The sequence below is a fragment of the Bartonella tamiae Th239 genome (assembly GCF_000278275.1).
Classification (GTDB): Bacteria; Pseudomonadota; Alphaproteobacteria; order Rhizobiales; family Rhizobiaceae; genus Bartonella; species Bartonella tamiae.
The window spans coordinates 1,424,406-1,482,076 of the sequence record NZ_JH725147.1; the positions used below are offsets into that span (position 1 = coordinate 1,424,406).

The window sequence follows — 57,671 nt, forward strand, 5'->3', positions numbered from 1 at the left end:
CCAATATTTATGGTCTTAAAGATCGATCCCTAAAAGGGGCTATGGCTCGTGGGAATTGGGATGGTACAAAGGCTATTATAGAAAAAGGGCGTGATTGGATCATTGATGAGATGAAGGCGTCTGGGCTTCGTGGTCGCGGTGGGGCAGGTTTTCCAACGGGTATGAAATGGTCTTTTATGCCAAAAGAAAACGATGGACGTCCGCATTATTTAGTCGTTAATGCTGACGAATCTGAACCCGGTACGTGTAAAGATCGTGAAATTTTAAGACATGATCCGCATACTTTGATTGAAGGTTGTGTTATTGCGACATTTGCTATGGGTGCGCATGCGGCTTTTATCTATGTTCGTGGTGAATATATTCGTGAACGTGAAGCCTTACAAGCAGCCATTGATGAATGTTATGACGCTGGTTTGTTAGGAAAAAAAACAAAACATGGTCATCCTTGTGATATAATTGTTCACCACGGGGCAGGGGCTTATATTTGTGGTGAAGAAACTGCTTTGCTTGAAAGCCTTGAAGGCAAAAAAGGACAGCCACGTCTAAAGCCACCTTTCCCTGCCAATATGGGGATATATGGATGTCCAACAACTGTAAATAATGTTGAATCCATTGCCGTTGCGCCTTCAATTTTGCGCCGAGGGGCGGAATGGTTTGCAGCGATTGGTCGACTAAATAATGTTGGCACTAAATTATTCATGTTTTCTGGTCATGTTAATACACCGTGCACCGTTGAAGAAAGTCTTGGTCTTACTTTTCGTGAATTGATTGATAAACATGCTGGTGGCATTCGTGGAGGATGGGACAATCTTCTTGCTGTCGTTCCGGGTGGTGCGTCTTGTCCTGTTGTGCGTGGCGAAGATATGGTTGATGCAATTATGGACTTTGATGGTATGCGTGAGGTTGGTTCGTCTTTTGGTACAGGCGGCGCTATAGTCATGGACAAATCAACCGATATTATTAAAGCAATTTGGCGTATAACTGCCTTTTTTAAACATGAAAGCTGTGGCCAATGCACACCATGTCGTGAAGGAACAGGATGGATGATGCGTTTGCTTGGGCGCATGGTTGAAGGGCGCGCGCAAAAAAGAGAAATTGATTTGTTGTTTGATGTGTCTAGGCAGGTTGAAGGCCATACTATATGTGCTTTAGGCGATGCAGCTGCCTGGCCTGTTCAAGGGCTTATTCGTAATTTTAGACCAGAAATTGAAAAGCGCATTGATGCGTATACGCGTCACGCTGTTCAAAGTAAAAATATTGCTTTGGAAGCAGCGGAATAAGGTCTATTGAGATTGAAAATAAGCTGTGCATTGATGAATAAATCAAATGTACAGATTTTGTACAACAAAACAAAGTTAAAGCGGTTTGACGACGGACTGGAATGAAGATGGCAAAGATAAAAGTTGACGGAAAAGAAATTGAAGTTCCTGATTACTATACCTTGTTACAAGCAGCTGAAGCTGCTGGTGCTGAAGTACCGCGTTTTTGTTTTCATGAGCGCCTTTCCGTTGCGGGCAACTGTCGTATGTGTCTTGTTGAAGTGAAGGGTGGACCACCTAAACCACAAGCGTCATGCGCAATGGGTGTGCGTGATCTACGTCCTGGACCAAATGGTGAAACTCCCGAAATGTATACCAATACACCTATGGTAAAAAAAGCGCGTGAAGGTGTAATGGAATTTCTTTTGATCAATCATCCTTTGGATTGTCCTATTTGCGATCAAGGGGGTGAGTGTGATCTTCAAGATCAGGCTATGGCATATGGTCATGATTTTTCACGTTACACTGAAAATAAACGTGCTGTTGAAGACAAATATATTGGTCCCTTGGTTAAAACAGTTATGACGCGTTGTATCCATTGTACACGTTGTGTTCGTTTTACAACGGAAGTTGCGGGTATTTCTGAGCTTGGTCTTATAGGTCGCGGTGAAGACGCAGAAATTACAACATATTTAGAACATGCAATGACATCTGAATTACAGGGAAATGTTATCGATCTTTGCCCTGTCGGTGCCTTAACATCGCGTCCTTATGCCTTTAATGCGCGGCCTTGGGAATTGAATAAAACAGAATCTATCGATGTCATGGATGCTCTTGGAAGTGCTATAAGGGTTGATACTCGTGGGCGCGAAGTCATGAGAATTGTGCCGCGTATTAATGAAAATATAAATGAAGAATGGATATCGGATAAAACCCGTTTTATTTGGGATGGACTTAGGACACAAAGATTGGACCGTCCTTACATCCGAAAAAATGGAAAGTTGGTTTCAGCCAGTTGGTCTGAGGCGTTTGGAGTTATTAAAACTGAAGTGAGCAAAGCAACAAAGTCAAATATCGGTGCGATTGCAGGAGACTTTGCAAGTGTTGAAGAAATGTTCGCTCTTAAAATGCTATTGAAATTTTTGGGTTCAGATAAAGTTGATTGTCGACAAGATAATACATGCTTATCGTCAAGTGCGGGGCGATCAACATATATCTTTAACCCTACCATTGTTGGTATTGAAGATGCGGATGCTTTGTTAATTATCGGTTCAAATCCGCGTTTTGAGGCTTCTGTTTTAAATGCAAGGATTCGTAAACGTCAAAAGCTTGGAAACTTTCCAATTGGTTTGATTGGGGAGCAAGCTGATTTACGTTATCCTTATACTTATATTGGTTCAGGTTCTGAAAGTTTAAATCTTTTGGCGAATGGAAAAGATGACTTTTTTAAAATTTTATTAAAAGCTGACAAGCCTTTAATACTCATTGGTCAAGGGGCTTTAGTGGGATCAGAAGGGTATGAAACCCTTCAAACAATAGCTTATCTTGCTGATAAAGTTAGTGCGTTAGCAGATGATTGGAATGGTTTTGGAGTTCTCCATACTTCTGCTTCACGTGTTGGTGGTTTAGATATTAACTTTTCTTCACAAAATGGTGTTGAAGATATTGTAAAAAAATCAGAAGTTTTGTTTCTTTTAGGGGCAGATGAGGTTGATTTAACCGCTAAAAAAGGATTTACAGTTTATATCGGTAGCCATGGAGATACAGGTGCACATAGTGCAGATGTTATTTTACCAGGTTCAACATATACAGAAAAAACAGGTATTTACGTGAATACTGAAGGACGTGTACAAATGACCAACCGTGCTGGATTTGCTCCTGGTGATGCAAAGGATGATTGGGCAATTTTGCGTGCTTTGTCCGATGTTTTGGGGCATAAATTACCTTTCGATTCTTTGGTAGAATTGCGTAAAAAATTATTTTCTGAGTTTCCTCATCTTGGGTCAATTGACTCGATCAAAAAAGGCAACAATTCTGAAATCAAAAAGATTGGATCAAAAGTTCACTCTTCAAATAATAAGACTTTTGCAACTCTAATTAAAGATTTTTATTTGACGAATCCAATTGCGCGTGCATCAGCTGTTATGGCTGAGTGTTCAGCACTCGCACAAGCTCGCCTAACTGAAGCTGCAGAATAAAGGTGAAAAGGAAGAGTAAAGACAATGTATGATTTCTTTATGATCTGGCTTTTGCCTTTATTGATTATTATAGGAAAAACACTTCTTTTATTAGTTGTGTTGTTGGTTTTGATTGCCTATCTTCTTTATGCGGATCGAAAAATATGGGCCGCTGTACAATTGCGCAGAGGTCCAAATGTGGTTGGACCCTGGGGTTTGTTTCAATCTTTTGCGGATTTGATTAAGTTCGTTGTGAAAGAGCCAATTATCCCCGCTGGTGCAAATAAAGGTGTCTTTTTATTAGCTCCTTTCATATCCGCTACACTAGCATTTGCTGCATGGGCTGTGGTTCCTGTGAATGAAGGTTGGGCGGTTGCCAGTATCAATATAGGTCTTTTATATATATTGGCGATATCCTCATTAGAGGTTTACGGCGTTATTATGGGTGGTTGGGCTTCAAATTCCAAATATCCCTTTTTAGGAGCATTGCGTTCTGCTGCTCAAATGGTATCTTATGAAGTTTCTATAGGATTTGTCCTTGTTACTGTCATATTAGTCAGTGGATCCCTTGATCTTACAACAATCGTCAACGAACAAAGTTCAGGGCTTGGTACAAATCTCGGTTTGCCTATTGCAAGCTTTTTAGATTGGAATTGGCTTGCATTATTTCCCATGTTTATCATTTTCTTTATTTCAGCATTGGCAGAAACAAATCGTCCGCCATTTGATTTGGTCGAAGCAGAATCTGAACTTGTTGCAGGTCACATGATTGAGTATTCCTCAACACCATATATGCTCTTTTTCTTGGGCGAATATGTTGCAATTGTTTTGATGTGCGCTTTGACAACCATATTGTTCTTAGGTGGTTGGTTGCCACCACTGGATGTATGGTGGCTTAATTGGGTACCAGGTGTTATTTGGTTTGTGTTAAAGGTTTGCTTTGTATTTTTCTGGTTTGCAATGGTTAAGGCGTTTGTACCTCGGTATCGTTATGATCAATTAATGCGTTTGGGGTGGAAAGTATTTTTACCTATTTCCTTAGCTATGGTGGTTATCACTGCAGCATTTCTCAAACTGACAAATCTCGGTTAAAGGTGTAGAAAATGTCTGGACTTTTTCAAGCTGCTAAATCTCTTTTACTACTTGAGTTTGTGAGTGCTTTTTTCTTGGCTATGCGACAATTTTTTGCACCAAAACCAACGATTAATTATCCCTATGAAAAAGGCGTTGTTTCGCCTCGTTTTCGTGGAGAACATGCATTGAGGCGCTATCCTAATGGTGAAGAGCGGTGTATTGCTTGTAAACTTTGCGAAGCCATTTGTCCTGCACAAGCTATAACAATTGAGGCTGGTCCTCGTCGTAATGATGGAACACGTAGAACCGTGCGTTATGATATTGATATGGTAAAATGTATTTACTGTGGTATGTGTCAAGAAGCGTGCCCTGTTGAAGCGATTGTTGAAGGACCAAATTTTGAATTTGCGACTGAAACGCGTGAAGAACTTTATTATGATAAAGAAAAACTTCTTGCGAATGGTGATCGGTGGGAACGTGAAATCGCACGTAATATTGTGATGGACTCACCTTATCGGTGAAATAAAATTTAAGTGGTTGAGTTTTCTTACTCAACAAAGTGCAATCTGATGTATTTATGCATCAACCTTTTGGTTTAACTTAGGGGAAACCAATGTTAACAGGTTTAGCTGCGGCGTTTTTTTATTTGTTCGCTTTTGTGATGCTGGCGAGTGCTGTCATGGTAGTCAGTGCGCGAAATCCAGTTCATTCAGTCCTTTTTTTGATTTTAGCTTTTTTTAATGCGGCAGCGCTTTTTGTGTTAACTGGCGCTGAATTTCTTGGTCTCATATTATTAGTTGTCTATGTTGGTGCAGTCGCCGTTTTATTTCTTTTTGTGGTTATGATGCTTGACGTTGACTTTGCTGAATTAAAAACGGGTGCTTTAAAATATGCTCCCATAGGGGCTCTTATCGGTATCATTGTTGTTATTGAACTGGTGTTCGTTTTTGTGAGTATAAAATTTTCACCAGTTGTTGCTCAAAATATAACACAGCCTATTCCAAATTTGGTTCAGCGCCCGAATACACAGGCCTTAGGCGATGTACTTTACACAGATTATATCTTTTATTTTCAAATTGCTGGCCTTGTTCTTCTTGTTGCAATGATTGGTGCGATTATTTTGACATTGCGTCATAAACCGGGTGTAAAGAGACAGTCAATATCAGAACAGGTTGCTCGTAGCCCTGAAAATGCTATAGAAATCAAAAAAATTAAAACTGGCGAAGGGGTATAATAGGTACACAATTATGCATATTGATATTGCTCATTATTTAACCGTTTCTGCTTTGATGTTTACGATCGGTATTTTTGGTATTTTTCTTAATCGTAAAAATGTCATTATTATTTTGATGTCGATTGAGCTGATTTTATTATCAGTTAATCTTAATTTTGTTGCTTTTTCTTCCGTCCTCGGTGATTTGGTAGGGCAAATTTTTGCTCTCTTTGTTTTAACCGTTGCAGCCGCAGAAGCAGCAATTGGTTTGGCTATTTTGGTTGTGTTTTTCCGTAACCGAGGATCGATTGCGGTTGAAGATGTTAACGTGATGAAAGGCTGACGCGTTATGTTTTACGCTATTGTCTTCTTGCCGCTTCTTGGTTTTTTAATTGCTGGGTTGGGTGGAAAAACTCTTGGAGTGCGTGGCGCAGAATTGGTGACATGTACATTTATGGTGATCGTCGCTGTCTTGTCGTGGATTGCATTTTTCAATATTGCAATTGGCAATGGTTCGGTCGTGAATGTTCCAGTGCTTCATTGGTTAAGTGTTGGTAATTTATCATTTAATTGGTCATTACATATTGATACACTTACCGCTGTCATGCTTGTGGTTGTGAATACCGTTTCTGCTTTGGTGCATATTTATTCTATTGGATACATGCATCATGATCCATCTCGCCCACGGTTTTTTGCTTATTTATCTTTTTTTACATTTATGATGTTAATGTTGGTGACAGCCAACAATCTGATACAAATGTTTTTTGGTTGGGAAGGTGTTGGGCTTGCATCTTATCTTCTTATTGGCTTTTGGTTTCAGCGTCCTTCAGCAAACAAAGCGGCAATAAAAGCTTTTGTTGTTAATCGTGTTGGTGATTTTGGATTTTTATTAGGTATTTTTAGTATTTTTGTACTTTTTAAAGCAGTTGATTTTGAAACAATTTTCCAAAAAGCAACTGATGATAGTTTTGTTCAAGGAATGACCTTTTTAAGCTGGCATCTTGACGCTAATATTGCATTAACAGTGACATGTCTTCTTTTGTTCGTTGGTGCCATGGGCAAATCGGCACAATTTCTTTTACATACATGGCTACCTGATGCGATGGAAGGACCAACACCTGTATCGGCACTTATTCATGCAGCAACAATGGTGACAGCTGGTGTGTTTATGATTTCTCGTATGTCACCAATTTTTGAACTTTCGACCATCGCTTTAACTGTCATTGTTGTTATTGGTGCCACGACTGCATTTTTTGCGGCAACAGTTGGTTTGGTTCAAAATGATATAAAACGTGTTATTGCATATTCCACTTGTTCTCAATTGGGGTATATGTTTGTGGCACTTGGTGTGGGGGCTTATGGTGCTGCCGTTTTTCATCTTTTCACTCATGCCTTTTTTAAAGCATTACTATTTTTAGGTGCAGGTTCTGTCATTCATGCCGTATCTGATGAGCAGGATATGCGTAAAATGGGCGGACTGCGTAAATACATACCTACAACTTATTGGATGATGCTTATCGGAACTTTTGCTTTAACTGGTTTAGGTATCCCTGGAACAATTTTTGGAACGGCGGGATTCTTTTCTAAAGATTCCATTGTTGAATCTGCCTTTGCTTCGTATAATCCCGCAGCTGGTTATGCTTTTTGGTTGCTTGTAATTGCAGCGTTATTTACAAGCTTTTACTCTTGGCGTTTGATTTTTATGACATTTCATGGAAAGCCACGTGCAACGGCAGATGTCATGCATCATGTTCATGAATCTTCGGCAGTCATGTTAATTCCGTTATTCGTTTTGGCTATCGGTGCATTGTTTGCAGGAGTTATCTTTCAACCTTATTTCTTTGGTGATCTTTATATTGGTTTTTGGAAAGGTGCCTTATTTACAGGTCCCGAAAATCATATTATGCATGAAGCACATAATGTGCCTATGTGGGTAAAAACATCTCCTTTTATAGCAATGGTTATTGGATTTATATTTGCCTATTTATTTTATATTTTGGCACCATCAATTCCAAAAGCTTTGGCCAATGCTTTTCCTTTTGGCTATCGCTTTTTGTTAAAAAAATGGTATTTTGACGAGCTTTATAACGTTCTTTTTGTTCGCCCAACATTTGCACTTGGTCGTTTTTTCTGGAAAGTAGGAGACATCGCAATTATTGATGGCTTAGGTCCAAATGGGATTGCGGCACGTGTTGTTAACATAACCAATAGAGTGGTTCGTATGCAGACAGGTTACCTTTATCATTATGCCTTCGCGATGCTTATTGGTGTCGCGGCGCTGATTACTTGGATGATGATCGGGAGCATAAACTAATGACCGATTGGCCTATTCTTTCTACGGTAACATTTTTGCCGCTTGTTGGTGTTTTCTTAATTTTATTAATTAAGGATAATAGCGATGCGGCAAAACGTAATATTCGTAATGTTGCATTATTCACAACGATATTTGTTTTTATTCTTTCACTCGTGATTTGGGTGGGATTTGATAATACAAATGCTGAATTCCAAATGGTTGAAAAACTTGACTGGCTAGGTGGTGGCATAAGCTATCATATGGGGGTTGATGGAATCTCGGTTCTATTTGTGGTTTTGTCAGCCTTTTTGATGCCATTTTGTGTTCTTGCAAGTTGGGAAACTGTTAAAGATCGTCTGAAAGCCTATATGATAGCCTTTTTATTGCTTGAAGTTGCAATTATTGGTGTGTTCTGTGCTTTAGACGCTTTATTATTTTACGTATATTTTGAAGGTAGCCTTATTCCGATGTTTATTATCATTGGAGTATGGGGGGGACCACGCCGTGTTTATGCCAGTATAAAGTTTTTTCTTTATACATTGTTAGGGTCAGTTTTAATGTTGATCGCTTTAATGGCAATGTATTGGAACGCCGGCACACTTGATATACCAACCTTACTTCATCATGAGTTTCCAGCTAATATGCAAATATGGCTTTGGTTGGCGTTTTTTGCTTCTTTTGCAGTTAAAATGCCAATGTGGCCCGTACATACTTGGTTGCCAGATGCGCACGTAGAGGCACCAACAGCTGGCTCTGTAATTTTGGCTGGGATTTTGCTTAAACTTGGTGGTTACGGATTTATTCGATTTTCATTACCAATGTTTCCATTGGCTTCTGCCGATTTGGCTCCATTTATATTTACTCTTTCTGTTATTGCTATCATATACACCTCGCTCGTGGCTCTTGTGCAAGAAGATATGAAAAAGCTTATTGCATATTCATCTGTAGCTCATATGGGTTATGTCACAATGGGTATTTTTTCTGCAAATGAACTTGGTCTTCAAGGTGCAATTTATCAAATGTTATCGCATGGTATCGTTTCAGCAGCTTTATTTTTATGTGTTGGTGTCATTTACGATCGTCTCCATACTCGTGAAATTGCAGCTTTTGGTGGTCTTGCGCATAATATGCCGAAATACGCAGTTGCCTTTTTAGTATTTACAATGGCTAATGTTGGTCTTCCTGGTACATCAGGATTTATTGGAGAGTTCTTAACACTTATTGGGGTTTTCCAAGTTAATACATGGGTTGCTGTTTTTGCCACAACAGGTGTTATTCTATCTGCAGCATATGCTCTTTATCTTTATAGACGCGTTGTTTTCGGTCCACTTGATAAAGAAAGCCTAAAAACCTTGCTTGATCTATCACCGCGTGAGAAATTCATTCTTTATCCTATGATTATTCTTACTATTTTCTTTGGTATCTATCCAACGCCTATTTTGACTACTACGGCGTCAGCGGTAGAAGCCCTTGTCAACCAGTTGCACTAAAAGAGGCAAACGACCATGCATACTGAATTAATGGCTCAACTGTCTTTGATTTATCCAGAGCTTATGATCGCACTTGGAGCATTGGCTCTTTTAATGATGGGTGTTTTTATCGGTGCGCGATCTTACGCATTGATTAGCGTTTTGTCGATTGTTTTGCTGTGTGCGACAATAATTGTGACGCTTGTTTTTGCTCGAGATGGGATTTTTATCCGTGATACATTAATCATGGATTCATTTGGACGATATATGAAAGTCTTGACATTGATTGGAGCTATTTTTGCTTTAATTATGTCAATAGGATTTGCAAAAACTGAAAAATTTGACAAGTTTGAATTTCCAATTTTGACCCTTTTGGCAACATTGGGTATGATGTTTATGATATCTGCTGGCAATATGCTTTCGCTTTATATGGGTTTAGAATTACAATCTCTTGCTTTATATGTTTTAGCTGCCATAAATCGTGATAATGTGCGCTCTTCTGAAGCCGGTCTTAAATATTTTGTTCTTGGTGCTTTATCTTCAGGCATGCTTCTTTATGGTATTTCCCTTATTTATGGCTTTACTGGACAGATTGGTTTTAGCAATATCGCAACAATGCTTGATGGACAGATTCCACAACTGGGTATTATCTTCGGAATGGTTTTTGTTTTGGCAGGAATTGCCTTCAAAATATCAGTTGTGCCTTTTCATATGTGGACTCCTGATGTTTATGAAGGTGCGCCAACACCCATTACAGCTTTTTTTGCCGTTGCACCAAAAATTGCAGCTATGGCGCTTTTAATTCGAGTTATCGTTGATGCTTTCTTGCCATTAAATGGCGTTGAAGGTGTTATGCCTGCTTGGCAACAAATTCTTGTATTTATGGCTATCGCTTCAATGATTTTGGGGGCATTTGCTGGGATAGGCCAGCATAATATTAAGCGACTGATGGCCTATTCATCTATAACTCATATGGGCTATGCTTTAGTTGGACTTGCGGCAGGAAGCATGATTGGCGTGCAAAGTGTCATCATATATATGACAATTTATGTTGCGATGACATTAGGATGTTTTGCATTTATTTTAGGTATGAGAACCCAAGAAGGAACTGTTGAAAATATCTATGATTTAGGAGGATTGGCAAAGACCAATCCATTTATGGCTGTCATTATGACAATTCAGCTTTTTTCATTATCAAGTATACCACCAATGGCTGGTTTTTTCGGTAAATGGTATACTTTTTCTGCTGCTGTTCATGCAGGATTGGTGCCCTTAACGGTTATTGGTATGATTGCCTCTGTTGTAGGCGCTTATTACTATTTGCGGATGATTAAAATTATGTGGTTTGATGAAGTGAAAGTAAATTTTAAAGCGCTTTCTTTTGAAATCAAATTCATACTAGCTTTATCAGGTGTATTTGTTCTGTTCTATGTTTTGTTTGGATCTTATATTTTTAACTTAGCTGAGAGCGCTGCCGCTTCTTTGTTTTAACGTTGATGAATTTTATTTTATCGCCTATTGCTATTGAAAACGGTTATCAAGTTAAATGGTTTGAGTGTCTTGAATCGACAAATCATTTAGCCATTGATTTGGCAAAAACGTATAAGTGTGATCGTCATTGGATTGTTGCTGATGAACAAACTTCAGGCCGTGCAAGACGTGGCCGTGATTGGAGTAGTCCTAAAGGCAATCTCTATGCAAGTCTTTTGTTAATTAAAGATATTCATCCTAATACTGCTGCACAGCTTGGTTTTGTTGCAGGTGTGAGCCTTGCCGATGCTATCACAAAATGTTTGTACGAACATAATTTAGATACAAATATTGTACGGTTAAAATGGCCTAATGACGTTCTTCTATGTGATGATAAAAGTGCAGGTATATTGTTGGAATTGGTACAATTATCGCAATATGAATATGCACTTATCATAGGTATTGGATTAAATGTTGCGTTTAATTATAAATTGGCGCCATATCCTACGCAATCTTTAAAGTCGATTGGCGTGACCACGACATGTCAGACTATTTTTAGTTATTTATCAGAATTTTGGGTTCAAAATTATTATCTTTTTCTTCAACCTGATGGCGCAGTTGCCATTCGCAATAAATGGCTTTCTTATGCCGCGCGTCTTGGAAAAAGAATAAAAATTTTAAATGGGAATGAAATTATTGAAGGTGATTTTGAAGGATTAGATCACGATTTCAATTGTTTAGTGAATATTGGAGAACCACAGTCCAAAAAAATAACTGCTGGTGATGTGTTTTTTGGTGGAGCAGCATCGTTGAAACGTTAAATATTGTAATATGTTGATTGTTAAACGCAATCTAAAATAAGTATCGAGGTGAAAAAATGGCGTTTGCCGAAAATAATGAATTTGTCTTCCTTCCACTTGGTGGGGTTGGGGAGATTGGAATGAATCTTGGCTTATATGGTTATGGTCCAGAAAATGATAGACAATGGCTTATGGTTGATTTGGGTGTAAGTTTTGCAGGTCCTGAACTTCCTGGCGCGGATCTTATACTTCCTGATATTCGGTTTCTTGAAAATGAAAGAAATAATATTAAAGGTTTGATTATTACACATGCTCATGAAGATCATTACGGTGCTGTTTTAGATTTATGGCCGCAATTAAAAATACCCGTTTATTGTACACCTTTTACGGAAGGATTATTGGAGAGTAAGCGTGAATTTCATTCACACCTACATGAAATTCCTTTTCATATTTTTAAAGCAGGTGATCATTTTCAAATTGGTCCATTTGAGATTGAAGCTATAGCGGTTAGTCATTCTATACCTGAACCCGTTTCTTTAGCGATTAACACTCCACTTGGGATAGTGATACATACAGGAGATTGGAAAATTGACCCAGAGCCTTCTCTTGGTGCTGTTACTGATGAAAAACGTTTTCGTCAATTGGGAGAAGAGGGGGTGCTCGCGCTCGTTTGTGATTCAACAAATGCGCTTCGTGAAGGCGTCTCACCTTCAGAGGTGGAAGTCGGCAAAAGTTTGTCAGATATAATTGCTAATGCAAAAGGACGCGTGGCGATTACAACATTTTCTTCAAATGTTGGACGTATTCGTTCTATTGCGTTGGCTGCAAAAAAAAATGAACGCAAAGTAATGTTGGTTGGACGATCAATGAAACGTTGCGTTTCTGTCGCGGATGATCTTGGATATCTTGAAGGGCTTGATCCATTTATAAGTGAAGAAGAGTATGATCAAGTACCGCGTGATAAGTTAGTTATTATTCTGACGGGTAGCCAAGGTGAGCAAAGAGCAGCTTTAGCCAAACTTTCACGCGATGAAATGCGCAATCTTGCATTGGTACCGGGAGATACAGTTATTTATTCTTCACGTGCAATACCTGGGAATGAAAAAAACATTTTAGATATGCAGAATAGATTGATTGATCGTGGTATTAAAATTATCACAGATCAAAATGGTTTGGTCCATGTTTCTGGTCATCCTCGTAGAAATGAACTTTTGCGCATGTATGATTGGGTGAAACCAAAAATTTTAGTTCCAGTTCATGGTGAAGCAGCTCATTTGGCAGCGCATACAGCTCTTGGTCGTCAAAGTGGGATAAAAACTGTGGCTGAAATTCGAAATGGTGATATGCTAAAACTCGCCCCACATAATGTAGAAATAATTGATGAAGTTCCAGTAGGGCGAGTATACAAGGATGGCAAATTAATAGGCGATGAAGATGCACTTGGCATCAGTGAAAGACGCAAACTAAGTTATGTTGGTATCGTAACCGTTTCTCTTTTTTTGAATAACAATAGTGATTTAGCTTATGAACCAGATCTTGTGTCATTTGGTCTGCCAGAAGTGGATGGGAATGGTGATCTGATTGAAGATAATCTTTTCGATGTGATAGAAAGCACTATCAGAAATATACCAAAAGAACGCCGTAAAAATGATAGTGTTGTTTGTGAAGCCGTCCGTCGTTCAATTCGTTCTGCCATGAATGATATTTGGGGTAAAAAACCCATTTGTACAGTATTTTTGCACCGTTCTCAGTAAATGATGTATCAATTTTAAAAGTACAATAAAAATTGATATGGACACTAAAATTACATCAAAACATGTATGAAATAATTTATAAATATCGTTTAAATTTACAAATTTGACTAAGTGATAAAAAAAATTAATGACACAAAAAAAGCAAGGCTAAGAGCCTTGCTTTAATAAAAATACGCGTCGATTATTCCAATAACGGTAGCTGCAGATAACCGCGCTTTAATCGAATACCTCCCCAGTTTTCGCGTGTGAAATGGTTTAACCCATTTCTATTTATCACAGTAAGTTAGACGATCATAAAATATTTGTCATCAAAAAAATATATTACATAATTTTGCCATAAAGTGTTTTTGTGGTTTTCATAAAGATTGTTTATAAAGGCGATGAAAAACGCGCATGTTTATCTTCAATAATGTCAATCATAACATCTTAAAAATAAATGAGATTGTCTTGTATTCCTGTTTGCAAGGGTGTTTATTGCCTTTATGTTGTTGCTCATTATAAAATACTTTCTTGATTCGAAGAACTCTTACAGGATTGAATTGATCAATGCGTTTGTCACGTTATTTTTTGCCTATTTTAAAGGAAAATCCTAAGGAAGCAGAAATTGTTTCCCATCGACTTATGTTGCGTTCTGGAATGATACGTCAACAAGCTGCGGGTATATACTCATGGTTGCCTTTGGGAAAAAGAGTTCTTGATAAGGTTTGTAATATTATTCGAGAAGAACAAAACCGTTCTGGCGCTCTAGAAATTTGGATGCCAACTGTGCAACCTGCCGATCTATGGAGAGAAAGTGGGCGTTATGATGCTTACGGCCTTGAAATGTTGCGCATTAAAGATCGTCAAGAGCGGGAACTTTTATATGGTCCAACAAATGAAGAAATGATAACCGATATCTTTCGTTCTCATATACGTTCTTATAAAGATCTTCCTCTTAATCTTTATCATATTCAATGGAAGTTTCGTGATGAAATTCGCCCACGTTTTGGTGTCATGCGCTCACGGGAATTTTTAATGAAAGATGCATATTCTTTTGATCTCAATTACGAGAGTGCTAAGTCTGCTTATAATCGCATGTTTGTTGCTTATCTACGGACATTTGCGCGTGTCGGTCTTACAGCTATTCCCATGCGTGCTGATACAGGACCCATTGGTGGTGAATTGAGCCATGAATTTATTATTCTTGCTGACACGGGTGAAAGTGCAGTCTTTTGTGATCGTAAATTCTTGATGATGACACCTCCTTCTAAAACAATTGATTTTAATGATAGTCAAGCATTGGCTGATATCGTTGAGCAATGGACAAAACCTTATGCAGCGACGGAAGAAATGCACAGTGAAAATGAGTGGCAAAAAGTTAAACAGTCAGACCAAATCTCAGCACGTGGGATTGAAGTGGGTCATATTTTTCATTTTGGAACAAAATATTCAGAGCCAATGGGTGCACGTGTTATGGGAGAAGATGGTAAAGAACATCTTGTTTATATGGGGTCATATGGTATTGGACCTTCCAGATTGGTTGCTGCGGCGATTGAAGCTTCACACGATGAAAATGGTATTATTTGGCCTAAAGCAATAGCACCATTTGATTTTGGCATTATTAATATGAAACCTAGTGATGATAAATGTGATGCATTAAGTGAAGAACTGTATCAAAAATTATCACAGGCAGGTTTTGATCCTTTATTAGATGACACTAAAGAAAGAGCTGGTTCTAAATTTGCAACAATGGATCTCATTGGTTTGCCTATACAAATTATCGTTGGACCTAAAAGTGCTGCACAAAATGAAGTTGAAATTAAAGATCGTCAAACAGGTGAAAAAGAGGTTTTATCAATACAGGCAGCATTGCATCGTTTAACAGGAGCTTCATAGTGAGCACACCCAAAAGGGAAAAAGGATTTGGGTTTTTATCCTATGAATGGATGATTGCATTTCGCTATATGTTACCCAATAAAAAACAAATATTTACCTCAATTATTTCCATTATATCTTTAATTGGAATTATGTTGGGTGTCTTTGCTTTAATTGTGGTTATGGCTGTCATGAATGGATTTCGTACAGAATTGCTTGATCGCATTTTGGGAGTGAATGGACATTTAATTGTTCAAGGTATTGATAGTGATTTTTCTGACTATAACAAGGTTATTCCTCGTGTGGAAGGCGTTGATGGTGTTAAATATGCCTTGCCTGTTGTTGAGGGGCAAGCTTTGGCACAAGGTGAGATTAGTGGTGGCACAGGTGCATTGGTTCGCGGTATGCGCGAGGAAGATTTGCATAAATTAACGACTGTGACGGATAATATCCAATTTGGAACCTTAGAAAACTTTGATAATCAAGAAGGCGTTGCTATTGGGAGTGGGATGGCTGAGAAATTAGGCTTGTCAGTAGGAAGTGATATCCGTATTATTACGCCTGATGGTGATGTTACTCCCTTTGGTGTTAATCCTCGAGTTAAAGCTTATCGTGTAGCTGCGATTTTTTCTATTGGCATGTCAGAATATGATTCAATTTTTATTTTTATGCCTTTGAAAGAAGCACAAGCCTTTTTTAATCTTGGCAATCAAGTTCAATCGCTTGAAATATTTTTAAATAACCCAGATGATGTTGATCAAATAAAACCAGAAATTGAAAACGCTGTCGGTAGACAAGTTTATACTGTCGATTGGCGTACACGCAATCAGGCTTTTTTTTCAGCTTTGCAAGTTGAACGCAATGTCATGTTTTTTATTTTATCTTTGATTGTTCTTGTTGCGGCTCTGAATATAATTTCAGGACTTATTATGCTTGTAAAAGATAAAGGACATGATATTGCAATTTTGCGTACTATGGGTGCAACACAAAGTGCTATTATGCGCATATTTATTGCAACGGGTATGGTCATTGGACTTGTTGGCACGACACTTGGTTTGGTATTAGGTATTGTGACTTGTGCAAATATTGATCGTATTCAGCGTTTTATTTCTTGGTTGTTTAATGTTGATGTGTTTAATCCGCAGCTTTATTTTTTAACACAATTACCTGCACGCTTGGAGTGGGGACAAAGTTTCATGGTTGTGTTTATGGCACTTTTTTTATCATTTTTGGCCACTATTATCCCAGCATGGCGTGCTGCAAAACTCGATCCAGTTCAAGCACTAAGGTATGAATGATGTCCAACGTTTTGCAACTTATTGATATTGATAGAAGCTATCATGATAGTGACAAAGAGCTTGTCATTTTAGATAAAGCAAATTTTTCTCTTAATCGTGGTCAAACAGTTGCACTTGTTGCACCTTCTGGCGCAGGAAAATCGACATTGCTTCATATCGCTGGTTTGTTAGAGCGACCAAATGGTGGAGAAGTTCGTCTTAACGAAAAAATATGCTCCAGTCTTTCAGACAATGAAAGAACAGCAATAAGACGTCATGATATTGGATTTGTTTATCAATTTCATCATTTGCTTCCAGAATTTTCAGCATTAGAGAACGTTATGATGCCGCAAATGATCGCGGGATTAAAAAAATCCGTTGCCTCTGATCGGTCACAAAAACTTTTAACTTATTTGCGTGTTGGACATCGTGCAAAACATCGCCCATCTGAATTGTCTGGTGGGGAGCAACAACGTGTCGCTATTGCGCGCGCAGTTGCGAATGCACCGTCAGTTTTATTGGCAGATGAACCAACGGGTAATCTCGATCCTGTCACTTCATCCTATGTTTTTCAAGCATTATCGGCATTGGTACGTCAATCAGGTTTAGCCGCTTTAATTGCTACACATAACCATGCACTTGCTAAAAAAATGGATAGACGAATTACTCTTAAAGGTGGCAAGATTATTGAACTTCCATAATTGTTTTCATCAATAAAAAAATAAGAATTGTATATTTAAAATTTAAATATTTTGAAAAAAAAGATAAGCTAAAATACTGACGATTACCATAACAAAAAGGCTTCGAGTTAAAAAACCTACGAAAATCGTTGTTAATGCAGCTAGTAAGCCGATAGAAATTCCATAACTATTCACATGATTGTTTTGAATAATTTCAGTAGCGATAATTGCTGAAAGCACTGCTGATGGTATGAAATGCAGCCAATAACGAATAAGACGTGGCAAAGTATGACGACTTAAAAACAATATAGGCACAATTCGGATAAGCGCTGTGATGATACTGGCGACGATGATACCAAAAATAATTTTATCATTCACAGTTTTGCGCCTTTAGTTTTCCATAAAAAAATCATACCAATTGTTGCTGAAAAAATGGTTGCACATATCATTGCTATATTTGAGTTAAAAAGATTATTGGAAAAAATAATAAATGCCACTGATGATATCATAACGATACTATCAAAAATTTTTGTTTGGCTGGCATACCAACCAAGCATAATGAGACCTATAAACATACCAACAAGACTGAAATTTAAAGCTTCACGTAACCAATCGGGTAGGGATGAGGCAAAAAGACTTCCGATTAAGGTTGCAATAATCCAATTAAACCAAGCTGTTAGATTTAATCCTAATAACCACGAGAACGGTAAAAAATTATTATTTTTACGAGCATATTGTGTAGCAACACCGAACGTTTCATCTGTCATTAAAAGTCCACCAACTGTTTTTTCAAACATCGTGGAACGTGAGAAATACTGCGCCATATATGCATTAATAAGAAGATAACGCAAATTGATAAATCCAACCGCTAATGCAATTTGTAAAAGAGATGCATTCGATCCAATAAGAGCATAAAATAAAAATTGTGCGGAACCAGCATAAACAAAAATACTTAATGAAAGAATATGGTAAATGCTTAAACCAGAAACAGAACCAATAGCTCCGCATGCAAATCCTACAGCCCAATATCCTAATAATGTTGGGATACAGGCAAAAATTCCTTTTTTAAATAATGTAAAATGATTTGACGAAAAAGGGTAATAGGGCATAAGAATTCGAAATCGATAAGGAATAGACTAAATGCTTCTAAAGGAAATAGTTATTGAATGTCAATCTAGCAGATATTGAAAAGGCTTAATTTGATCGCTATATGCCTGACCCAGCATAGTGAGGAATAAAATGACTGATTTTATCTCTGAAAATGATCCGTTAGATAAACAACGTCGTCGATTGGTTTTTCGTGCTTGGCACAGAGGTATAAAAGAAATGGATCTAATATTAGGTCAGTATGTTGATAAATATGTTCATCAAATGAATGAAGAAACTATAAAAGAGATGGAATTTATTATGTCATTTGAAGATCGTGACTTATTAACATGGGTAACAGGTGAGGTCGCTAGCCCAGAGACTATAAACACTCCCTTATTTCAAGATATAATAGATTATCGCTTTCGTATGGATTTTACAAATTAGCAATGTCTATTTTTAAAAAACTTATCCTTAAAGACGCAGTTAAAAAACATGTTATATTTAATGGAGTAACGGCTGGTTATGAGCCTTTTTTGCTTGCAAAAATTGCAGCAGAAAACACTACAGATAGCATCGTCGTCTATATAGTGCGTGATGGACAAAGACTGGCCGATTTAAGCCAGGCAATAAGATTTATTGAACCACAATTATCTGTTATGGAGTTTCCTGCGTGGGACTGTTTGCCTTATGATCGTGTGTCGCCAAGTTCAACAATTTCAGCGCGTCGCATGTCAGCATTAACAGAGCTTATTCATTTAAGGAAAAATCCTCATAATACGCTTGTTTTAACAACCATTAACAGTCTCATTCAAAAACTACCGCCTCCAGACGTTTTAGATTCTCATTCATTGACTGTGCGTACTGGACAGACACTTGATATGGATCAAATGGTTCATCGTTTGGAACGCAATGGTTTTGAACGTGTTGCAACAGTTCGTGAAGTCGGAGAGTTTGCAATACGTGGTGGAATTTTAGATCTTTACGCTCCTGGAGATGTAGAACCGATAAGATTGGATTTTTTTGGCGATACGTTAGAAACAATTCGTGTTTTTGATCCGACAACACAACGCACTGTTGAAACGCGTCAAGAATTTTCGTTGCATGCGATGAGTGAAATTACTCTCACACCTGAAACAATTAGCCAATTTCGCTCCAGTTATATTTCAACTTTTGGGGTGCCACATCGTGAAGATGCTTTTTATGAGGCAATTTCACAAGGCCGACGTTTTGCTGGCATGGAACACTGGCTGCCGTTATTTTATAAAAAATTAAATACATTTTTTGACTATGTAGGCAATGCAAAGTTTGTTTTTGAAAATCTTGCGGAAGAAGCTCTTATTGAAAGGCATAAATTAATTGATGATTATTATCAAGCAAGAGTAGAGCAAAAACAAACGCATGATCACAATACGATTTATAATCCAGTTCTTCCAAATTCCCTTTATATTGAACCAAAAACTTTATTTTCTTTAGTAGAAGACAAAGGATTTCGTTATGATTTAACACCTTTTAGTGTTCCTCAATCATCGCGTTATTGTGTTGTTGAAAGTAACGTAAAGTCTGGAAAAGACTTTGTAGAAGAAAGAAATGCAGAAGATAAAAATCTTTTTCAAAATGTTGTTGATTATCTTGCTCAGTTGCGTGGTGATGGTCATAAGGTCATGCTGGCTGGCTGGAGTGAAGGTTCGCTTGAACGATTAATACAGGTTTTGGATGAGCATGGATTAAAAAAAGTTACCAAAGTTCATTCTTTGCAAGCGGTAAAAGCAACACCACGTGATCATATTACTGCCGCTGTTATTGCTATTGAACATGGTTTCATAGCAGAAGATCTTGTCGTTGTTACAGAGCAAGATATTCTTGGTGATCGTCTCATTCGTTCTTCTAAGCGTCGCAAGAAAAATGCAGATTTTATTTCGGAAGTGTCGACAATAAATAAAGGTGACATTGTCGTTCACGTCGATCATGGAATTGGTCGTTTTATTGGACTAAAAACAATAACTGCCGCTGGTATTCCACGTGATTGTCTTGAAATACATTATGCGGATGAAAATCGTTTATTCTTACCCGTAGAAAATATTGAATTATTATCGCGTTATGGTGGTGAAAGCGCAAATGCAGTTTTAGATAAACTTGGCGGCGTGGCATGGCAAGCAAGAAAAGCAAAGCTTAAAAAGCGATTATTAGAAATTGCAGGTCAGCTCATACGCATTGCTGCCGAAAGAGCAATGCGTGGAGCGCCTAAACTTATACCCCCAACTGGTCCTTATGATGAATTTGTCGCACGCTTTCCTTATGAAGAAACGGATGATCAATTACATGCTATTGACTCCGTTATGGATGACCTTGCATCTGGACAACCTATGGATAGGCTTATTTGTGGTGACGTTGGTTTTGGTAAAACTGAAGTTGCCATTCGAGCAGCATTTGTTGCAGCTCTTTGCGGTTATCAGGTGGCTGTGGTTGTCCCAACAACACTTCTGTCTCGTCAACATTATAAAACATTTTGTCAAAGGTTTCAGGGATTACCGATTAAGATTGGTCATGCCTCGCGTTTGGTTGGATCCAAAGCACTTTCAGATGTTAAGTCGGGAGTGCGGGATGGCACAATTGATATTGTGATTGGAACTCATGCTCTTTTGGGTTCTTCTATTGATTTTGCACGATTAGGACTTTTAATAATTGATGAAGAACAACATTTTGGTGTGAAGCATAAAGAAAGATTGAAAGATCTGAAAACGGATATACATGTCTTAACATTATCAGCAACTCCAATACCTCGTACTTTACAATTAGCACTTACAGGTGTGCGTGAATTATCACTTATTGCAAGCCCTCCAATTGATCGAATGGTTGTGCGGACATTTATATCTCCATTTGATCCTCTCATTGTGCGCGAGACGCTTTTGCGTGAACATTATCGTGGTGGACAAAGTTTCTATGTCTGTCCGCGCATTTCCGATCTTGCAGAAGTCCATGAATTTTTGCAAACTCAAGTTCCAGAATTAAAAGTGACACTTGCTCATGGACAAATGCCTCCAGGACAGCTTGATGACATTATGAATGCCTTTTATGATGGTCAATATGATGTTTTGCTTTCAACCAGCATCGTTGAATCTGGTTTGGATATTCCGTCAGCCAATACATTAGTTGTTCATCGTGCTGATATGTTTGGGCTTTCAGCGCTGTACCAATTGCGAGGACGTGTAGGGCGATCAAAACAACGTGCTTATGCACTATATACTCTTCCTACTCATAAAATACTTACACCAGATGCTGATCGACGGTTAAAAGTTCTACAGTCATTGGATACTTTAGGAGCAGGTTTTCAATTGGCAAGCCATGATATGGATATTCGTGGTGCTGGAAATCTTTTAGGGCAAGAACAGTCAGGCCATATTAAAGAAGTTGGTTTTGAGCTTTATCAACAAATGCTTGAGGAGGCTGTCGCTGAAATAAAAGATGATTCATATGTTGAAGAAAATCAATGGTCTCCGCAGATTTCTGTGGGAACAGCCGTGATGATACCTGAAACATATGTCCCAGACTTACCTTTGCGGATGGGGCTTTATCGCCGTCTTTCAGATCTTTCTGATATAGCAGAAATTGATTCATTTGGTGCAGAATTGATTGATCGTTTTGGACCCATGCCAATTGAAGTTCAACATCTACTTAAAGTGGTTTATATTAAAGTTTTATGTCGGACAGCTAATGTTGAAAAATTGGATGCAGGTCCTAAAGGTATTGTCATTCATTTTAGAAATAATACTTTTGCAAACGGCGTTAAGCTTATTGAATGGATTGGTGAACAGGGAAGTATGGCAAAAATTAGAGCTGATCAATCTGTCGTTTTTACACGAGATTGGCCCACCGCTGAAAAACGTCTTAATGGTGCAGCATCCGTTATGACGCAACTTGTAAAATTCGTTTAACCATAAAAATTATGGTTACTTTTAATTATAAAAACCGACAAAACGGTCAATGATGTTAAAGATCAAAAAATTAGTGATCTTCAGTAGTTCCAGGTTCAAACCCGTCAGCAATTTGTTGGATTGCATCAATAAGAACATCGGCAGGTTGAGCACCCATAACCACAAATTTTTGATCAAAAATGAAACATGGAACACCTCGCACGCCAATTTGGCTGGCTAAGGCAATGTCCTGACGAATTGTGTCACAATCAATTTCAGTTTCTAATAATTTTTCAATGACATCACCCCGCATTCCAACGCTTGATGCACAATCAACAAGTACGGAAGAGTCACCAATATTTTGTCCTTGTTCAAAATATCGAGAAAAAAGCTCTCCTACGACTTTATTTTGAGTTTTTAAAGAGTCTTGTGCTGCCCAATAAACCAAACGATGGGCATTGAGTGTATTGGGTGCGATAGAAATGGAATCAAAGTCAAAATCAATTTCCTCTTTTTTGCCTAAATCTATTAATGTTCTTTCAATCTCATCTACAGTATCTTGGCTCCCCAATGCGGTTTTCATATGTGTACCATAAGGTTTGCCATTTACAGGCATATTAGGCGTTAATTGGAATGGTTTCCAATTTAACTCTACATCAATTTCACTCAAATGATTTAAAGCTACAAGTAAACGTTTGCGTCCAATATAGCACCAAGGACAGACAAGATCAGAGACAATATCTATAAAATGTATTCGTCTTTGCATATTTTTGCTTTATTGCCTCCACCATGTTGGCAGTCTATAACCGTAAAGAGATGTATAGCTAGGATGCTTGATATGCGACCAGCGTGCAATCCATTGATCAGGAAGATGATAGAGAGGTAGATAATAGTTTCCTGAAATTAAGATACGATCTAAAGCCCTCACGCTTGCGACAAAATCTTCATTGGTAGTGGCGTTTAACATTGCAGTAATTATAGCATCAATTGCAGGGTCTGCCGCCCCAGCAAAGTTGAAGCTTCCTTCAATATCACGTGATGCAGATCCCCATCGATTGATCTGTTCGTTTCCTGGCGATAAAGAGGCTCGCAATTTACCAACAATCATCTCATAATCAAATGAGCTGAGACGGTTTTGATATTGTGTATCATCAACCGTTCTCACGTCGACATCAATGCCAATTCTTGCTAAAGAGCGTTGATAAGCAAGTGCAACTTTTTCTTCTTCTAATGTTTGAGTCATAATTTCAAATTTGAAAATCTGACCATTGGGTCCAATTGCTTTTTTATTTTTACGGCTAAAACCAGCTTCTACAAGTTTTTTCCAAGCTATTTGGGTTAAATCTCTATCCATTCCAGATGCATTTGTCGTTGGTGTATGCCACGTACCATTCATCACAGTTGGTAAAACCGCATCAGGGTAGGGGGCGAGTAATTCTCTTTCCTTTTCACTGGCAGTGCGCCCCACAGCTGAAAGATTTGAGCCTGCCCAAAATCCTTCCGTACGCTTATATACATTATTATAAAGATTATTATTAACCCATTCAAAATCAAAAACCAAAGACAGCGCTTCACGTACACGTCTATCCTGAAAAATTACTTTGCGCGTATTGAATACAAATCCCAACATATCCGCAGGTGTTTTTTTTTGAAAACTTTCCTTTATTACACGTCCATCTTTAACTGCTGGAAAATCATAAGACAGTCTCCATCGATTTGGATTGGCTGGCTCTTCAATAAAAACATCAAGAATACCTTTTTTGAAAGCTTCAAATCGCGTATTATCATTGCGATAATACACTATTTTTATCGTTTCAAAATTGTTTATGCCTTGATTAACAGCTAAATCATACCCCCAATAATTTTCATTACGTTTATAGACTATGCGTTCACCTGGGTCGATTCGTGAAATCATATAAGGTCCGCTGCCCATAAGAGGGGTTAACCCATTTTCTTCAAAATGATCGACATCAATAGCATGTTTGGGAAGAATGGGAATGCTAGTTGATAAAATTAAAGGAAATTCCCTATCTTTTGAGTGCGGAAAGGTCAATTTAATCGTATGTTCATCAATCTTTTCGATTGTTTCTATACGTTTCATGTGACGATCAAAAGGTGGTCGACCTTTCTCACGTAAAAGATTAATCGTAAATATCACATCTTCGCTAGTAATAGGAACGCCATCAGAAAAACGAGCGAGTGGATTAATGTGAAAAACAATTTCTGTTCTTTCATCATTAAGCTTTATTTTTTCTGCAATCAAACCGTAAATCGTAAAAGGTTCATCGCGAGATCTTACAGCCATAGATTCAAAAACAAGCCCACCAAATTGCTCATCTGCAAAAAGTCCTCTTGCCGTTGTTCGAAAACTTTTAATAACAAATGGGTTTAATCCATCAAAGGTACCGATCACACCATAACTGATTTCCCCCTTTTTTTTGGCAGTTGGATCAGCATAAGGTAAATGTTTAAAATTTGCATCCAGCTCTGGTTGTCCGTGCATGGCTATGCCATTGCCATAAGTGCTTGATGATAAAGAAACAAAATATAACAAAAAAAGATAAAATAGAGTGCGCAACATTATTATTTCTATTCATAAGATTAGAGTTATCGTTGTCTATTAGCACTTTTTCATGACAAACGAGAAGTGAAATTTCTATCATTTATATTAATTATGAATCGTGTATTTTCGTTTGTAGATCGATATATAGTTATTTGTGATAAAATTGTAATTTATACACCAATGAAATCGTACATAAATGTTATGTGATTTGCATTGATATATGTTTAATGTCATGAAATATAGGGTGTAAGCGCTAGATTTTTTATTGAATCTTGTGTAAATGACTTAAAAGAAAAGGGAGTGTCATTCTGTTGCCGTATTTTAAATATTAATAGCAGACTGTTTTACATTTACCTTTCGAATTATTTTAGTGCACTGAAAGGATGAGCCTCATCATGTCCCACAAAAAAACTTACGCTGTTATTTCTTCTGCATTGGTTGGCGCGGCAGCTTTGTTTATTGCATCGCATAGTACAGCTAACGCTCAAGGAATACCACAGGGATGGTATAAGGTTTGCAGTAAGCAGCAAAATGTTGATGTTTGCAATACAATGAACACAGTTGTTTCTAATACAGGACAGCCTTTAACAGCTATTAATCTCGTTGAGGTTAAAGGACAACAAAGTGAAAAACGTATTGGCATTCAAGTGCCGTCAGGCCGCTTTATTCCAGAAGGTGTTCATATTCAGGTCGGAGATGGACCAGTTAAAAAAATACCTTATGTGATTTGTAATGGACCAAGCTGTATAGCAAATGATACATTTGATGACACACTTACAAATGCTATGAAAGCTGGTGCAAAAATGGTTATTACAACTGTAAATTTCCGTGGCACACCTAACCCTGTTGAAATTTCTTTAGACGGTTTCACTGCTGCCTTTACCGGTCCAGGGATGCAAGAAAAAGATTTTGAAGCTGAGCAAATGAAGTTACAGCAAGCTGTACAGTCAAAACAAAAAGAAATAGAAGATCGTATGCGTGCTGAGCAAGAAAAAGCCAAAGCTGGAAAATAATTTAAAGAAAATTTAATTTTTTACAAAAAAGAAGAAACCATCGTTACTTACGATGGTTTTTTATTTACATGATATTTTTAATAAGTTTACCAATCAATTTGATTAACTGATTATTATAACCTTTTTAAATAAATTTTTTCTGACACATTGTTTCATACTCGTAAGGTTATGGATTTTGAAAAGTTAAAGATATATTGCAATACGATATCTTTAATTTGATAATAATTTAAAGAAAACTTACAAATATGTATGGTCTTGCTTCTTTGAGAGTCAATGATATGTCATAGGACGATGATAAGACATGAAAAATAAGTATTGTATCCTTAGTCGTTTTTCTAAACAGAAAAATAGCAATCTTGTCTGTTGTATTTGCAGTCGATTTAACAGCCTTTAAACACCAAAGTGGACAGAGCTTAATCGCAATATTGTCAACCGTTTCTATCAGAGTTTAAGTGGGCGTATTTATGCGGCATGCGACGCCCTGTGTCCATTTTATTGACGTTTGACGTTAATGAAAGGCTGTTGGGTCCACACTATCTCAAAAGTAAACGTGTACGAGGAGTCGTGGAAACACAACAGTTTTTGTTTTTTAAATACTATAAGGTAGGATTTATTACAATTTTTTTTGGCTGCTCAAAAGACACGTACAGGGCATTATACGTTGCAAAGTGAACATTATTTTTGTCATAACTTCAGATAGATGGTATGGTTATAATTCATTAATGTTTGATATGGGTATTTCTGCATTGAGCATTCTAAGGATAAATTTGCCAGTGTAGTCTTTCATTTCAATGGCATATTTAAAGTTTCTGGGAATTGGCAAAAGCCAAAAGTATCAAAATCAAAATGTATTTCTAACATATGTTTCATTCGAATTTAAAAAAGTGAAAAAAAATGTGCACTTTTCCAATGAAGAAAAAAAATTCTATTATCTCTTAGAGTCAATGCACTCAGCTATTCTATATAATGATAATAAAATGGTGCCCCCAGAGAGACTCGAACTCCCGACCCCCTGATTACAAATCAGGTGCTCTACCAACTGAGCTATAAGGGCGCACGCTGTGCAACTAGCATAAACAATCCAAAAGGAAAATAGAAAATTTTAAAAAAAACAAATTTTATTGAAAATAAGTTTAAAGAAATTGTTTTTATTGACTTTTTTATAGATTTTTAACGAAAAGTCGCATCGTTTTTAAGTGCATTATTTAATAATATCTCATATTTTTCACGTGTTATTTCTTTTGCACCGAATCTTTCTAAGTGTGGAGTAATGAATTGTGTATCAAGCAAAATAAAATGACATTGCTTTAATCGATTAACCAAATGAACCAAACATATTTTTGAAGCATTTGGTACATTGGAAAACATACTTTCACCAAAAAAAGCTTGCCCAAGACTTATACCATACAATCCACCAACCAATTGATTATCTTGCCATGCTTCAACTGTATGACAGTAACCAAGTTCAAATAATTGTTTATATACATGACGTATTGTTTTATTTATCCACGTCGTTTCACGCCCTTTTTTGGATTGGGCACATCCTGATATGACGCCTTCAAAATCTTTATCAATACATATTTCAAAGGTTTTTTTTTTCATAAATTTTGATAGGCTTTTTGATATATGAAAATTATCAAGAGGAATAATACCTCGTTTTTCAGGTCTTACCCAAAAAATATTAGGATCATCTTTATCTTCTGACATTGGAAATATACCCTGCGCATATGCATCAAGCAAAAGCGCAGGATCAAGAATTTCTTCCCAATTATTAGTCACTGATTTTATCCGTTATTATTTGTCTTTTCTGCGAGGTATTTTTCTAACCAATGAATATCATAATCACCACTGATAATATCTTCATTGTTAATAAGATCAAGAAAAAGTGGCAAAGTTGTATTAATTCCTAAAACGACGAATTCATCAAGAGCACGTCTTAATCGCATCATACATTCTAGACGTGTCCGTCCATGAACAATCAGTTTTCCAATTAAACTGTCATAATATGGTGGTATACGATAACCAGAATAAACACCTGAATCGACACGTATACCTAACCCACCAGGTGTATGAAAATGCGTAATTAACCCAGGAGATGGTGTGAAATTTATGGCATCTTCTGCGTTAATACGACATTCAATTGCATGTCCTGAAAAACTTATATCACTTTGTGTAACAGATAATCCTTCACCAGAGGCTATACGAATTTGTTCATGGACAAGATCTATACCCGTAATTGCTTCTGTTACAGGATGTTCAACCTGAAGACGTGTATTCATTTCAATAAAATAGAATTCACCATTTTCATAGAGAAATTCAACTGTACCAGCTCCACGATAGTTAAGTTTTGCGCATGCATTCGCAACGATCATGCCAATTTTTTGACGTGCTTCCTCGTCAAGGGCAGGAGAATTTGCTTCTTCCCAAACTTTTTGATGGCGACGCTGCAAAGAACAATCACGTTCACCTAGATGAACCGCACGACCTTGACCATCTCCCATAACTTGCACTTCAATGTGTCGAGGTTTTTCGAGATATTTTTCAATATAAACAGCATCATCACCAAAAGCTGCTGTAGCTTCAGAGCGTGCCGTACTAAGAGCCACCGATAGTTCTTTCGCACTACGAGCGACTTTCATACCGCGACCACCGCCACCTGCTGAGGCTTTTATAATAACTGGAAATCCAATTTTTTCAGCAATTTTTTTTGCTTCATCATCATTTGTTACAGCACCATCAGATCCAGGAACCACTGGTATGCCCAAAGTTTTTGCTGTTTTTTTCGCTTCAATCTTGTCACCCATCATGCGGATATGTTCAGCGGTAGGGCCTATAAAAGTAATATCATGAGCTTCTAATATTTCAGCAAATTTTGCATTTTCTGATAAAAATCCATATCCAGGATGAATCGCATCTGCACCAGTTATTTCACAAGCAGAGACAATTTGATGAATGTTCAGATAGGAATCTCGTGAAGGAGGAGGGCCTATACATACGCTTTCATCAGCCAAACGAACATGCATTGCATCTGCATCTGCTGTAGAATGGACAGCAACTGTCTTAATACCTAATTCTTTGCAAGCACGTAAAACTCGAAGAGCAATTTCACCACGATTGGCTATTAAAATTTTCTGAATCATATCTTTGTCTTTGTCCTATTCCACGATAACAAGTGGTTCGCCAAATTCAACGGGTTGAGCATCTTCAACCAAGATTGACATTACCGTGCCTGATCGGGGAGCTGTAATCTGATTCATTGTTTTCATTGCCTCTATAATAAGCAATGTCTGACCTTCAGATACTTTTTGACCAATTTCTACAAAAGGACTAGCACCAGGTGAGGGGGCCAAATAAACAGTACCAACCATAGGAGAGTTAACGGCATTTTTTGACTTTTCTTCTTTTGAAGACATTGATGTCACAGAAGTTGGAGTTGGTGCAGTGTTAACAGCAGGAGCTGTATAAACTGCTTGTGTTGGTGCAGTGCCCATCAATTGTCGTGAAACACGTATGCGCAAGTCACCTTGTTCCAATTCAATATCAGATAAATTTGTATCATTTAATATTTCAGCAAGATCGCGGATCAGATCCTTATGTTCTCCTGTGTTTTTGCCTTTAGCTACTGGTTTTGTTACCATTCTATTGAACTCCTCGATCATAAAGATCGTTTATTTTAAAATTTAAAAGTTTGTATCAGTTTCAATCGGCCAATTTACAAAAATCTATAGGCACCAAATGATCGTTCTTTTAAAGTGTTATATCATATTGCTTATGATGAAGCACATTATGTCAAATCTTATAAGCATGTTAAACAAAAAGCGAAAGAGTTAAATATCTGCGCTTATAAGAGAGTCAACAAGAGTTTAACATATTATTTGTTTTTATTTATGGTCAAGCTCTTTAACTCTACGATCGAGCACATCACCATTTACTGCACCAACAATTACTTGTGAACCTATAATATATGATGGTGTCCCATTAATCTTTAAATCATAAGCAATTTCTGCGTTATTCGTAAAAGCTTGTTGTAAAAGAGGATTAGCAATTGCTGCTTTCAGTTTCGTTTCATCAGCACCAAGGTTTTTGGCAATTTGTAAAGCCTTTGTTTCATTTGCACGGCCATTGCTGGTTAAAAGTGTTTTATGAAATTCTGAATATTTTTCAGGCATTAAATTTTTAAAAGCTTGAGCAACTATATGCGCTTTCACAGAATCAGGACCAAGTATTGGAAAGTCTTTTATAACGACGCGTAATTCTGGATTTTTAGAAATAAGTTTTTCAATGTCAGGGTAAGATTTTTTACAATATCCGCAATTATAATCAAAAAATTCGACTAAAGTTATTTTACCTTCTGGATTGCCTATTACCGCATCATAGGGTGAATGAAAAATTCGATCTGAAAAACGATCAATTATAGCTGTTTGGCTTTGCGCAAGTTCTTTTTGTTGTTTTTCTTCAAAAGCATCTTGAACTTCCAACATCACTTCTGGATTACTTATAAGATAGTTTCTTACAATCTGTCTAATATGCTCGTCAGATGTTTCTTTTTGAACTTTTTGGCTAAGAGAGCTGATAAATTCTGGATCATTAAGAATTTGCTCTTTAATCTTATTTAAATTTGTATCATCCGAAGCATGAACGCTACTCACACATAAAAAAATACCAATAAAGCACCCGCCTATCAAACCAAGGATATAGCGATATGATTTTTTTTGAAAGGACTGTGAATTATACATTGAAGTTGATCCTTAAGTTTTTTTACAATAGATGGTAAGAGTGATATTCGTATATTTTTTTGATCAGCGTTTATTTGATTGAGTAGTATTGATAATATCTTGTGCCCGCAACCAGTCGGATGATCCATACTTTAATTTTTGTTGTGCACGTGTTGCAAATATACGGGCTTGCATGCGATTTCCATTATAATAATGCATATCTGCTGTCGCAAGATCTGCAAGACCTATTTTCCCTTCACGTCCATAAGCCATCGCTAAATAGCGATAAGCTGCTGAAAATTCTGGTTCTTTCGATAGACCATTTTTTATTTCTTTTATGGCTAGAGAAAGGTTTTGAGCATTATTTGTTAATAATAATGCTCGTCCATAACTTACGCGCAATAAGCTTGAAGCTTGTGGATCAAGCTCTGCGGCGCGTTTATAAGCATTCGCAGCAGCTACAGGATCATTTGCCTTGATGAAAACATCACCAAGGAGTTCGTGAAAAAAAGGATTGTTGGGCTGTTCTTTTACTAAAGCATCTACTTTTAAACGTGCAGCTTTGGGCGCACTGTTGCCAACTGCCAAAATAGCTTCACCATATCGTGCAGCTAATCCACGTGGATTTTTAGAAAACATACGTCGTAATTCAACAAAATTTCCTGTGTTTGCTGCAATTTTTGCGCGTGCCATATCGTGGCGCAATTGCAATTCTGGAGGATCTTTTTTATCAAAATAAGGACTTTTTTTCGCGAGTGTCTCAAGTGCGGCAATTCTTTCTCGGGGAAGCGGATGGCTTATTCTATAAGGATCAACCCGAGAGCCAGATAATGCAAGTGCATTTGAAAAGCGCTCAAATGTCGTCAGCATCCCTTTAGTGGATTGTCCGCTTTTATTAAGATAATTGACAGCTGCTCTATCAGCGGCGGATTCTTCACTGCGTTGATAATTTAATAAAGTACGCATGGCAATTTCACTGCTGCCTGAAGCAATACCACCTGCGGCTCCAGCCGCTGCTGAATTACCTGTAGATGCACCAGCTACACCCGCACCAACACCAAGCAGCAATCCAATAACAGCCATTGTTTGCGCTCTTTTTAGTTGTTCACGTAAACGATGTTGATGCCCATTGGCAAGATGGCCTGTTTCATGTGCAATCACACCAATAATTTCATTCGGTGTTTCAGATTGCATAATTGCACCAATATTGACAAAAATTCTTTGGCCATCAACAAAGGCATTGAAACTTTTATCATTAACAATAATAATTTGAATATTATTTGCATTGACACCTGCTGCTTTAAAAATTGGAGCAGTGTAGTCGGCCAAAAGTTGTTCAATTTCCGCATCTCTCACAATAGGTACGGAACGCGATTGAGCAATAGCACTTTGATAGGATGAAACGATTATAAGAATAAAAGATAAAAAAAGATTGAAAACAACAGTCAATCTCCGTTTGTAAGCTTGACTAAGAAGTGATTTACCATCACGTAAAAAAAACGACATAGACGACCTTTCAAACGGACTTACATAGGTTTGACTGTCCATTGCACACCATAATATTCTGTCTATTATAAGACAAACTCAATCATGATCAAAGCATTTCTCTATGGGAAATAAAATATATGAGTGTGTCAATCAGAAGCAGTATTGGTCCTTTCTTGGAGATGCATGTGCTTTCAAAAGTTTAGGAGCGTCGACAAGAAGACCATTCGGCTATATCAATGGCAGTTGGGCAACCAGATGCGCAATGCCCTCAAACTGTGTTAAATGCGGCACATGAAGCGCTTAAAAATGGACATATTGGTTATACAAGTGTATTGAGTATACACTCTTTAAGATATAAATTTCTGAGCATTATGATACGCATCTTAACATTCGTATATCGCCTGAGTGTATTGCTATCATAACAGGGTCTTCTGCTGGCTTTAATCTTTTTTTTGATGTGTATCAATGTAGATGATTATGTAGCAATTACACGTCTAAGCAAACCAGCTTATCGAAATATTATGAAGTTACTTGTTATAAATATTATTAAAATTGACATTTTGGTAGCGCTATACTCACAGCACCAAGCTTATCATAACTGCATGCAAAAACACGTTTGAAAGGAGTTTTGTTCGCTTCTCCAAATAAACCGAAAGGTGCGATTATACCAAAAGAAGAAATGGTGGCGACTTTGGATTTTTGTTGCCTTGTACATATGCAAGTTACTTCAGATGAAATTTATCATAGATTAAATATTTTTACTCCTGATGTAACAGCTTTATCGTTGGATAACACTGTTATTTTTGCCAATTCATTCTCAAAATATTATTGTATGACAGGGGGGCGAATGAATTGAATGGTTTTACCTGAACCTTTCATAAGACCATGTGAACGCGTCATTCAAAATTTCTATATTTCCGCGCCTGAGCTTTCACAATATGCATCATTTACAGCAAAAGACGATAAGATTATCCTATGCAGGGTCAAATAAGAATATGCAATATGATATGGAAGGTTTAAAAAATGGCTTTTAAAGTAGTGTACAGACTTCACTTTCTTGCAAAATCACCATAATCTTATTTAAATTTTCTTTGGTTGAAATTTTTTGTCTTAAGATGAAATAGTTTAAATTGTTAAATTTTGTGGATCTTTATGAATACGATAAGCGGTTTATATAATCAAAAACCAAAATTTGCTGTCGCGCCGATGCTGGACTGGACGGATCGGCATTGTCGATATTTCCATCGTCTTTTAACAAAACATGCGCTTTTATATACTGAAATGGTCGTTGCCGATGCTATTATACATGGCGATCGAGAGCGTCTTCTTGGTTTTAATAATGAAGAACATCCTATTGCACTTCAGTTAGGCGGTTCAAGCCCGCATAAACTTGCCGAAGCGGCTGCAATCGGCGCCGATTTTGGCTATAATGAAATTAATATTAATGTCGGTTGTCCATCTGATAGAGTTCAATCAGGAACATTTGGTGCCTGTCTCATGTTAGAGCCTGAAAAGGTTGCTCAAGCTATTGAGGTAGTTAAAAATACCGTTCAAATACCAGTAACTGTCAAATGTCGTATTGGAGTGGATGAGCAAGATATTCAAAAAGATCTTGATCGTTTTACAAAATTAATCTGTGATGCAGGCTGTGATGCAATTTGGGTACATGCACGTAAAGCTTGGCTGAAAGGATTAAGTCCGAAAGAAAACAGAGATATTCCCACTTTAGACTATGAAAGAGTTTATCAATTAAAAGATGATTTTTTCTTTAAATTCATAGGTTTAAATGGTGGAGTTCAATCAATTAATGATGTTATGCATCATTTAAAAATAATGGATGGAGTCATGATGGGGCGAACTGCCTATCATAATCCTGATATTCTTAAGGTTATTGATAATGTTGTTTTTGATGATGACAATAAGCCTATTATTGATGCAGATCTTATTGATTTAATGACCGAATATGCACACCTTCATATAGAAAGAGGGGGACGTCTTTCTCATGTGACACGACATATGGTAGGTATGTTTCACGGGAGAAAGGGTGCTCGAAAATGGCGGCAGATCTTATCAAGTGAGGCAACGTTTAAAGATGCAGATCCTCGCATTTTAAAAAAGGCATTTTTAGAAATTGATAAATAAAATCGACTTAATCGACCATAATAAGTCGATCGCCACGCACAGAATATCCTGAAAGACTATTCAAAAAGCTCATTCCGAGTAAATTTGTTGAAAGTCTTCCTTTTTGGGAGATAAGAGCAGATACATTCGTTCTTTTTATTCCTCCAATATTTAAACTATCAATTATTGTTAAAGCTGCATAAGTGTTTCCATTTGCGGTTTTGATGGGAACAGAAAAATGTAAGTTTTTCACATTGATACCTGCTGTTATAGCATCCTCAAACCTTAAAACGATGGTTGAAGCTCCCGTATCCACCGTAAAACGTATATTTTTTCCATTTAAAATGGCCTGTGTTGCAAAATGTCCATTGAGAGAGCGTTGAAGACTAACACGGATTCCACTTTCATTATATTGTGTTAATGGGCTTCCAGGAATTATTCCAACTGTTAGTTGGTTTGCAATGTCTTGTATTTCATATCGGGAATTATAAAAAAACATCAGAGCAAAAATAATAGAACACCAAATTATAAGATTGCGTATCATATGAGAGAGTTTTATTCCTGATCCTAATAAACCTGAAGCAACAATTAAGCCCACAATTCCATAATAACTAAGTGAAGTGATTTGATCTGAATTAATGTTGCTATCACTAAAATGTTTTAATCCCATACTGATAAGTGTAAGAACACCAACACATGCGAGTAATATCCAAAATAATCTCATCATACCTTCCAATAGGAATAGAACTTTCTTTATAAAGCTAAATAAAGACCGCATAAAATGAACAGTGCTGAACACTGTTGAAATGCACCCAAAGTATCTCCAGTATAACCACCAATGCGTTTTAAACATAACAAAGAAAATAATGATATGAATAAGAAACATAAAATGGCTAAAAGAAAAAGCCATAATAGATGAAAACCACACGCACCAAGCAAAAGAAAGATACCTAAAGAAATTGTAACACTATTAAAGCTATTTTTTTTGCTTGGGCAGCCTGCTTTTGATGCCGTCCCATTAATACGAGCAAGCGGTAATTTGATCCAAAACCAAACCATCAGGCCTCGGCTGAAAGTTTCTGTCATGATAATGGCGATGCACACCCTTTTGTAATCGGCACTTTCAAAAATTGCAGCAATGCTAAAAAAGCGAATTGCAACGCCAAATATTAACGCTATCGTGCCATAGGTTCCGATATGAGAATCTTTCATAATCGCTAAACGATCATTTTTAGTTTTTGCTACAAATAAAGCGTCTGCCAGATCCGCTAATCCATCTTCATGTAATGCACCTGTCGTAAATATTATCGCTAAAACAGAAAATAAAGCACTCATCAAAGGAGGAAATCCTAGAAAAGAAGCTATTACAAAAATAACAGCACTCAATAATCCAATAAAAAAACCGACAAGGGGAAAAAACACAACGTCATCAGCAATGTTATTCTTATCTTCAAACCAATTGTTTGAGACAGGAATACGCGTCAAAAATCCTATTGAACGCATAAATTTTCTAAAAAAAACATTCAAAGACATCTTGCTCCATTAAAACGAAAGTGACATTGCTTATAATTCGTTCTTATATAAGATTCTATTCATACAATCCTAAATTGACAGGATATTTCCTTTGACAGCTCAACCTTTTGATGACTTTCGCGCCCTTTTAACCAATTTACCCGAACCAGATGCGTTTGCAATGACACTTGCCCGAAAGCGTCAAGTGGAATTAACAAAACCAAAAGGATCACTCGGTAAATTGGAAGAGATTGCTGTTTGGTATGCTGGATGGAAAGGGGGCGAGAAACCTATTGTTACACGTCCTCTTGTTGCTGTTTTTGCCGGTAATCATGGTGTGACGGATGAAAATGTTTCACCGTTTCCAAGAGCAGTCACTCAAAAAATGGTTGAAAACTTTGCAGCTGGTGGTGCAGCAATTAATCAAATATGCGTGGCTTATGATCTTGGTTTAAAAATTTTTGATCTGGCTTTAGATTATCCAACTATGGATATCACAAAAGATGCTGCTATGGATGAACGAGGTGCGGCGGCAACTATGGCATTCGGTATGGAATCAATTGCAGGCGGCACAGATCTTCTGTGTCTTGGTGAAATGGGAATTGGTAATACAACAATTGCTGCTGCACTTTCTCTTGCATTATTTGGTGGTGAAGCAGAAGATTGGGTGGGCCCTGGTACGGGGGCAACGGGAGAGATTTACAAAAGAAAAGTTGACGCTGTTAAAAAAGCATGCGATTTGCACAACGATCATCTTGATGATCCTTTTGAAATTATGCGTCGTTTAGGAGGACGAGAAATTGCAGCTATTGTTGGTGCTATTTTGGCTGCAAGAATGGAAAAAATTCCAGTAATCTTAGATGGTTTTGTTGTGACAGCTGCCGCTGCCATTTTACATAAAGCCCATCCACAAGCACTTGATCATTGTCTGATTGGACACGTATCTGCGGAACCGGGGCATAAAAAAATATTGGAAATTATAAAAAAGAAACCTTTATTAGATCTCAATATGCGGTTAGGAGAGGCGACAGGTGCTGCTTTGGCTGCTGGTATTGTAAAGGCTGCTGTTTTAACCCATGCCCAAATGGCAACGTTTTCTGAAGCTGATATGAGCGATATTCAATAAAAAATTATATATATAGGGAATGTAATAATATCAATATAATATCAAATGCTTTTATTATTGAATATTAATATCATCTGATGGATATAGAAATAAAGTAAATAATTATAAAAAGTAATTTTATAATAAATTATGTAAATTTGGTTTGTATTTTTATTTTAAAGTCTTACTTATTATTTATGCTATTTAAATACTGCATATATGAAGGAGACATGTTATGCCATTAAAATCAGGTCCTAAAAGAATTGCAAAATCAACTGGCAAACTGGATCAACGCCAACGAGATAATAAAAATACTCTCGGTAATACTTCATGCTTAAAAGCAAGTAAGTCTACAAAGACTACAAAAAAATTGAAGTAAATAAGATTAAAATTATTTGAATATTTTCAACACTAAAAATGCTTACAAGCGATTATTTTCTTTTTCAATTATAATATAATCAAGAGGTAATTCCGTTGTATATTTGATTTGTTCCATCGCAAAAGCTGATGAAACATCTCTAATATCAATTTTAGCAATCAATTTTTTATAAAAGACGTCATAAGCTGCAATATCTGGCACGACGACCCGTAATAAATAATCAACATCTCCACTCATACGATAAAATTCAACGACTTCTTGAAATTCTTGTACAATTTCAGAAAATCGTTTGAGCCATTCATGATTATGTGAACCTGTACGTATTGAGACAAAGACTGTTACACGTGTATTTACTTTTTCAGGGGATAATACAACCACCCGTCTTTGAATAACACCATCTTCCTCAAGTTTTTGAATACGCCTCCAGCATGGTGTTGTTGATAATCCAACTTTTTTTGCAACATCAGCAACGGCTAAAGTTGCATCTTCCTGTAAAAGTCGTAAAATTTTTCTATCAAGACGATCCATCACTGCTTCCAATATTCTATTGATTAAATGAGTCAACTATCTATTTATAGCATAAATAGAAAAAAATTCTAACTTTTCAAATATGTTTCAATAAGTTGTTTTATGTTCGGTAGTAACTCATCTTCAAACTAAGGGTTTTCCATAATCTAAGCTGTATTACGCCATGATGGATGAGGTAATGGAAGCATACTATATCCACGGGATTTTTTTTTAATAAAATTTTTTTCTAATTTTTAAAAGTTTATGTCATATTTTTTCAATGAGATCTTCAATATGATATTTCCAAGCATATATTCCTATTGCAATAATCAATTACATCTTTTGCATTGATTCAAAAATTTTATCATTCCATGTCATTTTACATTCTTTTCTAGGAGGAAGGTCACCTTTTGTTTTATCATAACCAGGAAAATAAAAACCCATAGGCACGATTGAAAAAAAATATTTATTGTAAAAAACTTCACGACTAAAACCAAGCCAATGACGAAGACGATCTCCTGAACGATTGTTAAACGCTATATCCGTTTCATAAAGACGCAATCCCAGAGCTTGGCCAGCTATGACAATCTTAGTAGTGTTTGAAACTGTCAATACTGGTCTTGGTGGTAAACTCATACGAAACAAATATTTTGAATTGTCAAAACACTGTCGTCAACGTTTTATTTTTTTGTCAAACATTCAAGATTTATCATTACACTATTTTCATTTTATTTCATATATTTAAAAAGTTTTCTTTATATATTATAACAAGAAATAAATAAAAAATCTTATGTTTCGTAGATAAGTTTTAGAGTTTATTACTTCGACGCCAGTTTCTAGGGTTCTCAAATGGACTTGACCAAATCCCTCGTTTCTCTCGGCGTGCTTGATCTTCCTCTAAAGGATAACCGTAATAACTGACCGCCCAACCATCAATAACCATTTGTTGGTTTAGATTTGTTTCACCTGCATAACAAATTGCTAAAAAACGTTGATATTGATCCTTTTTATCACTGTAGCAAACAACTTTTTGTCCATTAATGAGTTTACCTAAATGTTTTTTAGAGTGCTGTCCACAAGCATATCTTTTGGTTTTCTCACCACAAAATTGGAATAATTCAGGTGCATCCATATCAAGAAGACGTATTTTTTTATCTGCTATAATTATGGAATCTCCATCGCTAAGTATGGCATTTCCCACAATTTTTTCATTATTAAAATTAAACAAACTTAAGAATGATGCAATAATGATTACGACTATTGCAATTAAAAAATCATTTATGCGTGAGTTTCGATTTTTAAACATTTTTGTCTCGTGAACGAATAATAATTTGAATGCTTTATTCGCATCAATTTATAGTTTTATTTAAAGGTTTGATGTCAAGAGATATTGATGGCAGCAAGTTAATTTTTATAATTTTGATACCACTGTTCAACATTTAAAAATGCCAAATCGGCTAAAAATTCATTTTAAAATAATTGTTAATGAGAATTTTTATGAAACTATCCGCATTTTTTAAATGCTTCTTCTGATAAACAATGATTTTTTGAGCGGATTAATCTCTATCGTCAACGCAAAAATCCTTACACTATTAAGTCACAAAATATCTCATCAATGTTATTTTAATAGATTTGAAGAGGATATCAATTTTTGACGTTGAAACTAAGGATAAGATTTAAGATATGTTCAAAGTTCTATAGGTGGTCCTAAAGTTTTATACTGATTTTTGACTTTTGATTTATTAGGCTTCTTTAATACTTGTTATAATAAAAATTTAATGGAGTGAATTATACGAAAAAAATAGGAACATCACATTTTTATTTTTGTCTAAGTTTCAGATGATCCTCGGCAAAGTCAGTTATCCCTTCGATATTATCAATGTTGAAATAGGGCAGCTGAACATTTTCTATTGGCATATCACTTGCTATAGCGACAATATTATTGTCGCTTTCATTTAGAGGAAGCCCTGTTTGTCCATTTTTTAATCGCACCTCAATCTTTTCATGAGGTTCATTTTTAAAACCCTCAACAATTATAAGATCACATGGACCAATAAGATCAATTACAGATGACAAAGACATCTCATTGTCGACTGTATTTTCATGAATGTAAGCAAAGCGTTTTGAGGAAACAATGGCTACTTCTTGTGCACCTGCTTGACGATGTTTCCAGGAATCTGTTCCCTCGTGATCAATATCAAAATTATGATGGGCATGTTTTATTGTTGAAACTTTATAGCCTCTCATAGTTAGTGCTGCAACCAAACTTGTAACAAGTGTTGTTTTGCCATTATTTTTCCAGCCAGTAATCCCTAATATTTTTTTATTACATTTCATCGTTTTATAATTTTTTTAAACTTATCAAGATCAGCATGTGTGTTAATGTTAAAGAATGCACCTTTATCAATGTTTTTGTCAAATATTATAAATTGAGGATTATGGGCAAAAGCGAATGAACGAATACTTTTATCTTGAGAGGTTAATAAAAATTGATTTAAACTTTCTTTTAACGTAACTGGCCATAATCCAAAGGTAGGTTGGAGACCTCTTACTGTTTTAACAATACGGAAGTCAGAAGAGTTTGTGAGATTTTCAGTCATCTTGTAAAAAAAGTTTTTTGGAAGAATAGGACAATCTATTGGAAAAGTTAGTATATGAGAAAAACCAAATTCTATAGCATATTCTAACCCAGAATAAATTCCTGCAAGTGGTCCTTTATAGAAATGGCATTGTTGATCTTTAAATAAAGATATTTTTTCTTTCAATATTTTTTCAGTTAATTGATTAGAGCTAACTGCTATTGAAAAGTTTTCTTTTTTGAGTCGATCAATTTGAATATTAAGAAGAGTTTTACCATCAATCTTTAATAAAGATTTATCTTGTCCCATACGGGTAGAGAGTCCACCAGCCAAAATAACAGCTAATATTTTTGACTTTTTGTTCAAATGAATACCTTTATATAATCTCAAAAAATATTTAGCTTATAAATGATATTTTATACGATTATAAAAAATTATATTTTAGTATTAGGCTCTTTCATGACTGTGGTGTTTTTTATCAACTTAACATGATTGTCATAATGAACTCGTATTATTTTATCAACAACGTCTTATGTGATTGTTAAAACAATACAATAAAAAAACCACCTTTATAATTAAAGGCGGTTTTAAAAAAAATTGAGACAATAATTATTTAATTTTTGCTTCTTTAAATTCAACATGTTTCTTAACAATAGGATCATATTTCCTTTTGCTCATTTTATCTGTCATTGTACGACTATTCTTTTTTGTTACATAAAAAAAGCCAGTATCCGCCGTTGATACGAGCTTGATTTTAATGGTTGCTGCCTTGGCCATAATAAGATCCTGTTTTATAAATAATAAACGTAATGCTGCTGAAATCCTCTCCAGCGCTAACGATTTTTTTGTGACAGTAAGGATGTTATAAAAAAAGTCAAGAGCGGAAAAGCGATCTTAGCATTCTTGTTAGAACTAAAATGATATAAAGTGCAAAAAAAGTCGCCATCGCATTAGAAAATCCAAATGGTGAAAAAATATCCATGGCTTTGCCGATTATCGTTGGTCCAACGAGCATACCAATACCATAACAAAAAATGAATGCAGAATTTGCAGCAGCTAATTCGTGTCCACTAAGGCGCGATCCTAATTGTGCAAGTCCAATAGTATAAAGACCCGCAGATACTCCACCAAGTATAAATAAATCAATCATTATTGCCCATTTACATTCTGCAATAATGGGTAAAATTAACGTTCCGATCAAGCCTATAAGAGCACACCCCATAAGTGAAATGCGCCTATCTTTTATTATATCACTGATCATACCAATGGGAACAAGTAATAAAACATTACCAAAAGCCAGTATTGCCATAAATTTTGCAGCTTCAGTACTATTATAACCGAGCTGAATACTAAAAGGAGTAATGAGTGTTAGGGCACCCATTTGAATGGCACCATAAATAAAAACCGCCATTGTCGCTGTTGGTACAGAAAAAATATAAGATAAAAAGGTGACATGTTCATTTTTATGAATTGTTGGACTCATATTCCACGCTATAAGAAGAGGTATAACTGCAAGCCCAATAAGAAGACAAGCTGTACCAAAAGGACTGAAACCATCACTACCAACATAAGCCAAAAGCGTAGGGCCCACAGCAAATCCTAAGCCAAGCACAATCGCATAAATTGCAAGTACTAATCCTCTTTTTTGAGGAGGTGCGGAACTGTTGACCCAAAATTCTGATAAAATAAACATAATTGTCATTGCAAAATGCAAACTAAAGCGAAGGCCTAACCAAATCCAGATCGATTCAAAATAATAAAAACCTAAAAAACTTGCGCAACCAATGACCATCATAATTAAAATGGCGCACGTAAGTTTAAATTTCAGAGCTATACGCTCTGCAAACATTGCAGCTAAAATAGTTGCAATGCCTCCAATTGTGCCGCTATAGCCTATTATGCTTGATGAAAAGCCACGTTGTGCCATCAATAAGGATATGAGTTGTGTTCCTAATCCTAGCGCAACACCAACAGCACCAATGGTCGCAGTCGCAGCGATAATTGCATAAAAGGATTGTTTTTGGGAGAGTAAATTTGCGTTTTTCATAAATCAATTAAATGTTTTTGTAATTTTTTTATTCATAAATATAAAATATGCTGGCAAGGTATTTTGCATTGTTTTTTGTTCGGCAATAAATTTTTTGCAAGAGATATTTTTTTTATCGGATGAATAGGTAAATTCGAAGTTTTGCTTATGTCTAACCATTGTAGGTCACTGAGTTCTTTTTTATCTTTAATATCATATGGATTAGTTACATATTTATAATTCACCATATAAAAATAGGTATCGTAGTGGCACGGATGATTGAAAAGCGTAATAGCTCTAGCAAAATAGCGTAAATAAGAAAGATTGATAAATCCATAAGAGTATAGTTTTGACTGAAAACCCTTATCATGGGCTTCAACCTTTGATATTTTTAATTTTTTTGAAGTAATTGCTCCATTTTTTTCAAAAGTTTCACGCAAGGTACACACACCAAAGGCCTTTGCAAGTCTTTGCGATTGTGTTTTGGGGTGATTGTTCAAAATGCTCCATTGATCTGCTTCAATCAATTCTTCTGTAATTGGCGCACAATAGTCACGTCTTTTAACGTCCTCTTCGTTGAATACATAAAATCCAGGTAAAAAACGATGGTCATGATGTCTTTTTCCTATCAAAACATAAGGTTTTGATTGACGCCAACAAATATTTAAAAGAGATGCTGCTTTTTTAGGTTTTTGAGATCGAGACGTCTGATATGTATAATCAGTCACCGACGCCGTCCTTTATGATTTTTTCTATTTTTTATACCTTTATGCCGTTTTGTTTTATGATAAGAAACAGGTGAAAAGGAAAGAGCCCGAGGTGGACTTAACATTTCAAATCGTAATGCACCTGCAATCGGTTGTGCTTCAACTAATCGTATTTCCACTTGATCACCTAATTGATAACCTTTTTTCCCACGTTCACCATTAAGAGCGTGGCGTGATTCATCAAAATGATAATAATCAGAGTCTAATGTTGAAATAGGAATAAATCCATCAGCTCCCAGACGATCAAGCGCTATAAATAAACCAGATTTTGTAACACCTGAAATACGACCAGAAAATGTTGCACCAATTTTATCGGCAAGAAAATGAGCGATTAAACGATCAACAGTGTCGCGTTCCGCAGCTATTGCACGACGTTCTTTTAAAGAAATAGTGCGTGCGATATCTTCTAATTCATTTTCTTGGTCATCTTTTATTCCATCTTTTCCGAGTTTTAAAGCTTTAATTAAACCACGATGAACAGTAAGATCAGCATAACGGCGAATAGGCGAAGTAAAATGAGCATAATTATGCAAGTGTAAACCAAAATGTCCAATATTATGAGGTGTATACTCAGCTTGTGACTGCGATCGTAAAACGACTTGGTTGACAAGTTCTTGTTGAGAACTATCTGCAACTTTTTCTAAAATGGTATTCAAACGTGCCGGTGTTAAATCAACACCGCGCGCTAAGGTTATGCCAAGTGAATGAAGAAAATCTCTCAACGCTTCTTGTTTGGCAAGTGATGGTTGGTCATGCACTCTATATATTAAAGGTTGATTATGTTTTTTCAAAACTTCTGCAGCTGCGACATTGGCTTGGATCATAAATTCTTCAATTAATTTGTGAGCATCAAGACGAGGTGGAACAATAACGTCTTTCACGCGTCCTTCATCATCTAACAAAACTTTTTTTTCTGGTATATCCAATTCTAAAGGTTGACGTTTATTTCGCTCTTGATTGAGAGAAAAGTATGCAGCCCATAAAGGTTTTAAAACCTTTTCCAATAAAGGTTGTGTTTTTTCATCGCCTTTACCATCAATTGCCGCTTGCGCTTGTTGATAGGATAATTTTGCAGAAGAACGCATCATGATGCGATGGAAACTATGTTTGCGCTTACGTCCATTTGCATCAATAATAATACGAACTGCTAGAGCAGGGCGGTCTTCACCTTCACGCAGTGAACATAGATCATTTGAGATACGTTCAGGCAACATTGGTACAACTCTTTCAGGAAAATAAACAGAATTACCTCTTTTATAGGCTTCTTTATCCAACAACGTAGAAGAGTGAACATAGGTTGAAACATCAGCAATAGCGATCGTTAAAATAAAACCACCCAAATTATTTGGATCATCATCGACCACTGCATGTACAGCATCGTCGTGATCTTTTGCGTCTGAAGGATCAATGGTGATGAGATCAAGTGCGCGCCAATCTTCACGCCCTTCTAGGGTTACGGATTGTATGGTTTGTACTTCGTCAATAACCTCTTTTGGAAAAATATGGGGAATGTCATGCGAAATGATTGCAATCATAGAGAGAGATTTTTCACTCTCTATGCGTCCTAAAACAGAATGTATACGACCTTGCTTAAGGCCATAACGATGATCCCGATCAATAATAACTTCAACAAGATCACCTGGCAAAGCTTCTTTATGCGTTATATCATCGATTGCAATTTCTGAGGCTTTGCGATGAATAGGTTGTAAACGATAGTGCCCAGTGTCTGTTTTTCTTAAAATGCCAATTTCAAAATGATTTGTTCTATCAAGCTTTTTAATCAGTCGTCCGGAATATTGAGGTCCTTCTGAATCTTTATTTTTAAATATTTTTGCAAGAATACGCTCTCCAACACCAATGCCAGAACCTCTTATATGATGGTTTGGATGAATGATGACAAACAGTTGTTCTGTACCTTTAAAATCTACTGGACTTGCAATAAAGGCGCCGTCTTGATCTCGTTTTACAATTTCCAAAACACTAACAGGAGGTAAAGTATTTTTTACGACAACTCTTTTCCGATTTTTTGAAATTAATCCTTCATCTTTCAGTAGTCGTAACATATCCTTTAGCCAAATCCTTTTATCACCTTTTAAATTGAAAGCTTTGGCTATATCACGCTTGCTTGCAAGATCGGGATTGTCTTTTAAAAAAGTCACTATATCCTGTTTGCTCGGAAGGGATTTCTCCTCATTTAAAGCTTGTTTTTGCTTTGTTTTTTTTGGGGGGGAATCCCGTTTCACTGATCAACGTGCCTTTTTAGTTGTTTTCTTTGTGGTCGCTTTTTTAGTAGCGATTTTTTTAGTCTTTTTAGTGCCACCGGCTTTTGCTTCAAGAAGTAAAAGCGCCTCTTCTAAAGTAACACTCGTAGGATCTTTTTCTTTTGGAAGTGTCGCATTAATTTTACCCCAATTGACATAAGGACCATAGCGTCCATCTCGCACGGTAACACTTCCGCCATCGGGATGATCACCTAATATTACCAGAGCTGTCGGTTGTCCTCGCCCACTTGCACCACCTTTGCTTTGTTTTTCGGCAAGTATTGTGACAGCGCGATTAATTCCGATGTCAAAGACTTCGTCAACATTTTCTAAATTTGCGTATTTACCATTATAAGAAAGATAGGGTCCATAACGACCAATTGAAGCTGTAATTGGGGTTCCAGTTTCTGGATGAATTCCAACTTCACGTGGTAGTGAAAGAAGAGACAAGGCTTTATCCAATGTCATGTCACTTTGTGCCCATGATTTAGGTAAACCTGCACGTTTAGAGTCTTTACCTTCACCAATTTGAACATAAGGGCCGAACCGTCCTGTACGCAAAGTGATATCTTCATTTGTATTGGGATCTTTTCCTAAAACAAGTGGGCCATCTGCTATTGCCGTCTCACCATTATCATTGTGTTCACTACCTAATTGACGCGTAAATTTACATTCAGGATAATTTGAACACCCCACAAAGGCACCATAGCGACCAAGTTTTAAAGAGAGTTTTCCTGCATGACAAATTGGACATAAACGTGGATCGCCACCTTCCTCACGTGGAGGAAAGGCAAGGGGTGCTAATGTTTCATTTAAAACATCAAGAACATTGCTGACGCGTAAATCTTTAATTTCAGAAACAGAATGGTTAAAAGCATCCCAAAAATCACGCAAAACTTGTTTCCACGATAATTGACCATCAGAAATTAAATCAAGTTTTTCTTCTAAACTAGCGGTAAAATCATATTCCACATATTGATTAAAGAAGTTTTCTAAAAATGCTGTGACAATGCGCCCTTTTGCTTCTGGCATCAGACGACGTTTATCAATTGTGACATAATCACGATCACGAAGTGTAGCAAGTGTCGATGCATATGTAGAAGGGCGCCCAATGCCAAGCTCTTCAAGTTTTTTAATTAAACTTGCTTCTGAATACCGTGGTGGTGGCTCTGTTGTATGTTGTGTTGCATCGACTTCGTGTTTATTTAAAATTTCTTCACTTTCAATATGGGGGAGACGAGTGCTTTCCTCCTCCTCCTTTGAATCATCTTCCTTATGATCCATGTAAGCCGCAATAAAACCGTCAAATCGTACAACAGAACCTGTTGCTCTTAGATTGGCGTGATTTGAACCATTAATCGCTTCAATCTCAACCGTTGTACGTTCAATATCAGCAGGCAACATTTGGCTTGCAATAGCGCGTTTCCATATAAGTTCGTAAAGTTTTGCCTGATCGTTATCAAGATATTTGGTGGCTTCATGTGGAATTCGTTTGAAGCTTGTGGGGCGAATGGCTTCATGAGCTTCTTGTGCATTTTTGGCTTTGGCAGAATAAAAACGTGGTTTTTCTGGAACATAAGTTTGACCAAAAGATTGGCCTATAGCCTCACGTGCCTCAGAAATGGCCTCACTAGCCATTTGCACACCATCCGTTCGCATATATGTAATCAGCCCAGTTGTTTCACCGCCAATGTCCACACCTTCGTAAAGTTTTTGTGCAACTTGCATGGTACGTGATGCAGAAAATCCTAGCTTTGCGGATGCTGCTTGTTGCAAAGTTGATGTGGTAAAGGGGGGGGAAGGATTACGCTTTGTTGGTTTTGCTTCTACGCTTATAGTGCGAAAAGTGGCACCATCAAGCATTGTTTTTATACCATCAGCCTCTATTTGTGTTTTAATATCCAATTTGGCTAGTTTTTTTTGATTATATGCAACCAAGCGTGCGATAAAATTTTCTTTTCTTTGAGTGGATAATTCGGCGGCTATGGTCCAATATTCTTCATGTTTAAAATGTTCAATTTCAGCTTCACGCTGGCAAATAAGACGTAATGCTACAGATTGAACCCGTCCTGCAGAACGTGCACCCGGAAGTTTACGCCATAAAACAGGTGAAAGGGTAAATCCAACAAGATAATCTAAAGCACGGCGTGCCAGATAAGCATCAACCAAAGGAACATCAATATCACGCGGATGCGCCATGGCATCTAAAACAGATTTTTTCGTTATTGCATTAAAAACAACACGTTTAACAGGTTTATCTTTAATAACTTTCTTTTGTCGCAATACTTCTAAAACATGCCATGAAATTGCTTCACCTTCCCGATCAGGGTCAGTCGCTAAAATAAGTTCATCCGCGTCCTTAACGGCTTTTGCTATTTCATTTAATCGTTTAGAAGAAGCGTTATCTACATCCCACTTCATTGAAAAGTCTTCATCGGGCAGTACGGATCCGTCTTTGGCAGGTAAATCGCGTACATGACCGAATGAAGCCAAAACCTTATAGTTAGACCCTAAATACTTATTGATCGTTTTAGCTTTTGCTGGTGATTCAACAACAACAACATCCATATTTTTATCCGCTTTTTAAAGTCAAAATTTGTATCTGAACTGTATTTAAATGAACATTCAAACCTTTTTGGTCAAGGCTAAATAATCAAAATAGACAGTAACACAACTTTTAATTGTAATTTATATATTTTCTATTTATAGTATATTATACGTTTTTCTAAGTTCATAATTCTAATGATAAATCTTGTAAATGATTAAATATAACTACAAATTAATATGTGACCGCAATTAAATTGGAGATTATATGTCTAAAAATCAAACAGAGATTATTGGATATATTACAGACATGTCAAAAGAAATGAAGATCATGGCGAATGCTGCACGTTCACCTTTCTTGGCTTATTTGTTGGATATGGTTTCTCAAGAGGGGCAAAATATTTTGAACGTGCATCAAAAAGATCACAATAATCATTGAACAAAAAGCGAAACATAGCCGCCTGAATGGCGCACCAATTTACCAGCAAGATCAAGCTCGACTAATAAAAGATAAAGCTTGTTTAATGGAACACCTGAATGAAAACTTAAAGTTTCTATATCTATTGGTGTTACAGAAAGAGCTGATAAAACCTTTTGACGTTCTTTATCATTCACATCTTCATTAAAAATATCAGGACTATCCGATTCGTTAAATCCTTGTGGTGGTAATAAAGACTCCATATTTTTAAAAAGATAGGGTTGAGTTGGCGATGTATTTGGAACAAGGGGGAAAAGTGTTTTTGCTAAATCATCAGGATCAGTTATAAAAATGGCTCCATCACGGATAAGTTTGTTAGGACCTTCTGCACGTGGATCAAGTGGTGATCCAGGAATAGCAAATACCAACCTGCCAATTTCATTTGCAATACGCGCTGTAATAAGAGAACCAGAACGTTTTGCTGCTTCAACAATTAAAAGACCAAGAGATAATCCTGCAATGATACGGTTTCTACGTGGAAAATCCACCGCACGTGGAGTCCACCCAATGGGCATTTCACTGATAATTACACCACCTCTATGAATAATATCACGATAAAGTGTCGTATTTTCTGGAGGATAAACACAATCCACACCACCAGCTAAAACAGCAATTGTGCCTGTGTCTAAAGATGCCTGATGAGCAGCAGAATCAATGCCACGAGCCAGACCAGAAACTATGGAAAAACCATGGTCGCCTAATGCCTTTGCAAATTGAAAAGTAAGCTTTTTGCCAGATGCTGACGCATTCCTTGAACCAACAATAGCAACTGAAGGCTTCATAAATATCTCAACGTTACCACGCAATGCAATTAAAGGGGGAGGAAATTCAATGGCACGTAAGAGTTCAGGATATTCAGGCTCGCCAACACAAACAAATTTTATTCCCATTTGAAGGGCTTTTTCAAATTCTTTTTCAGCATCTTCTATGCTTGCAATGCGTATTGTTTTTCTTGCGCCGCCTTTTGCGTTTAATTCAGGAAGTGCTTCAATTGCTTTTTGCGCTGAACCGAAACGTGCAATAAGATTCAAAAAAGTAACAGCCCCAACGTTTTCGCTTCTTATCAGTCGCAACCAGTTTAAACGCTGATAATCAGTAAGTTTAATGCCTTTTTGTTTATTTTGCATCACCCCTTTTTGCTAATCTTGTCTTCTTCGCCTTTTAAAAGACGGTTGATATTTTCATGATGTTTAACAATAACTATCATGCTCATAATTGCAAGAATTAGAGCCGTTGAAAAACGATGGTTATTTGGTAAGATAAAAAACGTAAAAATTGGTGCTGTCACAACAGCAATCAACGCTGAAAGTGATGAATAGCGTGTTATAAATGCAATTCCAACCCAAACAATTACAAAGATTAGAGCCAATGGTCCGTAAAAACCCAAACAAACACCCAAATAGGTGGCAACACCTTTGCCTCCTTTGAATTTTAGCCAAACAGGATATAAATGACCTAAAAAAACACAAAAGCCACTTAATAAAATAATACTATAATGATCTGTTCTTTGAACAATCATAGAAGCAAAAATAACGGCGACAGTTCCTTTCAAAAGATCGCAAAGAAGAGTCAAAAATGCGATTTTTTTATTTCCTGTGCGTAAAACATTCGTCGCACCAATATTTCCTGAACCAATTGAGCGCACATCGCCCAAACCTGCAAAATGTGTAAATATTAAACCAAAAGGTATTGAACCAATTAGATAAGATAGAAATGGCAAAAGCCATAATATAAATTGATTGTGGGATAACATATCCATTGATCAATGACTTTCTACTTATAATATTCTAATGACCATATATTCATTGTTTATGCATTATTAGCATATGCTAAAGACTTTTAGTCCTTTAACATAAGTTTGCAAAACTCTACCTTGAAAGCGTGCCTTTTCAAAAGGGCTATTTTTTGATCGTGAATGCAACATATCAAGTGATAAAACCCATGGCTCTTCCAAATCCACAATAATAAAATCTGCGTTTTGACCTTGTTTTAGTGTTCCAGCATCCAATCCAAAAAGCTTTGCAGGATTGGTTGATAGAAGACGAACAATAGTGATAAGTGAAAGCGACCCATTATGATAAAGTCTTAATGCTGCGGCTAATAAAGTTTCCAAACCGACTGCACCTGTTTGTGAATCTTCAAAAGGCAAACGTTTTGTATCAACGTCTTGCGGATCATGACTGGAAACAATCATATCAATTGTACCATTGCGCAGGGATTCAATCATTGAAAGACGATCATCTTCAGTGCGCAATGGAGGTGAAAGACGGAAAAAAGTCCGATATTCTCCAATGTCATTTTCATTAAGTGATATATGATTAATGGAAACAGCTGACGATATTTTGGTGTTTTTTTGTTTAGCTCTTTCTATAGTTTCAGCAGACATAGCTGTTGAAATTTGGGCTGCGTGGTATCGGCATTGCGTTAAATTCGCCAATCTTAAATCCCGTTCAAGCGGAATAATTTCTGCCTCTTTTGGGATTCCTAAAAGTCCAAGCCAGCTAGCAAGAAGACCTTCATTCATAACACCAAGACTATTAAGCCATTTATCTTGCGTTTCGTGCATTATAGGCATATCAAAATCGCGCGCATAGGTCATGGCACGTCGCATCATTGCAGAATTTTCAATTGTTTTTTTTCCGTCCGAGAAAGCAATTGCTCCTGCATTTTTCATTAATCCAAATTCAGTAAGCTCTTGACCCATCAGTCCCTTTGTAATGGCAGGCACTGGATGAACATGAACTTTTGCTGTTTCTCTTGCTGTTCGTTTAATAAATTCAACCAATGAAACACTATCAATTACAGGATTTGTGTCAGGCATCATTAAAAAAGAAGTTATTCCTCCCGCAGCTGCAGAGTGGCTAGCGGATTCAATTGTCTCTCTATGTTCCTCACCAGGTTCGCCTACAAAAACACGGCTGTCAACCAAACCCGGTAAAATCGTTTTTCCCTCAAGGTCATAGACTTCTGCTCCTTCTGGAACACCTTGATTATGGGCTTCTTTGCCAGAAGCCATAAATACACCATTGTCAACAATAAGAGCGCCTATCTCATCCATATTTCTTGAAGGATCAACAATACGGGCATTTTGAAAAACAGTTGTTTTATTATATAAAGCTTTGCTCATAATCTTTACTTCTCACCAATATGATGACGTGAATCAAGAAGCGCTTCCATCACTGCCATTCTAACAGCTACGCCCATTTCAACTTGTGTTTGGATGACACTGTGTGAACCATCGGCAACATCTGAAGCAATTTCAACGCCTCTATTCATTGGGCCTGGATGCATAACAATACAATCAGGTTTGGCATTGTGAAGCTTTTGTTTGTCCAAGCCAAAAAAATGAAAATATTCCCGCGATGATGGGATAAAAGCACTCGTCATGCGTTCACGTTGCAAACGAAGCATCATAATAACATCGACATCTTTAAGACCTTGTTGCATATCATTATAAACGCTCACACTCATATTTTCTATTTCTGATGGAAGAAGTGTTGAAGGCGCAATAACACGCACACGCGCTCCCAAAGCGTTGAGGCATATAATATTAGATCGCGCAACTCGTGAATGTAAAATATCACCACAAATTGCAATATTTAATCCTTCAATATGTTTTTTAGCGCGCCTTATCGTTAGAGCATCAAGAAGTGCTTGAGTAGGGTGTTCATGTGCTCCATCACCAGCATTTATAACGGCACAATCAACCTTTTGCGCAAGAAGCGCGGCCGCACCTGCAGCGCTATGGCGTATAACCAAAATATCTGGATGCATGGCATTTAAAGTCATTGCTGTATCAATGAGTGTCTCGCCTTTTTTCACAGATGAATTGGCTACGGACATATTCATCACATCGCCACCAAGACGTTTGCCAGCCAATTCAAATGATGATTGGGTTCTGGTTGATGCTTCAAAAAATAAATTTATTTGAGTTCTTCCACGTAGTGTAGATTTTTTCTTATCAATTTGTTGCGAAAGAGCGACATTTTCATTTGCACGATCAAGAAGCAAAGTAATGTCTTGTGAATTAAGGTCTTTAATTCCCAACAAATGACGATGACGAAATAGAGGAAAAGATACATTATGTGTCATAGTAAATCATTTCTATAAGCTTTTAACAAATTCACAACAAGCAATGTTTGTTATTTTTAAGTCTTTTTAACCGCTAAAAAACCAATTGTCTTTAAAATCATGATGTTTTGATTCGAAAATAGGAATAAAATTGTGAACGCACTGTCTGCTCGATCTACTCAAAAAAGAAATGCTTTTCTTGATGATGCGGTTTTATTCCGTTTTAGCTCTAACCTCTCACCAACACTTCTTTCAGGATTTGAAGAAATTGGTGCGTTTGTTTCAAGTCGTGAAGGCCGTGATTTAGCGCGATTGGCAAATGTATACCAACCTCAGTTGCGGCGAGAAAATGAATGGGGAGATGCAACACAACAAATTGAAATGCATCCTGCCTATCATGCATTGCAGCGACGTTCAAAACAGGCTGGTCTTTCGTCTTCTTTGTGGGATCAATCTAAAACTGAAAATGGTGTGCGTTATCAAGCACGCGCAATAAGACTTTTTTTGCTATCAGGCTTAGAAACAGGACATTTAATAGAAAATATATTTAATAGTGCTGCGATTTCTGCACTTATAAGCGAAAATGATTTGTTCCAAAAATGGCAAAATAATTTGCTATCGCGGCAACATGATTTTTCTTCAAGACCACTTTCAACCAAAAAATCTGCTAGCATTACTTTTGCATTTGATAATGCAACGGACAGTGTCCGTGCTACCAATTATAATGCTTCAGCGACACGTGTTCACTTTGATGCAGTATTGGGAAGAGATATTTTTAGTCTAGAAGCCGTTAAAACATCCGTAATAAATCCATTCGCAGACGGTTATTTTGTAACAGCGGCTGTTAATGGAGAAATGAGCTGTTTTTTAGTCCCGCGTTTACAGGAAAATGGTGCTTTGAATGGTCATATATCAATCGATCATCTATTAAAAAGTGCCGGCGAATGCTCAGTTCCTGAAGGTCAGGTTTCATTTCATCAAAGTCAAGGTTGGCTTATTGGTCAATTGGGGGGCGGAGAGAAAGTCATTCGCGATATTGAAACAATGATTCGTTTTGATGATTCTGTCATTACTGCAGGTGTATTGAGATCTGCGCTTCAATATGGAATTGATTTTTTTCGGCGTGAACAACAGCGTCAAACATTATCACCACTTACTGAACGTATTTTTGCTGATCTCGCACTAGATGTCGTTGCGGCACAATGTTTAATGATGCGTTTAGCAAAAGCCTTCGATCAAGCCGCAAACAATCGTGATGAAGCATCTTTTGCACGTATTATGACACCTATTGTTGCGATGCATGTAAACCAATTGGCTGTTCCTATTATTGGCGAGATTATTGCACAATTAGGAGCTAAAGCATTTTTTCATGATAGTCGGCTTGCACGTATGCTACAGGATTCACCTATCCGCTCTATGAAGGGTTCTGGTGGTAATGATCTAGTAGAAGATATCATTCGTATGGCGGTTAAAGCGCCAGGACTTTTTTATAGTTTAATAGAGCGCATAGGTTTTGATATTGGACCAGCAGGACCAAAAACAGTAGATATTCTAAAAGCCGCTGCAACTGTTGCCGCTAGTGATATTGGAGCTGGACGGCTTTTTGTTGAGCAAATGGCTTATGCGGGTGCAGCAGCCTGCTTAAGACAAACTGATCTTGATGCCATAAGTGTTGCATATATGGAAAGTCGGCTCGGTGGACAATGGCGCTCATCGTATGGAATGTTGAGTGCGCGTCATAATGCTGGTCATATATTAAATACACTTTATCCTATTGTTTAAATATGAAATTTAAGTGTTTTTAAACGATCAAGTGCGCCTTGTAATATAAATGCGGCCGCCGCAGAATCTATTTTTTCAGAGCGTTTTGCTCGCGAAACATTCATTTCTAAAAGGGACCGTTCGGCAGCAACAGTTGATAGGCGTTCATCCCAAAAAACAAATGGTATATTTGTTATTGAATTCATATTACTTACAAATGTGCGTGTTGCCTGTACGCGTGGGCCATTGCTTCCGTTCATATTTATAGGTAACCCAATAACAATCACGCCTACATTTTCTTTAAAAAGTCGTTGATTTAGTAAGGGGGCATCAATTGAAAACTTTTTACGCTTTAATACGGGTCTAGGATGAGCAAAGGACCAGCAAAGATCAGATATGGCAATGCCAATTGTTTTTGTCCCAAGGTCAAGCCCTGCAATTGTTTTTTCCTTCAAAGCTAAATTCGGTACATCTAAAATATCAATAACGGGCATGTGATTTAAAAATATTATTTGCCTCTTGGCATTTGTTAAAGAAATAATCATATATCATTTCATTATAATAAAGTGAATAAAAAGGAGCCACAAATATGAAAATTACATGGCTAGGACATGCAGCATTTAAAATCGAAACTGGAAATGCTGTCATTCTCATTGATCCTTATTTATCGGATAACCCAGCTGCAAAAAATCTTGATCTAAAAAAAATAGTAGATAACGTAACGCATATTGCTTTAACACATGGCCATGGTGATCATGTGGGTGATACAATTTCTATTGCTCGCGAAAAAAACATTCCAGTCACCGCAAATGCGGATTTGGGAACATGGCTGAGTACTCAAGGTGTAGAAAAAATAATTGCAGGCAATACAGGCGGCACTCAACATCATAATGGTTACACCATTACATTTGTTAACGCTTTGCATTCTTCTGGAATGCTCACCGAGAACGGAAATTCACAAAGCTTAGGCAATCCGAACGGTCTTATTTTTCATTTTGATCATGCACCAACACTTTATCATTTCGGGGATACAGATATTTTTTCGGATATGAAACTTATTGATGAGTTGCATTCACCAGAAATTGGACTTGTGCCGGTTGGTGATCGGTTTACAATGGGTGGGGCGGTTGCTGCTTTGGCTTGTAAAAGATATTTAAATCTTAAAACTGCAATACCATGTCATTATGGAACTTTTCCTTTTCTTGAGCAAACACCTGAAAAATTCGTCAAGGGTATGGAAGGCAGCACCACAAATATAGCTGTTCCAAAAATCGGTGAAACACTCAATTTTTAAGTGTCTTTTCTTGCGCTTACGCTTTGTGCACTGTATAGCCAATATAGAAAATGTATTCATATAGGAAATGATCTATGTCGGTGGATATCAAAACAGTTAAAAGAGTGGCGCATTTGGCACGTATTGCTGTTAATGATCAAGAAGCAGAACGTATCAGTGGTGAGCTGAGAAAAATCTTGGAATTTGTTGAAAAGTTAAATGAAGTTGATATCGACGACATTGAGCCAATGACTTCTGTAACGCATATGACATTGCGTATGCGTGAAGATAAAGTAACGGATGGAAATAAAGTAGGCGACATCGTTGCTAATGCACCTCTTAGTGAAGATAATTTTTTTCTAGTTCCTAAAGTGGTTGAATAGATTAACGAAACTTTTTAAATTTTGAGATTTCTGATGACTGACTTGACAAAGTTAACACTACAACAAGCTCGTGATGCCCTCGCAAAAGGGGATATTAAAGCAATTGAATTGACAGAGGCCTACCTTCAAACAATCGAACAGTCTAATTCTAAGTTGAAAGCTTATGTTAGTGTTACTGCCGATAAAGCGCGTATAATGGCAAATAATTCTCAAGCCAAGCTTGATAAAAAAGAAGCAGGCGCATTAGAAGGAATTCCTCTTGGTGTAAAAGATTTGTTTGCAACTTTTGATATTCATACACAGGCTTGTTCGCATATATTGGATGGATTTAAGCCGAAATATGAATCAACCGTGACACAAAACCTTTGGTCAGATGGCGCTGTTTTGTTGGGGAAACTTAATATGGATGAATTTGCCATGGGCTCATCCAATGAAACGTCTTATTACGGAGCCGCCATTAACCCTTGGCGTGAAAATGATTCGCAAAGACCTCTTGTAACGGGTGGTTCTTCAGGTGGCTCGGCGGGAGCGGTTGCTGCACATTTATGTCTTGGGGCAACTGCGACTGATACTGGTGGATCGATACGTCAGCCCGCCGCATTTACAGGAACTGTAGGTATAAAACCAACTTATGGACGCTGTTCTCGTTGGGGTACTATCGCTTATGCTTCATCGTTAGATCAAGCAGGCCCTATAGCTCGAACTGTTCGTGATAGCGCTATTTTATTGAAGTCTATGGCATCTTTCGATGAAAAAGATTCGACCTCAATCGACCAATCTGTAAGCAATTATGAAGAGTATATCGGAAAGTCAATAAAAGGCTTTAAAATTGGTATTCCGAAAGAATATCGTGTAGATGAGATGCCTGAAGAAATTTCTGCTCTTTGGCAAAAAGGCATTAATTGGTTGCGTGATGCAGGGGCAGAAATTGTAGATATTTCCTTACCTCATACGCAATATGCATTGCCTGCATATTATATTGTGGCATCAGCTGAAGCTTCATCTAATTTAGCGCGCTATGACGGCGTGCGTTACGGATTGCGTGTACAAGGTAAAGATATTATCGATATGTATGAAAATACGCGCTCTGAAGGGTTCGGTGATGAAGTTAAGCGCCGCATTTTAATGGGGACTTATGTTTTATCTGCGGGTTATTATGATGCGTATTATTTAAGAGCGCAAAAGGTTAGAACTTTAATTAAAAAAGATTTCGATCAATCATTTGAATCTGGTGTTGATATGATCTTAACTCCAGCAACGCCTAGTGCTGCTTTTGCAATTGGCGATGAATCATTGAAAAACGATCCCGTTGCTATGTATCTCAATGATATTTTCACTATTACTGTTAATATGGCCGGATTGCCTGCAATTTCAGTTCCAGCAGGATTATCCGAAAAAGGCTTGCCTTTGTCTCTTCAATTGATTGGAAGGCCTTTTGATGAACAAACATTGTTTCAAACAGCACATGTAATTGAGCAATCAGCTGGGCACTTTATACCCAAAAAATGGTGGTAAAGTCTTGCTGTTCACATTAAATGTGAACAGCAATTTATTTTAAAATTACCAAAAGTTTTTAAATTACCAAGAGCCAGTATTTTCCATTGATGCCCACGGTTCTTTAGGTGCAAGTCGTTCACCCTTTTGTAGAATTTCAATAGAAATTCCATCAGGTGACTTCACAAATGCCATATGTCCATCACGTGGAGGTCTGTTAATATTAATACCAGCATCGGATAATTTTTGGCAAATTGCGTAAATATCATCAACTTGATATGCTAGATGTCCAAAATTACGTCCACCAGAAT

General features: G+C 37.0%; 53 protein-coding genes and 1 tRNA gene (2 of these 54 cut by a window edge). 26 read left to right on the top strand and 28 right to left on the bottom strand.

Translation table 11 applies throughout. The annotated features are described in order from the left end of the window. The 14 genes from nuoF to ME5_RS06475 all read left to right on the top strand — a co-directional run. Window positions 1-1,280 carry the 3' portion of an NADH-quinone oxidoreductase subunit NuoF gene (gene nuoF, locus ME5_RS06410; RefSeq protein WP_008039487.1) on the top strand. 28 nt of this gene lie to the left of the window's left edge, so only the last 1,280 of its 1,308 coding nucleotides appear in the window; its start codon lies off the left edge, out of view; the stop codon is at window positions 1,278-1,280. 107 nt (window positions 1,281-1,387) lie between these two features. Then, entirely contained in the window at window positions 1,388-3,457 is a 2,070-nt protein-coding gene (nuoG, locus tag ME5_RS06415) for an NADH-quinone oxidoreductase subunit NuoG (protein WP_008039488.1), read from the top strand. 24 nt (window positions 3,458-3,481) lie between these two features. After that, window positions 3,482-4,528, top strand: a complete 1,047-nt coding sequence (nuoH, locus tag ME5_RS06420) for an NADH-quinone oxidoreductase subunit NuoH (RefSeq protein WP_008039489.1) — start codon at window positions 3,482-3,484, stop codon at window positions 4,526-4,528. Between the two features lie 11 nt (window positions 4,529-4,539). Further along, on the top strand, window positions 4,540-5,031 hold the full coding sequence (gene nuoI, locus ME5_RS06425; protein WP_008039491.1) for an NADH-quinone oxidoreductase subunit NuoI: 492 nt from the start codon (window positions 4,540-4,542) through the stop codon (window positions 5,029-5,031). 92 nt (window positions 5,032-5,123) lie between these two features. Continuing rightward, complete coding sequence (locus ME5_RS06430) at window positions 5,124-5,744, top strand: NADH-quinone oxidoreductase subunit J (protein WP_008039494.1); 621 nt, start codon at window positions 5,124-5,126, stop codon at window positions 5,742-5,744. Window positions 5,745-5,757: 13 nt separating this feature from the next. Beyond that, window positions 5,758-6,066 (top strand): NADH-quinone oxidoreductase subunit NuoK, encoded by a 309-nt coding sequence (nuoK, locus tag ME5_RS06435; RefSeq protein WP_008039495.1) that lies wholly within the window; start codon window positions 5,758-5,760, stop codon window positions 6,064-6,066. Window positions 6,067-6,072: 6 nt separating this feature from the next. Then, entirely contained in the window at window positions 6,073-8,037 is a 1,965-nt protein-coding gene (nuoL, locus tag ME5_RS06440) for an NADH-quinone oxidoreductase subunit L (RefSeq protein ID WP_008039496.1), read from the top strand. Further along, window positions 8,037-9,506 carry an NADH-quinone oxidoreductase subunit M gene (locus tag ME5_RS06445; protein WP_008039498.1) on the top strand — a complete coding sequence of 490 codons (1,470 nt, stop codon included), beginning with the start codon at window positions 8,037-8,039 and terminating at the stop codon, window positions 9,504-9,506. The genes nuoL and ME5_RS06445 overlap by 1 nt, the downstream gene beginning before the upstream one ends. Window positions 9,507-9,521: 15 nt before the next feature. Then, entirely contained in the window at window positions 9,522-10,976 is a 1,455-nt protein-coding gene (nuoN, locus tag ME5_RS06450) for an NADH-quinone oxidoreductase subunit NuoN (RefSeq protein ID WP_008039500.1), read from the top strand. 5 nt (window positions 10,977-10,981) lie between these two features. Continuing rightward, window positions 10,982-11,776 (top strand): biotin--[acetyl-CoA-carboxylase] ligase, encoded by a 795-nt coding sequence (locus tag ME5_RS06455; RefSeq protein WP_008039502.1) that lies wholly within the window; start codon window positions 10,982-10,984, stop codon window positions 11,774-11,776. Window positions 11,777-11,832: 56 nt separating this feature from the next. Then, window positions 11,833-13,509, top strand: a complete 1,677-nt coding sequence (locus ME5_RS06460) for a ribonuclease J (protein ID WP_008039503.1) — start codon at window positions 11,833-11,835, stop codon at window positions 13,507-13,509. 546 nt (window positions 13,510-14,055) lie between these two features. Next, the gene (gene proS, locus ME5_RS06465) at window positions 14,056-15,384 is read left to right on the top strand and encodes a proline--tRNA ligase (protein ID WP_008039505.1); all 1,329 of its coding nucleotides are present in this window, start codon (window positions 14,056-14,058) and stop codon (window positions 15,382-15,384) included. 50 nt (window positions 15,385-15,434) lie between these two features. Next, window positions 15,435-16,661 (top strand): lipoprotein-releasing ABC transporter permease subunit, encoded by a 1,227-nt coding sequence (locus ME5_RS06470; RefSeq protein WP_051016520.1) that lies wholly within the window; start codon window positions 15,435-15,437, stop codon window positions 16,659-16,661. After that, window positions 16,661-17,341, top strand: coding sequence for an ABC transporter ATP-binding protein (locus ME5_RS06475; RefSeq protein WP_035000201.1), 681 nt, complete (start codon window positions 16,661-16,663; stop codon window positions 17,339-17,341). Before ME5_RS06470 ends, ME5_RS06475 begins: the two co-directional genes overlap by 1 nt. Before the next feature lie 42 nt (window positions 17,342-17,383). On the opposite strand, the gene ME5_RS06480 is transcribed toward ME5_RS06475, so the two are convergent. Further along, the gene (locus ME5_RS06480) at window positions 17,384-17,698 is read right to left on the bottom strand and encodes an AzlD domain-containing protein (RefSeq protein WP_008039510.1); all 315 of its coding nucleotides are present in this window, start codon (window positions 17,696-17,698) and stop codon (window positions 17,384-17,386) included. Further along, window positions 17,695-18,429, bottom strand: coding sequence for an AzlC family ABC transporter permease (locus ME5_RS06485; RefSeq protein WP_008039512.1), 735 nt, complete (start codon window positions 18,427-18,429; stop codon window positions 17,695-17,697). Before ME5_RS06485 ends, ME5_RS06480 begins: the two co-directional genes overlap by 4 nt. A gap of 130 nt (window positions 18,430-18,559) precedes the next feature. Here ME5_RS06485 and ME5_RS06490 point away from each other — a divergent pair, with 130 nt between their 5' ends. Next, a complete protein-coding gene (locus tag ME5_RS06490) occupies window positions 18,560-18,853 on the top strand; it encodes an FAD assembly factor SdhE (RefSeq protein WP_008039513.1) in 294 nt (97 codons plus the stop codon). A gap of 2 nt (window positions 18,854-18,855) precedes the next feature. After that, on the top strand, window positions 18,856-22,341 hold the full coding sequence (mfd, locus tag ME5_RS06495; protein WP_008039515.1) for a transcription-repair coupling factor: 3,486 nt from the start codon (window positions 18,856-18,858) through the stop codon (window positions 22,339-22,341). A 70-nt stretch (window positions 22,342-22,411) separates the two neighbouring features. Here the strand turns inward: mfd and ME5_RS06500 are convergent, their stop codons facing one another. Together ME5_RS06500 and ME5_RS06505 are read right to left on the bottom strand one after the other, a co-directional pair. Beyond that, the gene (locus tag ME5_RS06500; RefSeq protein ID WP_008039517.1) at window positions 22,412-23,086 is read right to left on the bottom strand and encodes a DsbA family oxidoreductase; all 675 of its coding nucleotides are present in this window, start codon (window positions 23,084-23,086) and stop codon (window positions 22,412-22,414) included. A gap of 9 nt (window positions 23,087-23,095) precedes the next feature. Beyond that, window positions 23,096-24,901, bottom strand: coding sequence for an extracellular solute-binding protein (locus tag ME5_RS06505; RefSeq protein WP_008039518.1), 1,806 nt, complete (start codon window positions 24,899-24,901; stop codon window positions 23,096-23,098). Between the two features lie 377 nt (window positions 24,902-25,278). On the opposite strand from ME5_RS06505, the gene ME5_RS06510 reads away from it, so the two are divergent. Further along, window positions 25,279-25,896 (top strand): invasion associated locus B family protein, encoded by a 618-nt coding sequence (locus ME5_RS06510; RefSeq protein WP_008039519.1) that lies wholly within the window; start codon window positions 25,279-25,281, stop codon window positions 25,894-25,896. Window positions 25,897-26,874: 978 nt separating this feature from the next. Here ME5_RS06510 and ME5_RS06515 read toward each other — a convergent pair. The 6 genes from ME5_RS06515 to ME5_RS06540 all read right to left on the bottom strand — a co-directional run bounded on the left by ME5_RS06515 (window position 26,875) and on the right by ME5_RS06540 (window position 32,117). Next, window positions 26,875-26,950, bottom strand: a tRNA-Thr gene (locus ME5_RS06515). 116 nt (window positions 26,951-27,066) lie between these two features. Further along, the gene (gene aat, locus ME5_RS06520; protein ID WP_008039520.1) at window positions 27,067-27,675 is read right to left on the bottom strand and encodes a leucyl/phenylalanyl-tRNA--protein transferase; all 609 of its coding nucleotides are present in this window, start codon (window positions 27,673-27,675) and stop codon (window positions 27,067-27,069) included. 5 nt (window positions 27,676-27,680) lie between these two features. Next, window positions 27,681-29,036, bottom strand: a complete 1,356-nt coding sequence (gene accC / locus ME5_RS06525; RefSeq protein ID WP_008039521.1) for an acetyl-CoA carboxylase biotin carboxylase subunit — start codon at window positions 29,034-29,036, stop codon at window positions 27,681-27,683. A gap of 15 nt (window positions 29,037-29,051) precedes the next feature. Next, a complete protein-coding gene (accB, locus tag ME5_RS06530) occupies window positions 29,052-29,534 on the bottom strand; it encodes an acetyl-CoA carboxylase biotin carboxyl carrier protein (RefSeq protein WP_008039526.1) in 483 nt (160 codons plus the stop codon). A 243-nt stretch (window positions 29,535-29,777) separates the two neighbouring features. Further along, a complete protein-coding gene (locus ME5_RS06535) occupies window positions 29,778-30,632 on the bottom strand; it encodes a DsbA family protein (RefSeq protein ID WP_008039528.1) in 855 nt (284 codons plus the stop codon). A 63-nt stretch (window positions 30,633-30,695) separates the two neighbouring features. Further along, complete coding sequence (locus tag ME5_RS06540) at window positions 30,696-32,117, bottom strand: M48 family metalloprotease (RefSeq protein ID WP_008039531.1); 1,422 nt, start codon at window positions 32,115-32,117, stop codon at window positions 30,696-30,698. A gap of 598 nt (window positions 32,118-32,715) precedes the next feature. Here ME5_RS06540 and ME5_RS10200 point away from each other — a divergent pair. Further along, window positions 32,716-32,955 carry an aminotransferase class I/II-fold pyridoxal phosphate-dependent enzyme gene (locus ME5_RS10200; protein ID WP_051016466.1) on the top strand — a complete coding sequence of 80 codons (240 nt, stop codon included), beginning with the start codon at window positions 32,716-32,718 and terminating at the stop codon, window positions 32,953-32,955. 296 nt (window positions 32,956-33,251) lie between these two features. Further along, entirely contained in the window at window positions 33,252-34,241 is a 990-nt protein-coding gene (dusA, locus tag ME5_RS06550) for a tRNA dihydrouridine(20/20a) synthase DusA (protein ID WP_008039533.1), read from the top strand. Window positions 34,242-34,248: 7 nt separating this feature from the next. Here the strand turns inward: dusA and ME5_RS06555 are convergent, their stop codons facing one another. Both ME5_RS06555 and cobS read right to left on the bottom strand, forming a co-directional pair. Further along, complete coding sequence (locus tag ME5_RS06555; RefSeq protein WP_245256500.1) at window positions 34,249-34,947, bottom strand: TIGR02281 family clan AA aspartic protease; 699 nt, start codon at window positions 34,945-34,947, stop codon at window positions 34,249-34,251. Window positions 34,948-34,973: 26 nt separating this feature from the next. Then, the gene (gene cobS, locus ME5_RS06560; RefSeq protein ID WP_008039536.1) at window positions 34,974-35,753 is read right to left on the bottom strand and encodes an adenosylcobinamide-GDP ribazoletransferase; all 780 of its coding nucleotides are present in this window, start codon (window positions 35,751-35,753) and stop codon (window positions 34,974-34,976) included. Window positions 35,754-35,844: 91 nt separating this feature from the next. Between cobS and cobT the strand changes: the two genes are divergently transcribed. Both cobT and ME5_RS10640 read left to right on the top strand, forming a co-directional pair. Then, entirely contained in the window at window positions 35,845-36,858 is a 1,014-nt protein-coding gene (gene cobT, locus ME5_RS06565; RefSeq protein ID WP_008039537.1) for a nicotinate-nucleotide--dimethylbenzimidazole phosphoribosyltransferase, read from the top strand. Between the two features lie 214 nt (window positions 36,859-37,072). Next, the gene (locus ME5_RS10640; protein ID WP_008039538.1) at window positions 37,073-37,216 is read left to right on the top strand and encodes a hypothetical protein; all 144 of its coding nucleotides are present in this window, start codon (window positions 37,073-37,075) and stop codon (window positions 37,214-37,216) included. Between the two features lie 42 nt (window positions 37,217-37,258). On the opposite strand, the gene ME5_RS06570 is transcribed toward ME5_RS10640, so the two are convergent. The 10 genes from ME5_RS06570 to topA all read right to left on the bottom strand — a co-directional run bounded on the left by ME5_RS06570 (window position 37,259) and on the right by topA (window position 47,924). Continuing rightward, window positions 37,259-37,744, bottom strand: a complete 486-nt coding sequence (locus ME5_RS06570) for an Lrp/AsnC family transcriptional regulator (protein ID WP_008039539.1) — start codon at window positions 37,742-37,744, stop codon at window positions 37,259-37,261. A gap of 312 nt (window positions 37,745-38,056) precedes the next feature. Beyond that, window positions 38,057-38,359: a uracil-DNA glycosylase family protein gene (locus ME5_RS06575; protein WP_008039540.1), complete on the bottom strand. Its 303-nt coding sequence runs from the start codon at window positions 38,357-38,359 to the stop codon at window positions 38,057-38,059. Window positions 38,360-38,531: 172 nt separating this feature from the next. Beyond that, window positions 38,532-39,029, bottom strand: coding sequence for a thermonuclease family protein (locus tag ME5_RS06580; RefSeq protein ID WP_008039541.1), 498 nt, complete (start codon window positions 39,027-39,029; stop codon window positions 38,532-38,534). Window positions 39,030-39,541: 512 nt separating this feature from the next. Further along, window positions 39,542-40,060, bottom strand: coding sequence for a molybdopterin-guanine dinucleotide biosynthesis protein B (gene mobB, locus ME5_RS06585; protein ID WP_008039542.1), 519 nt, complete (start codon window positions 40,058-40,060; stop codon window positions 39,542-39,544). After that, entirely contained in the window at window positions 40,057-40,668 is a 612-nt protein-coding gene (locus ME5_RS06590) for a molybdenum cofactor guanylyltransferase (RefSeq protein ID WP_008039543.1), read from the bottom strand. Before ME5_RS06590 ends, mobB begins: the two co-directional genes overlap by 4 nt. A gap of 243 nt (window positions 40,669-40,911) precedes the next feature. Further along, window positions 40,912-41,079, bottom strand: a complete 168-nt coding sequence (gene rpmG, locus ME5_RS06595; RefSeq protein ID WP_008039544.1) for a 50S ribosomal protein L33 — start codon at window positions 41,077-41,079, stop codon at window positions 40,912-40,914. A 97-nt stretch (window positions 41,080-41,176) separates the two neighbouring features. Beyond that, complete coding sequence (locus ME5_RS06600) at window positions 41,177-42,349, bottom strand: MFS transporter (protein ID WP_008039545.1); 1,173 nt, start codon at window positions 42,347-42,349, stop codon at window positions 41,177-41,179. 32 nt (window positions 42,350-42,381) lie between these two features. Continuing rightward, window positions 42,382-43,056 carry an NUDIX hydrolase gene (locus ME5_RS06605; RefSeq protein WP_008039546.1) on the bottom strand — a complete coding sequence of 225 codons (675 nt, stop codon included), beginning with the start codon at window positions 43,054-43,056 and terminating at the stop codon, window positions 42,382-42,384. Continuing rightward, a complete protein-coding gene (rnr, locus tag ME5_RS06610) occupies window positions 43,053-45,338 on the bottom strand; it encodes a ribonuclease R (RefSeq protein ID WP_008039548.1) in 2,286 nt (761 codons plus the stop codon). The genes ME5_RS06605 and rnr overlap by 4 nt, the downstream gene beginning before the upstream one ends. A 3-nt stretch (window positions 45,339-45,341) precedes the next feature. Beyond that, the gene (gene topA / locus ME5_RS06615; RefSeq protein WP_008039550.1) at window positions 45,342-47,924 is read right to left on the bottom strand and encodes a type I DNA topoisomerase; all 2,583 of its coding nucleotides are present in this window, start codon (window positions 47,922-47,924) and stop codon (window positions 45,342-45,344) included. A gap of 244 nt (window positions 47,925-48,168) precedes the next feature. On the opposite strand from topA, the gene ME5_RS10645 reads away from it, so the two are divergent. Then, window positions 48,169-48,339, top strand: coding sequence for a hypothetical protein (locus tag ME5_RS10645; protein WP_008039551.1), 171 nt, complete (start codon window positions 48,169-48,171; stop codon window positions 48,337-48,339). On the opposite strand, the gene dprA is transcribed toward ME5_RS10645, so the two are convergent. The 4 genes from dprA to ME5_RS06635 are packed head-to-tail and all read right to left on the bottom strand — an operon-like array spanning window position 48,333 to window position 52,470. Next, window positions 48,333-49,505 carry a DNA-processing protein DprA gene (gene dprA / locus ME5_RS06620; protein WP_008039552.1) on the bottom strand — a complete coding sequence of 391 codons (1,173 nt, stop codon included), beginning with the start codon at window positions 49,503-49,505 and terminating at the stop codon, window positions 48,333-48,335. The two genes, ME5_RS10645 and dprA, sit on opposite strands and share 7 nt — an antisense overlap. Further along, window positions 49,505-50,137 (bottom strand): glycerol-3-phosphate 1-O-acyltransferase PlsY, encoded by a 633-nt coding sequence (plsY, locus tag ME5_RS06625; RefSeq protein WP_008039553.1) that lies wholly within the window; start codon window positions 50,135-50,137, stop codon window positions 49,505-49,507. Before plsY ends, dprA begins: the two co-directional genes overlap by 1 nt. Window positions 50,138-50,197: 60 nt before the next feature. Further along, window positions 50,198-51,505, bottom strand: coding sequence for a dihydroorotase (locus tag ME5_RS06630; protein ID WP_008039558.1), 1,308 nt, complete (start codon window positions 51,503-51,505; stop codon window positions 50,198-50,200). Window positions 51,506-51,510: 5 nt separating this feature from the next. Continuing rightward, the gene (locus tag ME5_RS06635; protein WP_008039560.1) at window positions 51,511-52,470 is read right to left on the bottom strand and encodes an aspartate carbamoyltransferase catalytic subunit; all 960 of its coding nucleotides are present in this window, start codon (window positions 52,468-52,470) and stop codon (window positions 51,511-51,513) included. 132 nt (window positions 52,471-52,602) lie between these two features. Here ME5_RS06635 and ME5_RS06640 point away from each other — a divergent pair, with 132 nt between their 5' ends. Continuing rightward, complete coding sequence (locus ME5_RS06640) at window positions 52,603-54,231, top strand: acyl-CoA dehydrogenase family protein (RefSeq protein ID WP_008039564.1); 1,629 nt, start codon at window positions 52,603-52,605, stop codon at window positions 54,229-54,231. Here the strand turns inward: ME5_RS06640 and ruvX are convergent. Further along, window positions 54,228-54,704: a Holliday junction resolvase RuvX gene (ruvX, locus tag ME5_RS06645; protein WP_008039566.1), complete on the bottom strand. Its 477-nt coding sequence runs from the start codon at window positions 54,702-54,704 to the stop codon at window positions 54,228-54,230. The genes ME5_RS06640 and ruvX overlap by 4 nt on opposite strands. Before the next feature lie 95 nt (window positions 54,705-54,799). On the opposite strand from ruvX, the gene ME5_RS06650 reads away from it, so the two are divergent. The 3 genes from ME5_RS06650 to gatA all read left to right on the top strand — a co-directional run bounded on the left by ME5_RS06650 (window position 54,800) and on the right by gatA (window position 57,381). Continuing rightward, window positions 54,800-55,504 carry a metal-dependent hydrolase gene (locus tag ME5_RS06650; RefSeq protein ID WP_008039567.1) on the top strand — a complete coding sequence of 235 codons (705 nt, stop codon included), beginning with the start codon at window positions 54,800-54,802 and terminating at the stop codon, window positions 55,502-55,504. A gap of 74 nt (window positions 55,505-55,578) precedes the next feature. Beyond that, window positions 55,579-55,866 carry an Asp-tRNA(Asn)/Glu-tRNA(Gln) amidotransferase subunit GatC gene (gene gatC / locus ME5_RS06655; RefSeq protein ID WP_008039569.1) on the top strand — a complete coding sequence of 96 codons (288 nt, stop codon included), beginning with the start codon at window positions 55,579-55,581 and terminating at the stop codon, window positions 55,864-55,866. 33 nt (window positions 55,867-55,899) lie between these two features. Continuing rightward, window positions 55,900-57,381, top strand: coding sequence for an Asp-tRNA(Asn)/Glu-tRNA(Gln) amidotransferase subunit GatA (gene gatA / locus ME5_RS06660; protein ID WP_008039571.1), 1,482 nt, complete (start codon window positions 55,900-55,902; stop codon window positions 57,379-57,381). Window positions 57,382-57,444: 63 nt separating this feature from the next. Here the strand turns inward: gatA and gloA are convergent, their stop codons facing one another. After that, on the bottom strand, window positions 57,445-57,671 hold the 3' portion of the coding sequence (gloA, locus tag ME5_RS06665) for a lactoylglutathione lyase (RefSeq protein ID WP_035000194.1). Its footprint extends 214 nt past the window's final position; the window shows 227 of its 441 coding nt (coding positions 215-441); the start codon falls outside the window, past its right edge; it ends in the stop codon at window positions 57,445-57,447.

Coding starts and splice junctions, on each gene's coding strand:
- nuoG (WP_008039488.1), top strand. CDS start 1,388: ATGGCAAAGATAAAAGTTGACGGAAAAGAAATTGAAGTTCCTGATTAC.
- nuoH (WP_008039489.1), top strand. CDS start 3,482: ATGTATGATTTCTTTATGATCTGGCTTTTGCCTTTATTGATTATTATA.
- nuoI (WP_008039491.1), top strand. CDS start 4,540: ATGTCTGGACTTTTTCAAGCTGCTAAATCTCTTTTACTACTTGAGTTT.
- ME5_RS06430 (WP_008039494.1), top strand. CDS start 5,124: ATGTTAACAGGTTTAGCTGCGGCGTTTTTTTATTTGTTCGCTTTTGTG.
- nuoK (WP_008039495.1), top strand. CDS start 5,758: ATGCATATTGATATTGCTCATTATTTAACCGTTTCTGCTTTGATGTTT.
- nuoL (WP_008039496.1), top strand. CDS start 6,073: ATGTTTTACGCTATTGTCTTCTTGCCGCTTCTTGGTTTTTTAATTGCT.
- ME5_RS06445 (WP_008039498.1), top strand. CDS start 8,037: ATGACCGATTGGCCTATTCTTTCTACGGTAACATTTTTGCCGCTTGTT.
- nuoN (WP_008039500.1), top strand. CDS start 9,522: ATGCATACTGAATTAATGGCTCAACTGTCTTTGATTTATCCAGAGCTT.
- ME5_RS06455 (WP_008039502.1), top strand. CDS start 10,982: ATGAATTTTATTTTATCGCCTATTGCTATTGAAAACGGTTATCAAGTT.
- ME5_RS06460 (WP_008039503.1), top strand. CDS start 11,833: ATGGCGTTTGCCGAAAATAATGAATTTGTCTTCCTTCCACTTGGTGGG.
- proS (WP_008039505.1), top strand. CDS start 14,056: ATGCGTTTGTCACGTTATTTTTTGCCTATTTTAAAGGAAAATCCTAAG.
- ME5_RS06470 (WP_051016520.1), top strand. CDS start 15,435: ATGATTGCATTTCGCTATATGTTACCCAATAAAAAACAAATATTTACC.
- ME5_RS06475 (WP_035000201.1), top strand. CDS start 16,661: ATGTCCAACGTTTTGCAACTTATTGATATTGATAGAAGCTATCATGAT.
- ME5_RS06485 (WP_008039512.1), bottom strand. CDS start 18,429: ATGCCCTATTACCCTTTTTCGTCAAATCATTTTACATTATTTAAAAAA.
- ME5_RS06490 (WP_008039513.1), top strand. CDS start 18,560: ATGACTGATTTTATCTCTGAAAATGATCCGTTAGATAAACAACGTCGT.
- mfd (WP_008039515.1), top strand. CDS start 18,856: ATGTCTATTTTTAAAAAACTTATCCTTAAAGACGCAGTTAAAAAACAT.
- ME5_RS06500 (WP_008039517.1), bottom strand. CDS start 23,086: ATGCAAAGACGAATACATTTTATAGATATTGTCTCTGATCTTGTCTGT.
- ME5_RS06505 (WP_008039518.1), bottom strand. CDS start 24,901: ATGTTGCGCACTCTATTTTATCTTTTTTTGTTATATTTTGTTTCTTTA.
- ME5_RS06510 (WP_008039519.1), top strand. CDS start 25,279: ATGTCCCACAAAAAAACTTACGCTGTTATTTCTTCTGCATTGGTTGGC.
- accC (WP_008039521.1), bottom strand. CDS start 29,036: ATGATTCAGAAAATTTTAATAGCCAATCGTGGTGAAATTGCTCTTCGA.
- accB (WP_008039526.1), bottom strand. CDS start 29,534: ATGGTAACAAAACCAGTAGCTAAAGGCAAAAACACAGGAGAACATAAG.
- ME5_RS06535 (WP_008039528.1), bottom strand. CDS start 30,632: ATGTATAATTCACAGTCCTTTCAAAAAAAATCATATCGCTATATCCTT.
- ME5_RS06540 (WP_008039531.1), bottom strand. CDS start 32,117: ATGTCGTTTTTTTTACGTGATGGTAAATCACTTCTTAGTCAAGCTTAC.
- dusA (WP_008039533.1), top strand. CDS start 33,252: ATGAATACGATAAGCGGTTTATATAATCAAAAACCAAAATTTGCTGTC.
- ME5_RS06555 (WP_245256500.1), bottom strand. CDS start 34,947: ATGATGAGATTATTTTGGATATTACTCGCATGTGTTGGTGTTCTTACA.
- cobS (WP_008039536.1), bottom strand. CDS start 35,753: ATGTCTTTGAATGTTTTTTTTAGAAAATTTATGCGTTCAATAGGATTT.
- ME5_RS10640 (WP_008039538.1), top strand. CDS start 37,073: ATGCCATTAAAATCAGGTCCTAAAAGAATTGCAAAATCAACTGGCAAA.
- ME5_RS06570 (WP_008039539.1), bottom strand. CDS start 37,744: ATGGATCGTCTTGATAGAAAAATTTTACGACTTTTACAGGAAGATGCA.
- ME5_RS06575 (WP_008039540.1), bottom strand. CDS start 38,359: ATGAGTTTACCACCAAGACCAGTATTGACAGTTTCAAACACTACTAAG.
- ME5_RS06580 (WP_008039541.1), bottom strand. CDS start 39,029: ATGTTTAAAAATCGAAACTCACGCATAAATGATTTTTTAATTGCAATA.
- mobB (WP_008039542.1), bottom strand. CDS start 40,060: ATGAAATGTAATAAAAAAATATTAGGGATTACTGGCTGGAAAAATAAT.
- rpmG (WP_008039544.1), bottom strand. CDS start 41,079: ATGGCCAAGGCAGCAACCATTAAAATCAAGCTCGTATCAACGGCGGAT.
- ME5_RS06600 (WP_008039545.1), bottom strand. CDS start 42,349: ATGAAAAACGCAAATTTACTCTCCCAAAAACAATCCTTTTATGCAATT.
- topA (WP_008039550.1), bottom strand. CDS start 47,924: ATGGATGTTGTTGTTGTTGAATCACCAGCAAAAGCTAAAACGATCAAT.
- ME5_RS10645 (WP_008039551.1), top strand. CDS start 48,169: ATGTCTAAAAATCAAACAGAGATTATTGGATATATTACAGACATGTCA.
- dprA (WP_008039552.1), bottom strand. CDS start 49,505: ATGCAAAATAAACAAAAAGGCATTAAACTTACTGATTATCAGCGTTTA.
- plsY (WP_008039553.1), bottom strand. CDS start 50,137: ATGGATATGTTATCCCACAATCAATTTATATTATGGCTTTTGCCATTT.
- ME5_RS06630 (WP_008039558.1), bottom strand. CDS start 51,505: ATGAGCAAAGCTTTATATAATAAAACAACTGTTTTTCAAAATGCCCGT.
- ME5_RS06635 (WP_008039560.1), bottom strand. CDS start 52,470: ATGACACATAATGTATCTTTTCCTCTATTTCGTCATCGTCATTTGTTG.
- ruvX (WP_008039566.1), bottom strand. CDS start 54,704: ATGCCCGTTATTGATATTTTAGATGTACCGAATTTAGCTTTGAAGGAA.
- ME5_RS06650 (WP_008039567.1), top strand. CDS start 54,800: ATGAAAATTACATGGCTAGGACATGCAGCATTTAAAATCGAAACTGGA.
- gatC (WP_008039569.1), top strand. CDS start 55,579: ATGTCGGTGGATATCAAAACAGTTAAAAGAGTGGCGCATTTGGCACGT.
- gatA (WP_008039571.1), top strand. CDS start 55,900: ATGACTGACTTGACAAAGTTAACACTACAACAAGCTCGTGATGCCCTC.